The sequence below is a fragment of the Allobosea sp. 2KB_26 genome (assembly GCF_052115715.1).
Taxonomy (GTDB): Bacteria; Pseudomonadota; Alphaproteobacteria; order Rhizobiales; family Beijerinckiaceae; genus Allobosea.
The window spans coordinates 56,690-113,957 of record NZ_JBFRHE010000011.1 but is presented as its reverse complement, the minus strand read 5'-3'; the positions used below and the strand labels follow the sequence as shown (position 1 = coordinate 113,957).

Below are 57,268 nucleotides of genomic sequence, written 5' to 3'. Positions count from 1 at the left end.
CGGTCGGCCCTCAGGACGTCGGCGGGTGTGCCTCAGCGCTCCTGTAGCTTGGGATTGAGCGCGTCGCTCAGGCCCTCGCCGACGAGATTGATGCAGAGCACCGTCACCAGGATGGCCATGCCGGGGATCGCCGACATCCACCATGCCGTGCGCAGCATGGTGCGGCCGATGCCGATCATATAGCCCCAGGAGACGACATTGGGGTCCGACAGTCCGAGGAAGGACAGGCCGGACTCCGTCAGAATGGCCGTCGCCACGAGCAGGGACGAGACGACGATGACCGGTGGCAGGGCGTTGGGCAGGATATGCCGCGCCGCGATGCGGAAGTCGGACATCCCCATCGCGCGGCAGGCCTGGACATACTCACGATCGCGATGGGCCATGAATTCGGCCCGCGCCAGCCGCGCGACCGGCGGCCAGGAGACGATCGCGATCGCGCTCATCACGCTGATCAGCGAGGGGCGGAAGATCGCGATGATCACCACCGCCAGGACGAAGGACGGGATGGTCAGGAAGAAATCGGTGAGCCGCATCAGCAGGATGTCGCTCCCCCGTCCGCAATAGCCGGCAGCCGCGCCGACGACGACGCCCAGGGTCGTCGCGCACAGGCTCGCCGCCACTCCGATCAGCAGCGAGACCCGGCCGCCATGCAGCAGGCCGGCGAGGATGTCGCGGCCGGAGACGTCGGTGCCGAGCGGAAAGCGCGCGGAGGGTGTCTGCGCCGGGCGCCCGATCATGTCGAAGGGATCGACCGTGTAGACCATCGGGCCGAAAACCGCCGCGAGTACGATCGCCAGCAGCAGGACGAGGCCGACGACCGCGCCCCGGTTGCGGCGGTAGCGCCGCCAGAAATGCAAGGTCCGCTTCATCGCGCCAGGATCCTCGGGTCGAGCAAGCCATAGACCAGGTCGACGAGCAGGTTGCAGAGCACGACCAGGATCGACGAGATGAACAGGATGCCCAGCAGCAGGTTCAGGTCGCGCTGGAGCAGGCCGTCGAACAGCAGTCGCCCGAGGCCGGGCCAGCCGAACACGGTCTCGACCAGGATCGAACCGCCGAGCATATGGCCGATCTGCACGCCGCCCAGCGTCACCACCGGCATCAGCGCGTTGCGGGCGGCATGCGTCAGGCTGATGCGCCCCTCCGACAGGCCCTTGGCGCGGGCCGTGGTGATGAAGTCGGACGAATAGACCTCGAGCATCGAGGCCCGCATCAGCCGGGCATAGACCGCCGCATAGAACAGCCCGAGCGTCAGCGCCGGCAGCACGAGGTGGCGGCCGATGTCGAGGGCGCGGGCCAGCGGCTCCATCTGCGCGCCGATCGTCATCATGCCGCCCGAAGGCAGCACGCCCAGCGTCACCGAAAACAGCACGATCAGCATCAGGCCGAGCCAGAATTGCGGCGTCGCATAGCACAGCAGCGCCAGCACCGAGACGATCGTATCGACCCATTTGCGGTGACGCATCGCGGCGACGACCCCGCAGAGCACGCCGACGACGATGGCGATCCCGATCGCCGTCAGCATCAGCAGCAGCGTCGCCGGCATGCGGTCCGCGATCAGGTCCAGCACCGGCCGCTGCTGGACGTTGGACATGCCGAGATCGAAGGTGAGCAGCTTGCCGAGATAGATGAAGAACTGCTGATAGAGCGGCCGGTCGATGCCGAAAGAGCGCCGGAGTTCATCGACGAACTCCTTCGACGCACCGCCCGACTGCGCGCCGATGATCTCCGCGGCATCGCCCGGCGCGAGATGCAGCAGCGCGAAGTTCAGCACCGCGATGCCCAGCACGCTCGGAACCACCTGCAGCAGGCGAACGGACACGAAACCAAGTGACAGGGAGGACATCAGGCCGGTTCCCGGAGCAAGCGAGTGATGACGGGGCGCGAGCGCATCGGCGTTCCCATCAGTCCTTGGAGACCCCGTCCCAGGATGAGTACATCGAGATGCCGTTGGTGATCAGGCCCTTCACCTTGCGGTTCCAGACATGGGTGTAGGACATCTCCATCAGGAAGATCACCGGCAGCTCGTCGTGCAGGATCTGCTGCAGCTCGCCGAACTGCTTCTGGCGGGCGGCCGGATCGATCTCGCGGGCGGCGAGCCCGAAGAGCTGGTCGACCCGTGGATTCCGGTAGCCCATCGAGTTGGTGAAGGTCGCGCCCTTCCGGATGAAGTCGGAATGGAAGGTGCGCTCGACGCCGATCGAGGGATCGGAATAGTTGTGCGAGAAGGTGCTGGTGAGATTGAAGCTCCAGTCGGTATAGACGGCCTTCAGCCAGCCGCCGAGATCGGCGCTCTGGGTCTCGACCGCGATGCCGACCTTGCCGAGCTCCTGGCGGACATATTCGCCGAGCCGGGCCCAGTTCTCGCCATAGGGCAGGAAATGCTGGGTGATCTTGAAGCGGATACCGTCGGCGCCGCGCCGGTAGCCGGCCTCGTCGAGAAGCTGGTTGGCTTTGCGCGGGTTGTACTCATAGGGCTTCAGCGCGGCGTTGAAGGCGGCATTCGTGCTGACGACGGGGCCGCGCGCCGGCTTGCCCTGGCCATACCAGATCACATCGACGATGCGCTCGCGGTCAAGCGCGAGGCTGAGCGCCTGCCTGACCTTGAGATCGGCGAGCGGCTTCTCGCGCATGTTGACCTCGAGCCAGAGATTGGGCCCGAGCGCCTCGGCTCCGGCCTGCGAGGCCTCCAGCGTCGGGATCTTCTCGAGCCGCTGCACCTCCGCCTCCGGCAGGCTGCTCATCGGCGCGAGATCGACCTCGCCGGTCTCGATGGCGATGGCGCGCGCCGCGCCGTCCGGCATGATCCGCTGCACGACCTGGTCGAGACAGGGGAAGCCCTTGCGCCAGTAGCCTGGATTGCGCTCCAGCGTGATATGGCTGCCCTTGCGCCATTCCTTGAAGCGGAACGGGCCGGTCCCGACCGGGTTCTGCATGATCGGCGCGGCGCGGACCGCAGCCACCGCCTTCACGTCGATGCCGTCGAAGGCGTGCTTCGGCATGATCGGCGCCTCGCCGGGCTGGAAGACGTTCATGAAGAACGGCACCGGCGCCTTGAGCTTGAACACCACGGTCAGGTCATCGGGCGTCTCGACCGCCTCGACGTCACCGAAATAGACTTTTCCGCGGGAATGATAGGGGCGGATGATGTCCTCGACGCTGAACTTCACATCCTGCGCCGTGAAGGGTTTGCCGTCATGCCAGGTCACGCCCGGCCGCAGTTTGAAGGTATAGGTCTTCTTGTCGTCGGAGATCGTCCAGGACTCGGCGAGGCCCGGCTTCGGCGTCAGCGCCGGGCCCTCATAGGTCAGCAGGCTCTCATAGATCTTGGTCGAGATCAGCGCGACCGGAACGGCCGAGGTGGCGATCGTCGACAGCGAGGTCGGCTCGAGCGAATAGACATAGGTCAGCGTCCCGCCGGTCTTGGGACAGCTCTGCGCCAGCGCCGCGGCGCCGCAAAGAGCGAGCGCCAGCGGCGTTGCTGCGAGGATAGCCGGAAGCCTGCTCATACCCATGTCTGGACATCCCCTTTATGACTGGGCGAACCCTTGCTGGGCCGCCTCCTACCGTTCCGTGCCGCACCACTCCGCGATGAACGCGATCAGGTGTTCGATCGCCGCGAGAAAATCGTCGATCGGAATATGCTCGTCGGGCTTGTGCGCCTGGGCGATGGAGCCCGGCCCGAAGATGATGCTCGGGATTCCGCCCTGATTCACGAGATGGCGCATGTCGCAACAGAAATGGCCGGGATAGGCCGTGCCGTCTCCCCCCCGGCGCGCCAGCACCTCCCCCATCACACGCGCGACGGGAAGGTCGGCGGGCTGATCCGTGCTGTCGTCATGGTGCAGGAATTCGAGCCTGGCAGGATGGCGGTGCAGCCTCTCATCGGCGGCGTTGGCGCCTGCGATCGCATCCCGGAAACCATCCATGATATCGGTCACGGCACCGAGCGAGGGCGCGAAATAGGCACCACCCTTGATCACCACCTCCCCAGCCGTGACCGTCTCGTAATGGCCGCCCGCGATCTTGCCCATGGTCAGTGAAAAGGGCGGCTTGGCACCGGCCGGCGTGCCCTGGTTGTAGCGGCGCTCGAGCCCGAGCAGCGCCTCGATCACGGGCGGCAGCATGTCGACCGCGCCCAGCCCCTCCAGCGTGCCGCCGTTCCAGCGCGCGCCGGGCGAGCGCTGCACCCCGCTCAGCGTGACCTGCCAGTAGAGGCCGCCGGGATGGCTGTAGGCGATGGTGTTGCTGGTCGGTTCCAGCACCACGGCCGCATCGGCCACAGCCCCACGCGTGACGAGGTCGAGCGTGCCGTTGCCGGCATGCTCCTCATTGACGACGCAGTGCAGCGTGACGTCGCCGCGCAGGCGCGTTCCGGCCTCGCTGAGATAGCGCATCGCCAGCAGCGCGGCCATCAGGCCGCCCTTCATGTCGGAGGTGCCCCGGCCATACATCAGCCCCCCGGCGATCTCCGCGCCGAAGGGATCGCGCGTCCATTGCGCCAGGGGCTCGACGGTGACGGTGTCGATATGGGCGTTGAGGATGAGCGAGCGGCCGCCGCCGGTGCCCCGCCAGGTGCCGACGACATTGGGCCTGCCATCATAGTTCAGCACCGGCTGCAGGCCGCTGTCGCGCAGGGCCTCGAAGGTCGGGAGCCCGGCATAGGGCAGGATCAGGTCGTGCTGCCAATGCGTCGGGTACTGCGCCACATCGGGGAAGGCCTTGAACATCGCCTCGACATCCGGCTCGGCCTGCGTGACGGCTGCCCCGGCGGTCGACAGGATCTCGACCATGCGCCCCTGCGCCGGCCCCTCCTCTCCCGTGAGGCTGCGGATCCGCACGATCTCGGCCAGGGCTGCGACGCTCTGCGCCCGCCGGCTCCTGGCCAGCGCGAGCGCTGCTGCTGCCTGCGAATGTGTTTCTGCGCTGTCCACGATGTTCGCCTCGGGTTGATCCATGAGCCGAACGTCGCAGCGGAAAAACTATTAGACAAATTAGAAATTTTATACCGATACATAGAGAAATTTATGGATGCGAGCGCGATCGCTGATGATCTACACGCAGATTCGGGCCTTCGATGCGGTGGCGCGAGAAGGCAGCTTTTCGCGGGCGGCCGAGGTGCTCGGGCTGACGCAGCCGGCGCTGACGATCCAGGTCAAGGCCCTGGAGGAGCGGCACGGCATCAAGCTGCTGCATCGCGAAGGACGACGTGTCCGACTCACCGAGGCGGGCGAGCGGCTCTATTCGCTGTCGCGCCAGCTCGCGAGTCTCGACGAGCTAATCGAGGAGACGCTGGCGGCCTCGCAGGAACTGCAGGATGGCAGCCTCCGGCTGGCGGTGGACGGGCCGCATATCGTGATGGGCCTGTTCGCCCGCTTCATGGCGCTGCATCCGCGGGTCAGGCTCTCGGTCTCGACCGGCAACAGCCGGATGGTGCGGCAGGCGCTGCTCGACCGCCATGTCGATATCGGCATCCTGCCCGGCGTCGCCGACCATCCGCATATCCACACGATGCCGCTCTGGCATCATCGCGGCGTGGTGATCGTCGCCAACAACCACCGCTGGGCCGGTCGCCGATCGATCTCGCTGTCCGAGCTCGACGGCGAGGCGATGATCGGCCGCGAAGACGGCTCGATGACGCAGAAGCTCGTCGACGCGGCCTTCGCCCGCGCCAGGGCCAAACCGCGCTATGTCCTCGAACTCGGCAGCCGCGAGGCCTTGTGCGAGGCGGTCGCGGCCGGCCTCGGCCACGGCATCGTCTGGGAGCTCGAAGCCTATGGCTCCGGGCGCTTCACCACCCTGCAGCTCAGCGATGGCGAGGTGGCGAGCACGGATTATGTCGCCTGCCTGAAGAGCGAACGGATGCGGTCCGTCGTCAAAGCCTTTTTCGACGTCACGGCGAAGCTACCGGACGACCGCAGCGACATCCGCGCGCTGCGGTCCGGGTGAAGCAGGCCGGTTCGCGCGTCAGGCGAAAGCGACGTTCTCGCGCTGCGCGCGGAGCCGCGGATCACGCGAGCGCACCTGGACCGGCCGCCCGTCGAGCACCTCGAAGCAGCGGGCGAGCGTGTCGTCGGAGAGGCGCCGCATCGCCTCGACCGTAAAGAAGGTCAGGTGCGGAAAGAGAATGACGTCGTCGCGGCCAAAGAGCGGGCTGAGCACGTGTCCAGCCTTCGCCAGCGGCTCCGTCGAATAGACGTCGAGCCCGACGCCACCGAGCCGGTCCGCCAGCACCGCCTGGACGAGCGCCGCCTCGTCGATCAACGCTCCCCTGGAGACGTTGACCAGCACGGCGGAGGGTTTCAGGCAGGCGAGCTCGGCGCGGCCGATCAAACCGCGCGTCGCCGCGCTCAGCACGCAATGGAGCGAGACGAAGTCGCATGCGCGCAGCATCGCATGGAGGTCGTCGACCTTCTCGATGCCGGCGGCCGCGAGCGTTTCCCGGTCGACATGGGGATCGTAGCCGAGAACGCGGGCCCGAAACCCCTGCCCCGCCATCCGGGCCATGCTGCGGCCGATCTTGCCGGCACCGACGAGCCCAAGCGTGGCGCCGGAGATGTCGCGGCCGAGCCAGCGCTGTTCCGGCCAGATCCAGCCCTCGGCGGCCATGGCGCGGCCGATTTCAGGCAGGCGCTTGGCCAGCGCGATCATCAGGGCGAACGCGCCCTCCGCGACCGTCTCCTCGGCATATTCGGGGACGTTGACGACCGGGATGCCGCGCGCGCTCGCTGCGGGGATGTCGATCGCATCGATGCCGACACCGTATTTGACGATGCCCCTGAGCCGCGGGGCCGCCGCGATGACGCGGGCCGTGATCGGCGTGTAGCACATCAGGATAAGATCGGCGTCCGCGACGGCCTCGATCAGCGCGGCCTCCGCAATGCCATCGGGCAAGGTGACGAGCTCGATGCCGCGGGCCCTGAGGCCGGCATCGATCTCGGGGCATTCCAGCTCACGGTCCGTGCGGACGGCTTTCATATCGGACCCTTTCGGTCGCGGGGACAACAGAATGGGTTTCAACCCGCCGCGATCGCGGCCTCGACGATGTCGAGCGCCCGGTCCAGGTCGGCTTGCGGGATCACCAGCGGCGGCGAGAGGGTCAGCACATTGCCCTGGCTGATCTTGAAGCTCAGCCCGGCTTCGAGGCAGCGATAATAGACCCGTTCGGCGAGCGCGTTGTCGGGCGCCATATCGGCCTTGTCGGCCACGATCTCGACCCCGAACATCAGCCCGCGCCCGCGCACGTCGCCGACATGGGGCGAGCCTTCGCCGAAGGCGCGCAGACGCTCCATCGCCAGGCCGCCGAGCTCGGCCGCCCGCTCCGGCAGCCCCTCCTCGCGGATGATCGCGATCGTGGTCAGCGCCGCGCGCGTCGTCACCGGGTTCTTCTCATGGGTGTAGTGGCCGATCGCGAAGTCGCCGGCGACATCGAGGTCGCGCCGCGCGATCGCCGCGGCGATCGGCAGGATGCCGCCGCCCAGCGCCTTGCCGACGACGAGGATGTCCGGCGTCACCCCGTCATGCTCACTGGTGAAGAAGCGGCCGGTCTTGCCGAGCCCGGTCGGGATCTCGTCGAAGATCAGGAGCGTGCCGTGACGGTCGCAGGCCTCGCGCACCAGTTTCCAGAAGCCGGGCGCCGGCGGGTTCGGCGTCGCCCGCATCGGCTCGGCGACGAGGGCGGCGAAATCCCCTTCCCGGCCGAGCACGTAGGAGATCATGCTGGCACAGGCGCGGGCCGAATCCTCCAGGCTGCTATGGCCATAGGCGCAGTGATGGCTCGCCCAGGGCGCGACATGCTCGGCCCCTGGCAGGAGCGGGCCGGCGATGCCGGAGCGGAAGGTCGCCTCGCCGCCGACGCTCGAGGCGCCGAAGCCCGCACCGTGAAAGGCATCCCAGAAGGACAGGGTCTTGAAGCGCCCGGTGGCGGCGCGCGCCAGCCTCAGCGCCACCTCGACCGCATCCGAACCGCCCGTCGTGAACAGGACCTTGCCGAGATCGCCCGGGGCAAGGCGGCCGAGCGTCTCGGCCAGCTCGACGGCCGGCTCGCAGGTGAAGCGGCGCGGCGCGAAGCAGAGATCGTCGAGCTGCTGCTTGATCGCAGCCTTCAGGCGGGGATGGCCATAGCCGATATGGTGGACGCTGTTGCCATGGAAATCCATGTAGCGGCGCCCCGCCGTGTCCTCGATCCAGATGCCCTCGGCCTTGGCGATCGCCGTGACGCAGGGGCTCGACAGGCTCTGGTGCAGGAAGGCGTCGGCGTCGCGCTTGAGCAGGCTCTGCGTCGCCTTGTCATCGAGCCGCGCCGACCAGGCGCCGCGCGCCGCCGAGGTGTTCGACTCGCCTTCGGTATGCACGAGCTTGGCGGAAAGACCTGACATCCCTGAAACTCCCGTGCCGAGGCGACGCGCCGGTCTTGCGGCGGGGCGATCCCCTGGCGACTGCTTTCGACTGGCGACTGCTTTCGATGCCGGCATCATCGCCGGCGATGGATCATCTGAAAAATCGTTATTTTCGATCGACCCATAAATTAAATCGTTGCATTGATGTGCATCGCCTCCCCTGGCCCCACCCTGCCCGGATCCCGCCATGCGCTATGTCCAGCTTCGTGCCTTCCACCAGGTCGCGCTCGCCGGCGGCTTTTCACGCGCCGCGAGCGAACTGAACCTGACGCAGCCGGCGATCTCCGATCAGATCCGCAAGCTCGAGGAGGAGTATGACGTGCTGCTGTTCAGCCGGCAGCACCGGCAAATCGCCCTGACCGCGATGGGCGAAAGGCTGCTCGCAATCACGCACCGCCTGTTCGATGCCGAGGACCAGGCGCGCGGGCTGCTCTCCGAGTCGCGCGCCTTGCGGCTCGGGACCCTGCGGCTCGCCGCCGATTCCGTCCACCATGTCCTGCATGTGCTGACGGCGTTCCGCGCGATCTATCCGGGCGTGCGGATCACGGTGAGCGCCGGCAATACCGAGACCATCGTGGCGCAGCTGCAAAGCTATGAGGCCGATATCGGCGTCCTCGGCGACATGGCTGCGCATCGCGATTTCGAGTTCATTGCGCTGAATGCGGCGCGGATCATTGCCGTCGTCGCCCCCGATCATCCGATGGCCTCGCGCCGGTCGCTGTCGCTGGCGGAGCTCGCCGGCATGCCGCTCGTGATCCGGGAGAGCGGCTCGCGGACGCGCCGGCTGCTCGAACAGCGCGCGACCGAGACCGGCGTCAGGCTGAGCTATGCCATCGAGGTCGAAGGGCGCGAGGCTGCCCTCGACATCGTGGCGGCCGGCGCCGGCATCGGCTTCGTCTCGGAAGCCGAGCTGCGCGGCGACCGCGGCCTGGTGCCCATCGCCCTCGACGGGCCGCCGATCCTGATGGAGGAATCCCTGATCTGCCTGAGCGAACGCCGGGACAACAAGGCGATCAAGGCCTTCCTGGACGTCGCCCGGGGGCGCGTCTGATCAGGCTGGACTAAACCCCGCCCCGTTCCGTCTCGCACCGTGCCAGCGCGCGGCAAGGGCTGACGGCAACGCAGCCGGCTCAAATCGTTGCTTTGAACGCAGCACTGGAAATTCGGCGGCGACACTCTGGGAATCCGGCAAACCTGCCTTAACTACGATGCCGCATCCCACACACAAATGGTCGACCGCACTCCAAAGTATATTTGAGGCTGATGTCGCTTCGTGTCAGTATTCCCGGCAGAAATGGCGATACTCGATATCGCTCCGGCCTTCCGCCCTCGCCTATGCGTTCCTTGCCTATGTCTTCTGGTGGGTTCACGAGGGGCGTACCATGTCGGCTCAAGAACGCGGGCTTGCCCGTCTCATGCTTAGGATTCCTGCGCTCCGCAATCGCTTCGCACGAATGCAGGATCTACGGTTTCGCAGCATCTGCGAGGAGTACGATCTCGTCTGGGAGGTGATCACCCAGTGGTCCCAGGACGGACGCTGCGCGATGTTCAACTTCGGCGATTACTGCCGCCTCGCGGCCTCGATCGCGAGCGATGCGATCGCGATGGCCGAGGCCGCTCCGGACCCGGGCAGCACCGCCGAGGCGGCCAGTCCACAGCTAACGCCATCGGCGTCCCCGGAGTCCGACAAGCAGCCCCGCTGACAGACACATCCCTCCCAGTGAAGGCAACGCCTGTCAGCATCCGCCAAGCCTGGCACACTCTGCCGGGGTCTCTTGGCGTCCACTCGCGATCGCGTTGCCTACAAAATCCGAGCACAGGGCGCGCCTGTCGAGATTGTCGGCATGGCGAACTACTTATGATCCAGCACGTCAGCCCCTCCTCGGCATCGTTCGAACGGCTCGCGTACCGGGCGGCAGATCAAGCCGCATTCCGCCTCACACGACCAGGGCGCGTCCGCCGAACCCGGAGCGGAACAGAGCGTCATGGGCCTCCTGATCCGGGTCAAAGCAGCAGTCCTGGACCAGGCGCAGATCGTAGTCCGCGTCACAGGCCCAGGCGACGCTGGACAGCACCACGCCGGTGGTGCTGATCCCGGCCATGACGAGCGTGCTGACGCCGCGCGTGCGAAGGTCGGCGTCGAGCGACGTGCCATGGAAGACGCTGGCGCGCGGACAGGCATAGACGAGGTCCCCCCGTTCGATCGCGAGCCCTGCGACAGGCAGGCCGGTCCGAAACCGGCCGCTCGGCAGATAGGGCGTGATCTGGCGGTTTTCCGGCGGCGGCGCATGTTCATACCCTTCGCCCAGCGAAAAATTGGGGAACAGCACCGGCCGGCCCGTGGAGCGCCAGCGCCGGATCAGGGCGTTGCACCGCTCCAGCAAGGGCGATGGTTGCTCGCCGAACAGGATCTCGAACACGTCGACCTGATAATGCATGACGACCAGGGCCGCCCTCTCGATGTATCCGCCGTGGAAATCGACCGACATCACAATCATCCAAAGTTAGATTTGAAGCGTTACTCGACACGCGTCGGCGGACGTACAGATCTCGGCCTCGATATTACTCGCGGACGAGAGACTGTGGCGCCATGCAATCAATTGCTCCACCGTCGATGTCGCCCCGCCGCACACAATCACCAGTATGGTCCGATAATCGGCGAGCTCGACGACATTCCGGTAGAGCGTGGCGAGACCAGCCCCGCAGGCCGGTTCGACCAGGATGCGATGGTCGTCCAGGAACCGCAGGCACGCCTCGACCGCCTGAAGATCCGAGACCACGGCACAGTCAATGCGATGCTCTGCGACGAGAGCAAAGGCATGCTCCGAGACCTGGCGCGCACCGAGCGAGGTGGCGATGCTCTCGATCGCCGGCAGAACGATGCGCTCGCCCCGGGCGACCGACTGGGTAAAGGAGGACGCGCCCGTCGTCTCCACCGCAAGAACCGGACAGTTCAGCGTGTGGCGCTGCAAGCCTTCGACGATACCGCTGAGCAATCCGCCGCCGCCGACGGAGAGGACGACGAGGTCAGGCTGCACGCCGTCCTCGACCACCTCGTCGATGATCGTCGCGTGCCCCCGCCACACCACCGGGTCGTCGAAGGGGTGGATGAACGCATCGCTGTCGCCCAGCATCGCAAGCGCGCGCTCGTTTGCCTCCTGCCAGGACGCACCATGGATCAGGACCTCGGCCTTCATGTCCGCGATCAGGCGACAGGCCCTTGGCGATGTCGTCTCGGGCACGACAACCGTGACCGGGATGTCGAGTTCACGCCCGGCATAGGCGACGGCGATCCCGGCATTGCCGCCCGACGAGCTGACGAAACGTTTGACCCCGCGTTTTGCGTGTTCCTGACACGCAAGCCCGATGCCGCGGAGCTTGAAAGACCCCGAGGGTTGAAGAGATTCTAGCTTCAGCCACACCTTGCGCCCGCTCGCCCGGGAGAGCGAAGATGAAACGATAGCTGGCGTTCTGACATGGAGGGACATTAGGCCTTCCCCATCACGAACGATCAGCGATCAGCAACGATTTGCCAGCAGTGCCCAAAGGCGCCGTGGAGTGCCGGATCTTGAGCTGCATGCCGACGGATAAGCGCTCCGCCTCGGTTTCGGGTTGCTTGTCGGACATCTTCTTCAGCAGAAGAGCGGCTGCGAGCTGGGCCACCTTCGTGCCATTGCCGCGCACGGCCGTGATCGACGGCGTCATGACCTCCAGGATACTGGCGTCACCGATCGACACGATCGACAAGTCGCGCGGCAGGACGAGGCCGCGTTTCGCGCAGACATGCAGGATGCCGGGGATCTCGTCGATATTGGCGATGATCGCCGTGATCGGCCGCTCGCCACGGCACAGGGCCTCAAGCTTGCGGGCGCCGAATGCGCCCACCTCGAAGATGCGACCTGCTGGCGGTTCCAGCCGCCGGTCTGCGAACGCCGCATCGAAACCGGCCCGCTGCTCCCGGCCGACCCAGGTGTCGAGATGGCCGGCGACGAGCGCGATCTCACGGTGCCCCAGCGCGAGCAGATGCTCGGTTGCCCGGCGGGCCCCCGCACGATGCTCCGTCAGGACGGTATCGAAGCCGCCATCGGGGCTGCGCTCCCAGAGCACCATGGGAATGGTGATGGCGGCGAGCCGCCGCGCCGTCTCCGGATCATTGTCGCGGTTGACCGCCAGGAGCATTCCGTCGACGACGCGGTTCTGCAGCAGCGACAGGATCTCGGCCTCGCGGCTGTCGTCGAAATGCGTACTGGCGACGATCAGCGTGTACCCGGCGCGACGCAGGGTGTTTTCCGCGGCTGCGATCATTTCAGCGGCTATGGGCTGGCGGATATCGGTGACGAGGCAGCCGACGGCGTAGCTTTTTCCGAGCCGCATCGAGCGCGCCACGGAATTGGGGTGATAGCCCAGATCCTGGACGGCCTTGAAAACCTGCTCGCGCAAATGAGGCGCGACATTCTCGTTGCCATTGAGAACCCGTGAAGCGGTGCCGAGCCCGACACCGGCCCGGCTCGCGACGTCCTTGATCGTGATCGGCCGGGGCTCGTCCGCCGGCTGCCTCGTCCCCATCTTAGCCACGCCGACCGTCCCTCTCCTGCCCCTGGCCGACATACACGTGCGGCAAGGAGCGCGCGAGCCGCGGGACCAGTTCGATGACCGTGATGCCGATCGCCCCCGCGAGATCATGGATCGAGATCTTTTCGGTGCCCTGCCTCCCGAGCACCACGACCTCATCGCCGGGGGCGACGTCGGCGATCCCCGTCACGTCGATGACCGAATGCTGAAAGGTCCGGCGCCCGAGCACGGGGCAGCGCCGGCCGTGGATCAGAACCTCCCCGAGCGGCGGAATATGGTTCAGCCCATCCCAGAAGCCGATCGGCGCGACCGCGGTCCGCATGCCGCGTTCGATGGCGATCGGCGCGCCATAGCCGATCCCCAGCACCGTTCCCGGAGGATGCTCCTGGACCTGGATGACCCGGGATTTCACGGCGGTGAGCAAAGGCGAGAGGCCGCCAATCTCCATCCAGTTCTCGTCAAGCCCGCCGCCGTAGATCAAGCGCCCGGGGTCGACCGCATTGAAGAGCATGTCGGGATAGGCCAGCACGACGCGGCTCGACGCCAGCATGAGGATGAGATCGTCGTGGCCGGCTGCCGCAGCATCGGCTGCCGCCTGCCGGAAGAGCTCGGCCTGCTGCCTGCTGACGCCAGGGTCATCCGGAGTGCTGAGATGCGAGTACAGGCCTCGCACCCTGACATGATCGGCAGCGCGCAGGCGCTGCAGGACGCCGGGCCATTGCTTGGGGCGCAGGCCGTAGCGGCCAAGCCCGCAATCGACCTCGACAAAGACCTCGATCCGCTCGCCAGCCGCAAGCACCGCGTCCATATCGGCCATGCTCTGCACCGTGACCGTGGCGCCGAGCCTGGCGGCGGCCGGCAGATCGCCCGGCGTGGTCGACGCGAACAACAGGACGGGCAGCGTCGTGCCGGTGCTCCGGATCGAAACGACTTCGTCGGGGCTGCCGGCGCAAAAGCCGTCGACGCCGGCCCGTTCCGCGGCGCTGGCGACCGCAGCGGCGCCAAAGCCGAAGCCGTCGCCCTTGCAGACGAAGTAGATGCGAACATCTCGACCGACCAGACTGCGCGTTGCCGCGACATTCCGGCTCAATGCACCGAAATCGAGCTCCGCCCAGCTTGGGCGCAGGAGCCGGGCGAGATCATGCCGGCGGCAATCGGTCCGGTTGTGGCCCGGATCGATTGCCGAGAGTCCGACTTGGGCCGTCATGCCAGCTCTCCCTCATATTCCGGACTCAGCGCCGCCCGGCCTTGATCCCCTTCCATGAAGAGGCGGAGCTGCGCCTCTGCCAGTTTCGGCAAATCGGACGCCAGGCCATCGCGACGAATGTCCGTTGCGATCGGGTCTGCGCGACCGTTCGCTCCGGTGACGACACCATAGACGTCGCGGGCGAACTCCCTGGTGAAGCGGCCGTCGCGGACATCGGCTGCGACATGGTCCGGGTCACGTTCGAGCGGATCGCCATTGCCTGCCCCGCCGGGGGCGACATGGGTGAAGAGATCGCCCTTGCTGAGAGCGAGCGTCCGCATCGGCATCACCGGGAGCAGTTCGGTCGTGCCGTTCCGATCGATGATATTGAGCGATGGAGAGCCCGGACATCCGCCGAAGAGACCCGGCGGCAGATGCGCGCGCCGGTCCGAGCGGATCGTCAGCTGCGCGTCATCCCCAAGGATACGGTACGAGCGCGTGATCGCCATGCCGCCACGGCGGCGGCCGGCACCGCCCGAATTGGCGACGAGACCATAGCTCTCGATGCGCAAGGGATAGCGCGCCTCGATCAGTTCGATCGGCATGTTCGAGAGGTTCGCGCCGGGGTTGGCGATCCCGTCGACCCCGTCCTTCGTGGCCCGGCCGCCCCAGCTTCCGAGAATGCCATCGGTGATCAGCCAGGTCTTCCCCTCGTGGATGCCGCTGAGCGACACGGCGGAGGGTCCGCCTTCGCCAGCAGCCGGCATCCGGTCCGGCACGATCTGGGCAAACGCATTGAACAGCACATCGAGCATGCGATAGGCCATGACGCCGCGGGCTGCGCAGGCCGCCGGCGGACGCGGGTTGACGATGGTGCCGAGCGGAGCCACGACCCGAACCGGCCGCGTATAACCCTCGCAGTTCGGAACCGCCGCCTGGACGGCGCAGCGCAAGGCGGCATAGGCGACCGAATAGGTGATCGCCACGGGTCCGTTGATGGCGCCCGGAACCTCCCCGCTGGTCCCTGTCCAGTCGATCTCGAGCTCGTCGCCTGCCACCGTGATCGTGACCTTGAAACGGATCGGGCCGCCGCCCTCCCCGAGGCCGTCGATGAAATCCTCGGCCTCATAGACCCCGTCAGGCATCGCGCGGATCTCGTCGCGGACGAGCTTTTCCGCGTAGTCATGCAGTTCCGCCAGCATTCCGCGCATGGCCGGTGCGCCGTATTTTTCGAGCACCTTGCCGAAGCCGCGTTCGGCCGCGGCGCAGGCGGCGATCTGGGCCCGAAGATCGCCCAGAACCTGGTCCGGAACGCGGGAATTGACCTCCAGGAACGCCAGGAGGTTCTCGTCCATCCGGTCTTCGTGCATCACCTTGATAAGCGGGATCCGCAATCCTTCCTGGAAGATCTCGGTGGCATGCAGGGCCATGCTGCCCGGCGCCATTCCCCCGAGATCGGTGTGGTGGACGAGGCTGGCGACGAACCCTTCCACTTGGCCGGCGTGGAACACGGGCTTGACCAGATAGACGTCCGGCAGATGCATGCCGCCGGCCCCGTAGGGGTCGTTGGTGATGTAGCCGTCGCCCGGCTGCATCGTCCCGCCGAAGCGCTTCAGGACGTTGACCATCACGCTCGGGAACGAGCCGAGATGCACCGGATTGGTCAGGCCCTGGGCGATGATCAGGCCGTTTCGATCACAGAGCGCCGTCGAGTAGTCCATCGAGTCCCGGACGATCGGCGAATAGGCGCTGCGCAGGATGACCAGCGCCATCTCGTCGGCGATGGAGGCGAGCGCGTTCTTGACGATCTCCAGGGTCACCGGATCGGAGCGCGACAATTCGGGGCCAGAATGGAGGGCACTATGAGGGGCGAGCATGGCTTCACCTTTCCGAGGCTGTGAGTACGAGATTGCCCAATTCGTCGAGACCCGCCGTCCAGCCGGGGGGAACCACGCAGGTGGCGTCGTATTCCTCGACGATCAGCGGGCTTTCCCGGTCGCCGGCCGCGAGGTCGAGACGCGTGATGATCGGCGTCTCCAGGTGCCCCCAGTCCGGTCCGAACCAGCAGGTCCGCACCGATGGAGAACCCGGCTCCCCCGTTCGCGCGTCCGGGGCTGACGGCCGATAGGCGTCGGTCCTGTCGCTGCGGGGACGGCCGGTCACGCGGATATTGACGATCTCCAGCGGATCGCTCGTCGATGCATGGCCGTAGGTCTGCTTGTGCTCACGGTGGAAGGCCTCGCCCATGGCGGCAATGTCGATGCGGTCGCCCGGGCGGTCGTTCAGCCCGATCGTCAGCTCATAGGCCTGCCCGGCGTAACGCAGGTCGGCCAGTCGGTCGATTTCGATGTCCGCTCTCGCGAAGCCGTCGGCCTCCAGGCCGGCGAACATGCTGGTCTCGAGTTTGCGGTAGGCCGTATCGAGCCTGTCGGAATCGATCGCATCGAGAGCGCAGAAATAGGTCTGCATCAGGTCGTGCTCGGTCGTGGAATAGAGCAGGCCGAGCGCGCTGAAGACGCCGGGATGGGACGGGACGACGACACGCTTCATGTCGAGGAGACGCGCGATCTCGGCGGCCACCGCCGGACCATTGCCGCCGAAGGCAAAGAGGGTGAAGTCGCGCGGATCGCGGCCACGATAGGTCGAGACGGCCTTGACGGCGCGCATCATCGTCGAGGCCGCGATGGCATAGACGCCATGGGCGGCCGTCTCGAGATCGAGCCCTGTGGGAGCGCAGACCTGCTCGCTGATCGCGCGCCGGGAGCGCTCCGCGTCGAGGCGGACGGCGCCGCCGGCGATGTAGTCCGGATTGATGTAGCCCAGCACCACGAGCGCATCGGTCAGCGTCGGGCGGGTTCCGCCTGTGCCGTAGCAGGCCGGGCCCGGGACGGCGCCGGCACTGTCGGGACCTACCTGAATGAGGCCGCCGGCATCGACCCGGATGATGCTGCCGCCGCCGGCGCCGATCTCCGACACGTCGATGAAGGGCAGCTTCACCGCGTGCCCGCCGCCCTTGATCAGCTTGCTCGAGATGTTGATCCCGGCCCCGACCTCGTACTCCGTCGTGCGTGCCGGCTGGCCCTGCTCGATGATCGCGGCCTTGGCGGTCGTGCCGCCCATGTCGATCGTGATGATATCGTTTGAGCTTCCCGCCGCTCCGATGCGGGCGGCGGCGATGACGCCGGCCGCAGGACCGGACTCGATGATGCAGGCCGGCTTCTCGCTCGCGGACAAGGCACTCATCACGCCTCCGCTCGACTGCATGACCTGCAGCGGTGCGTGAATGCCGGCATCGCGCAGCCGCGTCGACAAGGCGCGCAGATAGGAGCGCACGACGGGCCCGAGATAGGCGTTGACCACGACCGTGCTCGTCCGCTCGTATTCGCGGATCTCCGGCAGGACGTCGCTGGAGCAGCTGACGAAGATCTCCGGGCCGAGCATCCCTGTGAGAATCTCGCAGGCCCGCCGCTCGTGCTGCGGGTTGGCATAGGCGTGCAGGAAACTGACCGCGACCGCGCGCGTGTCGCTGGCCGCGATGCTGCGCGCAGCCTCGACGACGCTGTCCTCGTCCAGGGGCAGGACGATGTCGCCATGGGCTCCCATGCGCTCGGCGATCTCATAGCGCCGATGGCGCGGCACCAGCGGTGTCGGCTTTTCATAGTTCAGATTGTAGAGCTCGGGCATGCGCAGCCGGCCGAGTTCGAGGACGTCGCGGAATCCACGCGTCGTCAGCAGCGCGGTCGTGGCGCCCTTGCCCTCCAGGATCGCGTTGGTCGCCACGGTCGTGGCGTGCACGACCTCCTCGATCTCGGTGGGCTTGCCGCCAATGCGGTCAAGCAATGCCAGCACGCCTTCGACGATGCCGCGGCTGTAGTCGTCCGGGGTCGAGGGGCGCTTGAACGAATGCACCGTCTGACCGTTTTCCAGGAAGGTGATATCGGTGAAGGTGCCGCCGATATCGGCACCCACGCGAAACGAGCGCGCTGTCATAGGTTGGTCTCCGCTAGGTTTTGGACCGACATGGGCGCCACGTGGCAACGGACGAGCCGATCGCCGAGGAGAACCTCGGGTGGCTCGCTTTGCGCACAGATCGGAATCCGGTTGCTGCAACGAGGTTCAAAGGGGCAGCCGCCATGGCGGGCCGCTTCGGGCAGTGGCGGTTCGGCGGGGCGGTTGCGCCCGGCGAGCCCGCGCGGAATGGCGGCCACCAGGCGCTGCGTATAGGGATGCGCCGGCTCCGCCAGGATCTTTGCGGCAGGCCCCATCTCGACGATCCGGCCCGCATACATCACCAGCACGCGGTCGCAGAACGCCCCGACGAGCCCGAGATCGTGGCTGATGATCACCAGCGTCAGGTGCCTGTCGCGATGCAGCTGCTGAAGCAGCGCGATGATCTCGTTCTGCACGGAGACGTCGAGCGCCGATGTCGGCTCGTCGGCGATCAGCACCTCCGGCTGCCGGGCCAGGGCGCGAGCGATCCCAATCCGCTGCTTCTGGCCGCCCGAAAGCTGATGCGGCAGCCGATCGAGCAGTTCGGGCCCGAGGCTGACCTGCGCCAGCAAGGCTTCGAGCGCTCCAGGCGCGACCGGGCCCGCGAAGGCTTCGCTCAGGCTGCGCGCCACAGTCTTGCGCGGGTTTAGGGCCGTGTGCGCGCCCTGGAAGACGAACTGCACGCGGTTTCGGAACCGCTGCCAGTCCGCGGCCGCGAAGCCCGCAAGGTCGCGCCCTTCGAACGAGACCTGGCCGCTGCTCGGGCGATCGAGCCCGACCAGCAGTCGCGCCAGCGTCGACTTGCCGCTGCCGCTTTCGCCGACGATGCCGAGGACGTCGCCGGCCCGGACCTCGAAGCTCGCCCGGTGCAGAGCCGACGTCGTGCGCCGGTCGAGCAGGCGCGCCAGTGCCGAACGCGCCACGCGGTAGCGCCGGCTGGCGTCAACGGCGGCAAGGAGCGGCGGCGGGACTGTTTCGGCTTGGCTCATCTCAGGCGCTCCGCCAGCAGGCGCTCAGATGCGTGCCCTCGCCCCGGAGGGCCGGCCGCAGGGCGCAGTCCGTGTCCGCCAGAGGGCAGCGGGACAGGAAATCGCAGGCGCCTTCGCGGGGGGGGCCGGTCAGGCGGCCAGGCTCTGCCGCACGCAGCGGACGGCCTGGCCGCGGCACGGATTCCAGCAGGAGGCGCGTGTAGGGGTGGCGCGGAGAGGTGAAGATCGCCTCCGTGCTGCCGGATTCGACGATCCGGCCGCGATACATCACCGCGATCTGGTCGCAGAACTCCGCGACCAGATCGAGATTATGCGAGATGAACAGCAGGGCGATCCCGAATGTCGCGCTGATGTCGCGCAGCAGCGCAACCACCTGGGCCTGCACGGTGACGTCGAGCGCGGTCGTCGGCTCGTCTGCGATCAGCAGGCGCGGCCGGCAGGCGATGGCCATCGCGATCAGCACGCGCTGGCGCATGCCGCCGCTGAGCTCATGGGGATATTGGCCGCTCCGGCGGCGCGGATCGTCGATACCGACCTTGCCGAGGAGCTGTTCGGCCTCCGACCAGGCCGCCCCGGGGCCAGGATCGTCATGGCTGCGAATGGCGTCGACGAGCTGCCGCCCGATCGTGAAGGCGGGATTGAGGGCGGTCATCGGATCCTGGAAGATCATGGCCACCTTGCGGCCACGCAGGTCGCGACACGCGCTCTCGGGAATGGCCGTGATGTCCTGCCCTTCGAGGCTCATCGCGCCCCCCACGACGCGGCCCGAGCGCCCGAGCAGGTGCATGATCGCAAGCGCGGTGACGCTCTTGCCCGAGCCGGACTCGCCGACGATCGCGAGTTTCTCGCCGGCCCGCACCTGGAGGCTGACGCCGTGGACGACCGTCCGGGCTGCGGCGCCCTGGCCAAAGGCGACGGACAGGTCATTCAGGGACAGAACGGGCGCGCTCATAGTGCCGGTCCCCCATCACGCCGCCGGGGATCGAGCACCGTCCGGAGCGCGTCGCCGACGAGGTTGAAGCCGATCACAGTCAGGAAGATCGCCAGGCCCGGCCAGGTCGCGACCCACCATTCATCGGAGAAGGCGAGCGAGCGCGCATCGGCCAGCATTCCGCCCCAGCTCGGGGTCGGTGGCTGCACGCCGAGGCCGATGAAGCTCAGCGAGGCTTCGATGATGATGCCGATGCCGATCAGCACGCTCGCCTGGACGAAAATCGGCGAGAGGATGTTGGGCAGGATGTCGCTGGCCATGATGGACCAGGCCCCCGCGCCCTGCAGGCGCCGCGCCGCCACGTAGTCGGCCCTGGCCTCGGCCAGGGCCAGGCCATGGGAGACGCGCGCCAGCCCGGGGATGAAGAGCAGGCCGACAAGGAGAATGATCTTGGCTTCGTTGGGGAGCACCAGCGGCCCCAGCTGCACCGACCCGGCGCCGAAAATGCCGACGATCGCGATCGCCCAGACGAGCAGCGGAATCGCCGCGAAAATATCCATCAGGCCGAGCAGGACGGTTTCGACGAGCGTGCCGCTGTAATATCCGGAGAGGATGCCGACCAAGAGCCCGCCGGAGAGGCCGATCGCGACGGTCAGTACGCCGATCATCAGGGATCCACGCGCGCCCCAGACGAGCCGGGCGAGGATATCGCGGCCGACCTCGTCGGTGCCCAGCAGGAATGACGGCCCCGGAGGCTCCAGCCGATGCTCCATCATCAGATCGAGCGGATCGTGCAGAGGGAGCCAGGGAGCGAGAAGCGCAGCCAGGACGACGAAGCCGACGATGACCAACCCGACCAGGCCGATGCGCGTCTGAGCAAGGCGGCGCATCGTGCCTGTAAGCCCGGACAGCCGGGGCACGGCGCGGATGCCGGCGGCCGTGGCCAGTGGCGCAGGTACTGTCGAACGCGCGGCGTCAAGCATGTCTCAGCCTCGGGTTGATCAGCCGCTGGATGAGATCGGCAGCGAGATTCGAGAGGATGAACATCACCGTGACGACCAGGACGGTGGCCTGGATCATCGGATAGTCGCGCTGCGTGATGGCGGTCAGCAGGGCCCGCGAAAGACCTGGTATGTTGAAGACCAGCTCGATGATGATCGCCCAGCCGAACATGTAGCCGAACGACATGCCGGCGACGCTGACGAACGGCGGAAGTGCGTTCTTCACCACGTAGCGTGCAACCAGGCTTCGCCTCAGACCGAGAGCATGCGCCGTGCGGACGTAGTCCTGACCCAGGATCTCGATGACGGAGGCGCGCATCAGGCGGCTGAGCGCACCGATATAGTAGAGCGCGATCGACAGGGCCGGCAGCACCAGGGAGGCGAGATGGGCGTGCCAGCCTTCCGCCAGCGGCGTGATCCCGATCGGCGGCACCCAGCCGAGCCTGACGGCAAAGACACGGATCAGGATCAGGGCGAGCCAGAATCCTGGAACCGACACGGCCATCAGGGACAGCACCCGGATCAGGTGGTCCGGCCAGCGATCTTCCGTCAGCCCGGCGATCAGGCCGAGCGGAATCGCGCCGGCCAGCGTCAGGAGAAAGGTCGCCACCACCAGCTCGACGGTGACGGGCAGGCTCTCGCGCAGCTCGAGATCGATCGAGCGGCCGGTGATGTAGGAGGCGCCGAACCCCGAGCGGGGAAGCTGCGCGACCCATGCCGCGTATTGGGCGGGCAGAGCGCGGTCGAGGCCGCGATCGCGCTCGAACTCATGGATCTGCTCGACGGTGGCGTCAGTGCCGAGCACGATCCGCGCGGGCGAGAGCGGCGTCAGGCGCGTGAGCGCGAAGAGCAGCGCGCTGACCACGACGAGCACGGCAAGACTGCTGAGTACGCGACTGGCAAACCACATGGTGTCTCGCCTCAGCGCAGGTCGGCGACGGCCGCGTCGGTCAGGCGCAGCGTAATCCCGGTATTCGGCTCAAAACCCTGCACATTGCTGCGCCAGAGGTTGAAGCTGTGGACCGCACCGATCCAGGTTGAGGGCGAGTCCGCCGCCAGGATCGCCTGCATATCGGCCAGGATCGGTCCCAGAGATCTTTCGTCGTCGACGCGGAAGCTCTCGGTCAGGAGCGTATTGAGCCGCTCGTTGCTGTAGCCGGAGCTTCGCGTCATCACCTGGTTCGGCGTATAGATGCCCTGGATGATGAAGGTCGGATCGGACGGGCCGATCACGGCCATGAGCGCGGAGGTCTGGTTGCCGCCAAAGACCTGCTCGATGAGCTGGCCGGTCTCAAGCGGCTGGAGTTTGACCTTGATACCGAGCCGGGCCAGCGATGCCTGGATGAACAGGGCCGCGTCCGCGACGTCCAGCAGATAACCCTGCGACGAATACAGCAACTCGAATTCGGCCCCGGAGGCATAACGGGATTTGGCGAGATGAGCCTTCGCTTTTTCCAGGTTGAAGGCCAGGTCTTCGGCAGCCTTGGCATTGTACCACCAAGCCGAGGCGGGAGCGGGTACTGCCGAGGGCTCGACCAGGCCGTTGAAGATCTTCTCGGCGATGGTCTTGCGATCGGTCGCCAGCGAAACGGCCTTGCGGAAATCGGGGTCGTCGAAGGGTGGCTTTCGGGTGTTATGGATCATCAGCATCATGCTGCCGAGCGCAGGGCGGCTCGCGCCGGTGATGCCCTGCGCCTTGGCCTGCCGCAGACGCAGATAGTCGCGGACGGGCGGCGCACCGATGATGTGGACCGATTTCGACATCAGCGACGCGATGCGCGCCGCCTCCTCGGAGACGATCCGCACGCGCAACCGGTCCCAGCCCGGCAGATCCTTGCGCCAGTAATGCGGGTTGCGGCGGAATTCGACGACATCGTTGGACCGCGCGGAGACGAAAATGCCGGGCCCGGTTCCGAGGCCCTCCGGCCTCTGCTGGAAGATCTCGTTGCCGTATTTCTCGCGGCTCCCGGCCGGAAAGATACCCATATATTTGGTCATGTAGTCGAGGAAGGGCCGGAACGGCGCCTTCATCTTGAAGCGCACCCGATGGCGCGACAGAACTTCGACGGATTCGATATTCGTCCAGACCGAGCGCCGCAGCGCCTTGTTGGCCGGGTCGAGAATATAGTCGTAGCTGTACTTGACGTCCTCGGCCGTGAAGGGCTGCCCGTTCTGGAACGCGACGTCGTCCCGAAGTTCAAAGGTATATTCGGTCCGGTCTTCGGAGATCGCAGGCAGCGACTTTGCAAGCAGCGGCCGGCGCCGCCCCTCTCCGTCGATCTCGATCAGGTTCTCGAAGATGAGCTGATTGACCACCATGGCATCGTGGTTGCCCTGGTTGATCGGATCGAAGGTCGATGGGTTCGATGGGATCGCCACGACCAGGGTTCGCTCATCCGCCGCCTGCGCCGTGAAAGGAAGACCAAGCCCCCCGACGACTGCCGCCCCGCCCTGGAGGAAAGCGCGGCGATTGAGAGAGTCATACATCATGGCAATCCCCTCGTGGAAACGTTTCCATCGTTGGTGGAAACGTTTCACCAGAGATCTTACTTGTCAAGTGGCCTGCCTCACGGTTCCGCAAGCCCGCACGAACGGCTCGTGCCCACCATGGGCGGAAGCGGCCCCCGAGCAGCATAGCCAAGGTGAAAATCCACTGCGCAACGACTACGGAACTGTTCAAACCAACCGAGCCAGCTCTCTGAAGACGGCCGCCTTTGGGAGCGCGGATCGGCTGGAGTTTGCGCCTTGACCTTTCCGACAGATCACAACAGATGGATGTGTGAACGTTTTCATGACGTAACGTTTCGAACGGACAGTTCATGCGTTGCCGGTTCCGGATGGATAGGCAGATTTTGACGTCATGACCTTTGACCGGGATGTGCCCTTCCCTGCAGAATCCCGGCACAGGGTGCGCCGGTCGGAATTGTCGGCATGACGACGCTGCACATCATCCTGCGCGTCAGCCCCCTCCTTGCCATCATCCTGATCGACAGCATCGGCTACACGATCGTCGTGCCGGTCCTTGCCGCGGCGCTCATCGGCGATCAGCCGCTGATGATGGCGGCAGCGCCACCCGGCCTGCGCTATCTCGTCTATGGCGTCGCGCTCGGCCTCTACGAGCTCGTCATGCTCTATGCCGCACCGGTGCTCGGAGAGATCTCCGACCGCATCGGGCGAAAGCGGATCCTGATCCTTTGCATGCTCGGCATGGCCCTGAGCTTTGCGCTGATCGGCGGCGCCATCGCCTATAATCTCGTCGCCCTGCTGCTGATCGGCCGCTTCATCGGAGGGGCCACTGCAGGCAGCCAGGCTGTCGCGCAGGCCGCAGCCGTGGATGCGAGCAGCAGCCAGACGCGAGCGCTCACGCTCAGCCTCTGCCTGTTCGCGTCGTCGCTCGGCTTCATCGTCGGCCCGCTGATCGGAGGGGCGTTCTCGCATGATGCGGCTGCGGTTCTGTCGGATTTCATCCTTCCGATGGCCCTGACGGCCGGCGGCGCCCTGATCGGACTCGTCCTGATCGCGACGGCCTTCCGGGAGGCACGCGAACCTCGACCCCAGGCAGAGCCAGCGCCAATCAATCTGCTGATGGGCGTGTCAGGGTTTCGCACCGCGCTGCGTGATCCTGCGATCCGTCATCTGATGCTCGTCTTCGGCCTGATGCAGACCGCTTGGGGAACCTACTTCCTGTTCCTGCCAAGCCTCGTGCTGAACCGCTTCAGCGAGGATGCGGGAACCATCTCGTTGCTCATGGCCACCCTCGGCATCGGCTTTTGCATCGCCTACGGCCTCTGCCTGCCCCTGCTCGAGAAGCGGTTCGACCCGCGCGCCATCGCGACATGGTCATTGTCTGGTACCGCGGGGCTGATCGCGGCCTCGCTCGCAGCCCCCAACCTTGGCCTGCTCTGGATCATCGCCTTCCCCACGGCGATTGCCGTATCGGTCGCCTATGGCGCGATCATCACCTTGTTTTCCCGCGCCGTCAGCGATGATCGCCAGGGCTGGGTCCTCGGGATCGCGATCGCGATCAATGCCCTCGTCTGGGGCCTGTCTTCGATTCTCAACGGAGCCCTGAGCGCGATCAGCTATTTCGCGCCGTTCTGGCTGTGCCTCGCCACGCTGGCTGCGAGTGCGCTCCTGATGTCATCGCCACCGAAGGCATCGCCGGCCGCTGCCCGCCAGATCTGATGGGGATCTCCATGTTCCACCGCATTTTCGAGGACACGGCGCGGCGCATGCCCGCCGCACTGGCGATCAAAGCTGGAGAACGGCGGCTGAGCTATGCCGAGCTCGATGCCTGGGCGCAGGAGATCGCCACTTCCATCCGTGAGCTCATGCCGGCCAGCGAGAGCGCAACCGAGACAAGGCTGGTCGGCCTGTGCATGCCGCGCGGCATCGCGGCTGTCGCCGGCATTCTCGGCATTCTCAAGGCGGGATGCGCCTGGGTGCCACTTGATCCGTCCTATCCCGAGGACCGCTTGCGCTTCATGCTGGAGGACGCAGCCGCGCCGGTGGTGCTGACGCTGGATTCGACGCATGGCGCGGCCTTCCTCCGCGAATCCGGCTGCGCGCTCCTGAATCTCGACAGGCCGCTGCCGGCACCGGGCAACGTGCCGGCAGCGCCGCCCGATGGTCCCGAGCGCACGGCCTATGTCGTCTACACCTCCGGTTCGACCGGCCGACCCAAGGGCATTCTCGGCTCGCATGCCGCGATGCTCAGCCGCTTTGAATGGATGTGGCAGGAATTCCCGTTCGAGAGCAGCGAAACCTGCTGCAGCAAGACCGCGCTGAATTTCGTCGACTCGATCTGGGAAATGCTCGGCGGCCTGCTGAAGGGCATTCCCAGCGTCGTCGCCGATGACGCGACGGCGCGCGATCCCTTCCAGCTGCTGCAGCTTCTCGCCGATGAGCGCATCACGCGCCTCATCCTGGTGCCATCCCTGCTGGCGGCCCTGATCGAAGCTGCCCGCGCGACCGGCACCCGCCTGCCCTATCTGCGCTATCTGACATCGTCAGGCGAACTGCTTCCGAGCGAGCTTGCCCGCCAGGTCACGGAACTCGGCGAGAGCGTCACGCTGATCAATCTCTACGGCTCCTCGGAGATGGCGGCCGACGCCACCTGCTGCACCGTCACCCCCGCTGCGCTGACGGGCAAGATCGTCTCGATCGGCAAGCCGATCGGGCGGATGCGCGTCCATGTCGTCGATGACCATCTCCAGCCCGTCGGCCCCGGCGTCGCGGGCGAACTCTGCGTCTCAGGCCCAGGTCTTGCGAAAGGCTATCTCGGACGCCCGGACCTGACCGCCCAGGCCTTCGTTCCCAATCCGTTCGCCGCGCCCGGCGAGAGCGAGCATGCGCGGCTGTTCCGGTCCGGAGACATGGTCTCGACCCGGCCCGATGGCGAGCTCGACTATATCGGCCGCAAGGATTTCCAGATCAAGATCAGAGGCTTTCGCATCGAGCCCGGCGAGATCGAGACGACGCTCGCAGCCCATCCGAAGATCCGTGCCTGCGCCGTCAGCGCCGCGGAAACGGCGGGAGGACGGCAACTGGTCGCCTTCTGCGTCTTGCCGGCCGGCGACAGCTTCGACAGCGCCCTGTCCGGCGAATTGCGCCGATTTCTGCTGACGCGCCTGCCCGACTACATGGTGCCGTCGCGCTTCATCCAGATCGAGGCGCTGCCGCGGCTTCCCAACGGCAAGCTCGATCGCAACGCCCTGACGGTGACGGACGACGCCCCCGCCACGGAGGAAGCCGACGCGGCTTCGACCGAGATGGAGCGCCGCCTTCTGGCGATCTGGAGGGCGGTACTGGGGCAGTCCCGCGTCGGCATGGACGACAATTTCTTCGAGATTGGCGGCGATTCCATCCAGGCCTTTCGCGTGGCCGCGCGTGCGAGAGCCGACGCCATCGTCCTGACGCCGGCCGACATCCACGACCATCCGACGATCCGCGCGCTCGCCGCCCTGCTCCAGGGCGGGACGAGCGTTGCCAGCGCCTGGACGACGCCCGGCGCGGTCTCGCCGCTCAGTCCGATGCAGACCTATTATTTCACCTGGGCCAGGCCGAACCCCGACATGTTCAATGTCGGCTTCATCACCCGTCTCGGCGCCATGCTCGACCCGGCCCTGCTGCAGGGCGCGCTGCATGAAGTCATCGCCCATCACGATACGCTGCGCCTGCGTTTCACCAAGGGCCCTGACGGCCAGTATGCCCAGCGCTACATCGCGCTGCCGGAAGCCCAACGCGTACCGGTGCACGTCCTGGCGTTGCCCGCAGCGCCTCTTGAGACGCAGCTCGGCTTCATCAGCAGCGAGATCGAGCGTCTGCACGCGACCCTCGACATTGCAAACGGTCCCGTGATGACGGTCGCCTTGTTCGCCGATCCAGCTGGCAGCAACCACCATCTCTTCCTGACGATGCACGAGCTCGTCACGGACGCCCTGTCCCTGCAGATCACGCTCGAGGATCTGCGCAGCGCCTATGATGCCCTCGAAGCCGGCAAGCCTGCCGTGCTGCCGGCCCAGACCACGCCCTATCACCAATGGGTGGAGCAGGTGATCGCCTATGCGCGCAGCCCGCAAGCCGAGGCGCAGCTCGATTACTGGATCGGCGAGGCGAGCGACGCCCCGCCCTTCCCGGAGGATGCGCAGGACGAGGGAGCCCTGCAGAGTGACATCGACAGCCATGGTTTCGAGGTTCTCGATGCAGCCGAGATGGCAGGCCTGCGCGAGCGGCTGGGCGGCGCGGCTCAATCGACCCTGATCCACGCCACCGTCGCCAGTCTCGCCGTCACGGCCAACCGGTTGTCGGGCCAGCGCAACCTGATCTTCCACAAGGTCGCCCATGGCCGGGAGAGCTGCATCCGCGCGGCCGATCCCTCGCGCACGGTGGGCTGGTTCATCACCCACACGCCGATCACCGCCCGCCTGCCCGATGGCGAGCTCGACAGCGAGGCTGCCCTGGCTGCAGCGCTCGAGGCGGTCGCGGCGCAATACCGCGCCGTCCCCGACAATGGCATCGGACACAGCGCGCTACGCTACTATTCAAACGATCCGCGGGCCGAGCTCCTGGCGCGCGAGGATAAGGTGCGCACATTGTTCCAGTATATCGGCAATGTCTGGGAGGATAATTACGACGGCGAGCGTTTCCTCCCGCCCCACCCGTCGCTGATGGACGTTCCCGATACGGTCGCGCCAGGCAACCTCGCGGACTACCATCTGCACGTCTATGCCTATGTGATGGATGGCTGCTTCCGCATGAAGTTCTTCTATACGCGCCCGAATTACCGGAGCGAGACCATCCTTGCGATGGCGGAGATCTTTACCGGGTCGATGAAAGCCATGCTGGTGCCGGGAGGGCGCGCCAACTGACGCTGACGAGCGACACCGCAGACGGGCAACGCCTGCTCTCCCAGGCGCTGCTGCCTGAATTGACGGATGCACTGCCAAAGCGAGCGCATGGCAGCGTGCACCTGCTGCGACTGGCGCAGATCAGCCGTCGCGATTGGACCTTGCTGACAGGACTGCTGGATGCTGGGGCACGGCAGCGCGCGGCGAGATTTCGGTTCGAGGCCGATCGGCACGCCTCTATCGCGGCCCATGGTCTGCTGCGGCTCGCCCTGGCGTCCCGGCTGGGAGGCAACCCGGCGGAGCTGCGCCTCAGCCACCAGCCAGGCAAGAAACCTTTCCTGATCGAGAAACCTGCCCTGGTTTCTGAGCGTCGGTCCGATTCTGCCGTTCCCGCGATCGATTTCTCGCTGTCCCACGCACGCAGCTGCGTTGGCTGCATCGTTGCCGAGGGGATCAGCGTCGGCATCGACATCGAACCGACGCGCGATCCGCCCTCCCAGGCTGAAGGCCTGCTCTCCCCCGAAGAGATCGCGTGGCTGCGCACACGACCGACCCGATCTGCCGCAACCGAATTCACCACGCTCTGGTGTCGCAAGGAGGCGCTGCTGAAGTCATTGGGGTCGCGCGAACCGATAAACATGAGCAGTTTTTCCGCCATTCCAGGGCAAGCCATCGCGCTTCCCGCGGGAAGCGGTTTCTCCACCCAGGGCCTAACCGTCACATCGCACCTGACAGATGACGGCATCCATATCGCGACCGCAGCGATCCGCCGTCCGGAAATCTGACACCGGTCAGCGCGTCCCGGGCGCGTCGCCCTGTCGTCCCGGCGCGGAGCGTGCGAGCACGCGCCGTCTCCCGACAACAGCGGGTCGCCTGCGCATTGCTCCGGACGCGGATTGGCACAAGATCGGCGCCGACGCTTGCGCGCTTGACGCGATCGATATCAATCGTATTGTGATCGAAATCGCTCAAGCCATGTTCTCTCGCGGAGGCCAGATTGCAGCACGCATCTTCCCCTCCTTCGGACGATGACGATCCGGATGGCGACGACGTCGCCTTAGAGCGCGTCCTCTCCGCCCCGGAGCGCCAGGCGTTGGTCTTGCAGCATTTGCGAACGCATCTCTTCGTCGACGTTCAGGCGTTGCGGCGGGAGCTTTCAGCCTCCACCGCCACGATTCGCCGTGACCTGACCGAGCTGGAGGCGCGCGGACTGCTGCGACGGACCCATGGCGGGGCCGTCAGCGTCAATCAGGTCACGTTCGAAAACACCAATTCCGTCCGGGCGCAGAGCCATGCGGATGAAAAGGGGCGCATCGCCGAGATCGCGGCCGGCCTCATCGTCGATGGCGACGCCGTGCTCATCGATAGCGGCACCACCGCGCTCGAGGTCGCTCGCCGGGTGGCGGGCAACCCGACACTGACCTTCGTCACCAATGGAGCGGACGTCTTGGCGGTCCTTGCCGCGGCCGGCGCCCGGCAGATCCATGTCATCGGCGGCGAATATGTCGATATCAATCACTCCTTCGCCGGCCCGCTCGCGGCCGAGATGGTCCGAAAGTTCAACGTCGACAAGGCGGTGCTCAGCGTGTCCTCGGTCGATCTGAAGCGCGGCCTGATCTGCACGCAGCAGCCGGCAGTCGCCGCGGTGCAGCAGGCGATGATCGATATCGCTCAGACGGTGATCGTCGTCGCCGACCATTCGAAATTCGAGCGGACGGCGCTGTCGGTGATCGCGCCGCTCGATCGGGTCGATCACGTCGTCACCGGCCGCGAGGCGCGTCCCCACGTCGCCGCGCTGCCGGACAAGACCATGAAAAAATTCATCTTCGCCTGAACCGGCGCTGGGAGGACGAATGGCCGATATCAGGGTCGAGAACCTCGTCAAAAGCTGGGGTGGGCTGCGAGCCGTCGACGACATCAGCTTCGACACCAGGGCGGGTGAGTTCGTCGCCCTGCTCGGGCCGTCGGGTTGCGGCAAGTCGACGACGCTCAGGCTGATCGCAGGGCTGGATGCGGTCAGCGCCGGGCGCGTCGTGCTGGCGGGGCGCGACGTCACCGCCCTGCCCGCCTCGAAACGCAACCTTTCGATGGTCTTCCAGTCCTACGCGCTGTTTCCGCACCTGAACGTCGCCGAGAACGTGACCTTCGGCCTGTCGGTGCGCGGCGTTCCGAAGGCGGGGCAGGCAGCGCGCTTGAAGCACGTCGCCGATCTGCTCGGCCTCGCTACTCTCCTCGACCGCCGGCCGAGCCAGCTTTCCGGGGGGCAGCAGCAGCGCGTCGCGCTCGGCAGGGCCCTGATCGCCGAGACGCCGATCTGCCTGCTCGACGAGCCGCTTTCCAATCTCGATGCTCAGCTGCGTTCCGAAATGCGCAACGAAATCCGTTCTTTGCAGCAGCGGCTCGGGATCACCATGGTCTTCGTCACCCATGACCAGACCGAGGCGATGAGCATGGCCGACCGGGTCATCCTGATGCGCCAGGGCCGGATCGAGCAGAACGGCGCGCCGGCGGATCTCTACGAAAGGCCGGCCTCGATCACTGTGGCAAAATTCATCGGAACGCCGCCGATGAACATCCTGGCGCTCGATGCCCGCGAGGGCGGTGCGGTCGTCGCCGGCAGCACGGGACCTGCCGTGGGGCCAGCCGGTGGGAGGCCGGTCGTCCTCGGCGTCCGCCCGGAGCATGTCGCGCTGGGGTCCGAGGGGCTGCCGGCCACGGTGGAGACCACCGAGTATTTCGGCGCGGATTCGATCATCGCCTGCCGGGCCGGCTCGCAGCGCGTGCTGGTCCGCATGCCGGGCAAGCCCAGCCTCGGCATGGGCACGGCGGTCCACCTGAGCTGGCCGCACATCGCGGCGCATATCTTCGACGAGGAGACCGGCCTGCGGTGCGACGCGGCCTGACGACAACGACGTTCGACACAAGAAAACAGGGAGGAAGCACAATGCAGCATTTCAGGATGACAGGCTTCAGGGCGGCCATCGCGTCGCTGGCGCTGACGGGTTTCACGGCCGCGGCCGAGGCCAAGACGCAGGTGACATTCTACTATCCGGTGCAGGTCGGCGGCCCGTTGGTGCAGGTCATCGACGGCTATGTCGCGAAGTTCAAGGCGGCCAATCCGGAGATCGACGTGGTCCCGGTCTATTCCGGCAACTATAACGACACGACGACCAAGGCGCTGACCGCAGCCAAGAGCGGGAAGCCGCCGACCACGGCCGTGCTGCTCGCCACCGACATCTTCACGCTGATCGACGAGGACGTCGTCCAGCCGGTCGACGATTTCGCGGGGACGCCGGAGGACAAGGCCTGGATCGCCGGCTTCATGCCGGCCTATCTCAAGAGCGCGCAGGTCGATGGCAAGCTCTGGGCCGTGCCGTTCCAGCGTTCGACTGCAGTGCTCTACTGGAACAAGAAGGCCTTCGCCGAAGCCGGCCTCGACCCGAACAAGCCGCCGACCACCTGGGACGAGATGGTCGCCTACGGCAAGGCGGTGGTGAAGAAGGACGCGTCCGGCAAGGTGACGCGCTGGGGCGTCGGCATTCCCGGCAATGTAGGCTCGGCGCAATGGCTGTTTGGTGCGCTCGCCGCCCAGAACGGCGCCAGGCTGATGAACGACGCCGGCAACGAGAGCTACCTCACCGATCCCAAGGTCGTCGAAGCGCTCAAGTTCTGGGTCGATCTCGGCAAGGTCCATGGCATGCATCCGCCCGGCATCCAGGAATGGGGCACGACCCCGACCGACTTCCTCGAAGGCCGCATCGCCATGATCTGGACGACGACCGGCAACCTGACCAACATCGCCAAGAACGCGACGTTCGACTTCGGCCTCGCGCCCTATCCAGGCAAGGTCGCGCCCGCTTCGGTGCTCGGTGGCGGCAATTTCTACATCTTCTCCGGCGCCCCGAAGGAGGAGAAGGAAGCGGCCTTCAAGCTGATCAAGTTCCTGACCTCGGACGAAATCCAGGCCGACTGGGCCATCCAGACCGGCTATGTCGCCCCGCGCGACGGCGCCTGGAACCAGCCCAACCTGAAGGAGTATGTCGCCAAGCTGCCGGCCGCCGAGGTGGCGCGCAAGCAGATCGCGGCGTCGGTGCCGGAATTCTCGACGCATGAGAACGCCCGGACCACCAAGGCGCTGAACGACGGGCTCGCCGCCGCACTGACCGGGGCGAAGACGCCGGAGAAGGCCATGGCCGATGCGCAGGCCGAGATCGAGCGCATCCTGAAGCCCTACAAGAAATGATGCCTCCGAGCGCAGCCAGGATCGGAGCCGGACGATGACTGCATCCCGCAACGCGCTGTACGGCGCCTTGCTGCTCTTGCCGGCAGCCGTCCTGCTCTGGGTCTTCACCTATCAGCCGATCCTGGCGACGCTCGGCAACAGTCTCTACTCGACGCCGCGCGGGCGCCGGGCTTCCGTCTTCATCGGCCTGGATCACTACCAGACGATGATCGCGGACCCGGTGTTCTGGAAGGCCCTGACCAACAATGCGATCTACGCACTGACGACGATCCCGCTCTCGATGGCGCTAGCGCTGGCGATGGCGCTGTTCGTCAATGCCAAACTGCGCGGCCAGGGCCTGGTGCGGATGGCCTATTTCACCCCGACCGTGCTGCCGATGGTCGCCGTCGCCAATATCTGGATGTTCTTCTATGCGCCGGATTACGGGCTGGTCGACCAGGCGCTCGGCCTGTTCGGGGCTGGGGGCAACAATCTGCTCGGCAGCAAGGAGACCGCGCTCGGCGCCCTGATCGTCATCACGATCTGGAAGGAGGCCGGCTTCTTCATGATCTTCTACCTGGCCGCCCTGCAGCAGATTTCGCCGACGCTGATCGAGGCGGCCGAACTCGAAGGCGCCAGCCGCCGCCAGATCTTCCGGCGGGTGACGCTGCCGCTCCTGATGCCGACGACGCTGTTCATTTCGATCAACGCCGTCATCGGCGCTGTTCGCCTCGTCGACCATGTCATCGCCATGACCAAGGGCGGCCCCGACAACGCGACGGTGCTCCTGCTGTTCTACGTCTACCAGGTCGGCTTCGCCTTCTGGGACACCGGCTATGCCGCGGCGCTGACGGCGGTTCTGCTCGTCATGCTGGCGCTGATCGCGCTCTTCCAGTTCGGCTATGCCGACAAGCGGGTCCACTATCGATGAGCCTGCAGCATCGCACCCCCTCGCTGACACTGCTGGTGACGCTTGGCGCCTGGCTGCTCGCCCTCCTCTGGGTCTCGCCGCTGCTCTATGCGGTCTGGACGGCGTTCCATCCGCCGGTCTATGCGGCCCGCTTCGAGCTGTTCGCACCGCTGACGCTCGACAATTTCGCCCGCGTCTGGAACGCGGCGCCCTTCGCGCGCTATTTCCTCAACACCTTCATGCTGGTGACGCTGATCCTCGTCTGCCAGTTCGTGGTCTGCACGATGGCCGCCTACGCCTTCGTCTGCTTCCCGTTTCGCGGCTCCAACGTGCTGTTCATGATCGTGCTGCTGCAGCTGATGATCATGCCGGAGGTGCTGCTGGTCGAGAATTACCGCACGCTCTCCAAGCTCGGCCTGCTCGACACCATCACCGGCATGGCCCTGCCCTATCTCGCCTCGGCCTTCGGCATCTTCCTGTTCCGCCAGACCTTCAAGAGCGTGCCGAAGGAGCTGGAGGAAGCCGCGAGGCTGGAAGGCGCAGGCCCGATCCAGATCCTGCTGCGCGTCTTCGTCCCGATCGCCAAGCCGACCTATGTCGCCTACGGCCTGGTGACCGTGAGCTACCACTGGAACAACTTCCTCTGGCCGCTCGTCGTCTCCAACTCCGTGCAGACCCGTCCGATCACGGTCGGCCTCCAGGTCTTCGCCACCGTCGAGCAAGGCATCGACTGGAGCCTGGTGACGGCGGCGACGATGCTCTCGGTCGCGCCGCTCCTCATCGCCTTCCTGATCTTCCAGCGCCAATTCGTGCAGAGCTTCGTGCGCGCGGGCATTCGTTGAGGACACCATGCTGATCGCGCATATCTCTGACCTCCACGTCTTCGCCGACAGCAAGGAAACCTCGCTGGTCCGCGACGATGCCGAACGCACGGCGCGCGCGGTGATCGCCGACATCGCGGCGCTGCCGGCGCGGATCGATGCTGTGGTGATCAGCGGCGATCTGGCCGATGGCGGCTCGGAGCGCGATTATGCGCTGCTGCGCCAGATGCTTGCGCCGCTGGCGATGCCCCTCGTGGTCTCGCCCGGCAATCACGACAAACGCCAGACCATGCGTGCCGCCTTCGGCGACATCGTGTCCTTCGAGCCCGGGCCCTATCTCCACTATGAGACCATGATCGCGGGCCTGCGCGTGCTGGCGCTCGACACGCTGTTCGACGGCCATGTCGCCGGCAGGCTCTGCCCCGAGCGCCAGGCCTTCGCACGCGACCGGCTGTCGCGCCGGCTGGATGAGCCGCTGCTCCTGACCATGCACCACCCGCCCTTCGCCTCGGGCATGACCGCGCTCGACGACAACGCGCTGGTCGAGGGCCGCGACCTGCTGGCCGAGCTCGTCGGCCAGCGCCGCGCACCGACCCGCATCCTGTGCGGTCACATCCACCGGCCCTACCAGTCGCTCTGGCATGGCGCGCTCGCCGCGGTCGGCGGCAGCCCCGCCTTCCAGGTCGGGCTGGAGCTGACGGGCGCCCATCACGAGCCGGGTCTCGTCAGCGAACCCTACGCCTATTTCATCCACCGCATCGAAGCGCAGGGCGGCGGCGCCGTCCACACGCGCTACGTCTCACTCTGAGGACAGATATTCATGCAGAGCGACATCAAGACCCTCGCCGAAGAGGCGGGCGAGATCGCATTACGCCATTTCAAGGAGCTCAGCCCCAATGCGGTCGAGACGAAGGGGCATCTCGACCTCGTCACCGCCGCCGACCGTGAGGTCGAGCATTTCCTGACCGAGCGGCTGCACGCGCTCTATCCCGATGATGGCATCTTCGGCGAGGAGGGAGCGGCGATCGCCGGGCGCTCCGGCCGGACCTGGGTGATCGATCCGATCGACGGCACTTTCAACTTCGTGCGCGGCGGCGACCAGTGGGCGATCTCGATCGGGTTGTTCGAAAACCGGCAACCGCGCTTCGGCGTCGTCAATGCGCCGGTGCGCCGGCAGATGCTGGTCGGCGGCGATGGGGTTGCGCCCACCATGAACGGGGCGCTGCTCGGACGCGGGCCCCGTTTCGACCTGAAGCGCGGCTGCATCGGCGTCGGGCTGCATCCTGCGGTCTCGCCGGCGGATCAGCACGCGGTGCTGAATTTCATCATGGCGCAGCGCATGGCGTTCCGGTGCTGCGGTTCCTCGACGATCTCGCTGATCGAACTCGCCCTTGGCCATGTCGACGGCTATATCGGCCTCGGCGAGGCAAGCTGGGATGTGATGGCGTGCCTGCCGATCCTGAGCGCGCTCGGGATCGACAACACGGTCGACTGGCGCAGCGCCAAGCTCGACGAGAAGCTTCGCTATGCGGCGGGGTCGCCGGCGTTCCTTGCCCTGCTCGAGCCGGAGCTGCTCATGGCGGACGCCTGACGGCCGCGTTTGCAGTCGAAGGCCGTTCGCCTCAGGTTCCACCGGCTGGCGGAACCTGACATCCCGCATCGCGGTGGAGACACGCCCCCCTCCTAGAGAGTTGCCGTTTCCGGCAGGCGTTCGTCCATGCGCGAAAGCTCGTCATCGGGGAAGTCGGGCGTGCCGTAGCTGGCGAACAGGCCGAGCACGCCGGCCATCTCGGCTTCGTCCAGCGTCCCCGGAGAGCCGGCGGAGCGTGCGAGCAGGTAAGTGGCGGCCAGTTCCTCCACTTCGCGGGCGAGGACGAGGGCCTTTTCCGGCGTCGCGGCCAGCACGATCATGCCGTGATGGGCGAGCAGGCAGGCCCTGCGGCCATCGAGCGCTTCGAGTGCCAGGTCCGAGAGAGCCTTGGTTCCGAAGCGCGCATAAGGCGCGCAGCGGATCGACGAGCCGCCTGCGACCGCAACCATGTAGTGAAAGGCGGGGATGCCTTCGCCGAGGGAGGCCAGTGCGGTCGCATGGCGCGAATGCGTGTGCAGAATCGCCCCGGAATCGGGCCTGGCCCGCAGGATGTCGGCATGGAAGCGCCATTCGCTGGACGGCCGCAGCGGCCCGCGCCAGCGCCCGTCTTGCGCCAGGATGGCGATGTCGGCAGGCTCCATCGCGTCATAGGCGACGCCCGACGGCGTGATCAGGCAATGGTCCTGGTCGAGCCGGACGCTGAGATTGCCGGAGGTGCCATGGTTGAGACCGCCGGCATTCATCGCCCGGCAGGCTGCGACCATGCGCAGCCGCATATCGGTTTCGAAGGGGGCGGCCCACGGATCAGACAAGGGCTTCATCCTTTTTCCCGAGGAGCGTGAACAGCACGACCAGCGGCAGGAAGGTCAGCAGGATGAGCACGGTGCCCAGCGCCGATGCCACGCCGAAATTGCCGTTCACGACCTCGTTGAAGATCTCGATCGCAACCGTCGCCGTCGTCCCCGACTGCAGGATCAGCGTCGCGCTGAGCTCGCGGATCGTGTTCGACCAGGTCAGCAGCGCGCCCGACAGGATCGCGGTGGCCAGCAGGGGCACGGTGATCTTGACGAAGGTCCGTCCCGGACCGGCGCCCAGATTGATCGAGGCATCCTCGGTATCGCGCGAGACCTGCTGCAGCATGCTCACCGAGGACCGGACCGAGAAGGGCAGCCGGCGGATGAAATAGGCCAGGATGAGGATGGTCGCCGTGCCGGTCAGGGCGAAGGGCGGCTCGTGATAGGTCACCACCAGGCCCACGCCCAGGACGATGCCCGGAACCGCATAGGAGAACATCACCACCGTATCGAGCACGCTCGAGACCGGCCCGGGGCGGCGCACGATGATATAGGCGACCGCGGTTCCGACGACCGCGCAGAGCAGCGTGGCGACCGTGGTGTAGAATAGCGTGTTCCACAGCGGCAGCGAGATACGGTCCATGATGCGGGCGTAGTTGTCCAGCGTGAAGCTTGCGACCAGCACCGGGCCGTTCGACTTCAGGAAGGACGAGACGACGATGTTGACGAGCGGCAGCAGCGCAAAGCCGATCAGCAGGAACACGAAAGCCGTCGCCGCGATGCGCTTGCCGAGCGGCTGTTCCTGGACCTGCAGCGGGCGGATCGCGGCGGTCGCATAGGAGAACCGCGCCGAGAGCCAACGCTGGAGCAGCAGCGCTCCCGTGGTGACGAGCAGGAGCAGCACGGAAAGCGCGCTGGCGAGGACCGGCCGACCGCCGAACTCGTTGACGAACTCGCCATAGATCAGCACGGGCAGGACGCGGAAGCGCTCGCCCAGGATGATCGGCGTCCCCAGGTCGGTGAAGGACGCGACGAAGACGAGCAGCGCGCCCGTCGTGATCGAGGGCACCAGAAGCGGCGCGATCGCAGTGCGGAAGGTGCGGAACTCGCCGGAGCCGAGATTGCGCGCGGCGTCCTCGACGCTCTGGTCGATCGATTTCAGGCCCGACGAGACGAGCAGGAAGACGAAGGGAAAGAACTGCAGCGTGAAGACGAAGATGATGCCCGGCGCACCGTAGATCGAAGGCAGCGGCACGCCGATGGAGTTGAACAGCTGGGTCAGGACGCCGCTGCGCCCGAACAGGACGACCCAGGAATAGGAGCCGATGAAGGGCGGCGAGACGAAGGTCAGCACCACGGCGGCGCGCACGAAGCCGCGCCCCCAGATATCGTAGCGGTTGACGAAATAGGCTGCCGGAACGCCGAGGCAGACGGCGAAGATCATCGCCCAGATGCTGACCCAGAAGCTGTTCAGCAGCGTCTGGTAGTAGAACCGCTCCGAGAAGAAATTGACGTAGTTCTCGAAGATGCTGCCGGTCTTGGCCCCGGCCGAGAGGCTGACGCCGACGATATTGCCGACGGGCACCAGCAGGAGCCCGACGATCAGGACGAGCACGATGGCCGTGACCACCGGCCAGAAGCCGAAATAGCGGGAAATCCCGGAGCCGCGCCGCGGCGGGCCGGCTGTCACGGTGATGGCGCTCATCAGGCGGCCTCGGGCGCGAACAGGGCGATCGCCGCCGGCGACACGCCGAGCCGATGGCGGGTACCGATTTCGGGAAGCGTGACGCCGGTGCGGCTCGAGCCCGCGACCTGGACGAGATGCCCGCCGCCGAGATCGATGGCGTAGCGCACGGTGCCGCCGAGGAACTGGATGTCGGTCAGGGTTCCGATGAGCCCGTCGCCGTCCCCGTCGAGCGGGCGCAGTTCGATATCCTGTGGCCGGAAGGCAGCGTCCATCGCGCCGCCCGGCATCTCGCCGCGCAGCTTGGCGGTGAACTGGCCGCCGGGCAGCTCGATCCGGACATGGCCAGGTTCGGCATGGCCGCGATGCACCGCCGGCAGGAAGTTGTTCTCGCCGATGAAGCTCGCCACGAAGCGCGTGCTCGGCTTGTTGTAGATGTCGTGCGGGCTGGCCACCTGCTCCAACCGGCCGCCGCGCATCACCGCGATCCGGTCCGACATCAGCAGCGCTTCCTCCTGGTCATGCGTGACATAGATCGTGGTGACGCCGATCTTGCGCTGCAGGGCGCGGATCTCGGTGCGCAGATGCATGCGCATCTCCGTGTCGAGATTGGACAAAGGCTCGTCCATGAGCAGCACGTCGGGCTCGATCACCATGGCGCGCGCCAGCACGACGCGCTGCTGCTGGCCGCCGGACAATTCGCGCGGCTTGCGGTGGCCGAGATGCGAGAGGCGCGTCAGCGCCAGATAGGTATCGACCTTCTGCTTGACCTCGGCAGCCTTCAGGCCGCGCGCGCGCAAGCCATAGGCGATGTTGTCGACCACGCTGAGATGCGGAAAGATCGCATAGCTCTGGAACACCATGCCCGTGTTGCGGTGCTGCGGCGCCAGATCGTCGATGCAGGAATCGCCGAACAGGATGCGCCCGCTCGTCTGCTTCAGGAAGCCGGCGATGATGCGCAGCAGGGTCGTCTTCCCGCAGCCCGACGAGCCGAGCAGCGTGAAGAACTCGCCCTGGGCGATGTCGAGCGAGACACCGTCGACGGCGACGGAATCGCCATAGCGTTTCGTCACCGTATCGATACGGACGGAAGTGGAGGCCATCTGGATACCCGGTCGGTCGAGCATGTCACGGGGGACGGGCGAGGCTTTTTCGTCCTCGCCCGCGATCGGCTGGGCAGCAGCGCTTACTGCTGCGTCTTGACGATGATCTTCTGCATCCGGTCGAGCACTTCGGCACGGCTGGACGCGGCCCATTTCGAGTCGTAGTCGATGACCTTCAGATCGCTGGCGGCCTTCATCTCGGGATGCGTCTGGACGCCCATGCGGGTCGGGCGGCGGCCCGGGAACTTGGCGGTGAGCTCCTTCTGCGCCTCGGCCGAGAGCAGGAAATCCGCGAAGAGCTTCGAGGCCTTCGGGTTCGGAGCGCCCTTGACGATGAACATGCCCTCCGGCTCCAGCAAGGTGCCGTCGGCCGGGTAGACGATGCCGGCGGTACCGGCGAGGACGTAGTTGATCGCGCCCTCCTCATAGGTCACGCCGATCGGGTATTCGCCGCGGCCGACCTGCTGGAACACCAGGCTCGATTTGAGGATGATGTTCATATTTTTGGTCATGTCCTCGACCAGCGTCCACGCCTTTTCGTCGCGGCCGTAGATCAGCAGCCAGGTGTTCAGCGCAGCCAGCGCCGAGCTCGACTTGGACGGGTCGGCATGGACGATCTTGCCCTTCCATTCCGGCTTGGCGAGGTCGGCCCAGGTCTTGGGCGCCTGCTCCGGCTTCACCTGGCTCTTGTTGTACATGATGACCATGGTGCTGGCGGCGAACGGCGTGTTGTAGCCGCTGGCATCGAGCATCTTGGGTTCGACATTGGCGAGCTCGGGCGAGCTGTACTTGTCGAACAGGTCTGGCGCCGACGCGCCGGTATCGGAGAAGCCGCCCCACATGATGTCGGCGGCCGGGCGGTTGCGCTCGGCGCGGATGCGGTTCAGCAGCTCGCCGGTGCCGGCCTTCACGGTGGTGACGCGAATGCCGTATTTGTCACCGAACATCTTGGTGAAATGGTCGACCATCTCGGACGGATGGGACGCGTAGACGACGAGCTTGCCCTCGGTCGCCGGGGCCTGCGCCAGAGCGGCCGCGCCCAGCGCGAACGAGGCCATGGCTGCCGTGATGATCGACTTGAAGATCGGCTTCATTATTTCCCTCCGCTTACGTTCGTTTTTGAGTGGTGCGCCTGCCGGCCGAACGATCCGGCGGCGCTTCGGGTTCGAAACGCTCAGACGATGCCGCCGCCGCTCCCCGTGCTCTGCGGGCGCCGCGCGGCTGCGGCCTTGCGGTAGCCGGACAGGCGGTAGGCGCCGACGGGATCGATCGCGCCGCCCGCCCGACGGCGGGCCTCGGCGAGAAGCGGCGTCACATCGGTGCGGAAGGCGCCGCGCAGGGTTTCCGCCGCCATCGCGACGTCGTTCTGCGCCTGGTAGTGCGAAAGCTGTTCCCGGTCGACGAGGAGCGCCTGGGCATGGGCCCGCCTTGCGGCATCGGCGCTGAGCATCAGGCTCTCGATCGGGTCGGTGACGTTGTGCGACTGGTCGAGCATCAGCGCCGGCGCCTCGTCCCAGGCGTGGCGCTGCTCGGCATCGACCAGCTCGTTGAAGACCAGGAAGAGCCGGAACGGATCGACCGAGCCGGCGTCGAGATCGTCGTCGCCGAAACGGGAATCGTTGAGGTGGAAGCCGCCGAGCTTTCCCGCCGCGATCAACCGGGCGACGATCATCTCGATATTGGTCGAGGGCGCGTGATGGCCGAGATCGACCAGGCAGCGGGCGCGCGGGCCGACAGCCTGCGCGGCCAACAGGCAGGAACCCCAGTCCTGCACCACGGTCGCGTAGAAGGCCGGCTCGAAATTCTTGTATTCGAGCAGCAGCAGCCAGCTGTCGTCGGGAAGAGCGGCCTCGATCTCGGCGACGGAGGCGATATAGCGTTCGAAGGCCCGCGCGAGATGGGACTGGCCGGCGAAATTGCTGCCATCGGCGAGCCAGATCGTCAGCGCGCGTGCCCCCAGCGCCTGCCCCTTGCGGATACAGTCGATATTATGCGCGACCGCCTGCGCCCGCACCGCCGCATCGGCATGGGAGAGTGAGCCGAACTTGTAGGAGAGCGCCTGGCCGGGCTGGTCCTGGAAGGTGTTGGAATTCACCGCATCGAAGCCGAGCCCGAGCGCCTCTCCGCGCGCCCTCACAGCCGCCATGTCGGCGACCTCGTCCCAGGGGAAATGCAGCGAGACGCGCGGCGTCGCCCGGCCGAGCTGCTGGATGACGGCGCAATCGTCGAGCTTGTCGAAGATATCGGCCGGCTCGCCCGGGCCGGGGAAGCGCGCGAACCGCGTTCCGCCCGTGCCGACGCCCCATGACGGGACCGCGATCTCCAGCGCCGAAATCCGGGCCAGGATCGCTTCGCTGTCGATGCCGCGCCGCGACAGGGAGCGCGACAGCGCCTCGTAATCCTGCGCGAGCGCTTCACCGGCCTGCCGGTTATGCGCTTCGACGAGCGCGGGATCGATCAGGGGCTCTGCCATGATCTATCTCGTGAAGGCGGGCGCATGCCCGGCATCGACATTGAGGATATTGCCAGTGGATTTCGCCGAGAGGTCGGAAGCGAAGAAATACACCGCTTCGGCGATATCCTCCGGGAAGACGTTGAGCTTCAGCATGCTACGCTGCCGATAGACCTCGTCCAGATCGTCGGGGGCGACATTGTAGGCGCCGGCACGCTGCGCTCGCCACTCGCCCTCCCAGATGCGCGAGCCGCGCAGGACGGCGTCGGGATTGACCACATTGGCGCGGATGCCGTGCGCCGCGCCTTCGAGCGCGAGGCAGCGGGCAAGCTGGATCTCGGCAGCCTTCGCCGTGCAATAGGCCGAGGCGTTGGGGGACGCGACCAGCGCGTTCTTCGACGCGATGAAGACGATGGAGCCGCCGCGCGCCTGAACCTTCATCAGCCGGAACGCCTCGCGCGAGACCAGGAAATAGCCGGTGGCGAGAATGTCGATATTGCGCTGCCAGAGTGCGAGGCTAGTGTCCTCGAGCGGTGCGGCCGAGGCGATGCCCGCATTGGAGACCAGGATGTCGAGCCCACCGAAGGCGAGCGCGGCCTCGCCGAACAGGGCGATGACGGTCTGCTCGTCGGTCACGTCGACTGGGAAGGCCGCGACACGGTCACGGTGATGGCTCCCGACCAGGGCCGTCTCGGCCTCGCGCAACGCTGTCTCGTCGATATCGCAGATCACGACGCAGGCGCCTTCACCGAGCAGCCTTTTTGCGGTGGCAAGCCCGATGCCACCGGCGCCGCCGGTGACCAGGGCGACGCGGCCCTCGAGCGGCTTGCCCTTGGGCAGCCTCTGCAGCTTGGCCTCCTCGAGCAGCCAGTACTCGATGTCAAAGGCCTCCTGCTCGGGAAGGCCGACATAATGTGATGCAGCAGAGGCGCCGCGCATGACGTTGATAGCGTTGACGTAAAACTCGCCGGCGATGCGCGCCGTCGCCTTGTCGGCGGCGAAGGTGAACATGCCGATGCCGGGAACGAGGATCACGACCGGGTTGGTGTCGCGCACCGGCGGCGAATCCGGGCGCCTGCAACGCTCGTAATAGCCGAGATAATCGGCCCGGTAGGCTGCGACAGCCTGCCGGAGCGCCGGGACGAGGTCGTCGGCATCCAGCCGCGAGGCATCGATCTCCAGCACCAGTGGACGGATCTTCGTGCGCAGGAAATGGTCGGGACAGGAGGTGCCGAGCGGCGCCAGCGCGGCGAGATCCCGACTGCAGACGAAGTCGAGCACCGCGGCCTGGTCGTCGAAATGGCCGACCTTGGCCCGCCCTTCCGAGACGAGCCCCCGCAGGATCGGCATCAGCCGGGCCGCCGCCGCACGGCGCTGTTTCGGTAGGCACGCTTCAACCGCCACGCCGCCGAAGGCCGGCTTGCCGGCCTCGCGCCCAGCGAGCCAGGAGATCGCGCGATTGATCACCTCGACCGTCGTCTCATAGCAGCCGCGCTGCGTGTCGCCCCAGGTGAACAGGCCGTGGCTGCCGAGGATCACCCCGCGCGCGGCCGGGTTGCTGCGCACGAAGCCTTCCAGCATCAGCCCCAGTTCGAAGCCGGGCCGCCGCCAGGGCAGCCAGCCGATATCGTCGCCGAAGATCTCGCGGGTGATCGCCTCGCCGTCGATGGCGGCCGCGATGGCGATGATCGCGTCGGGATGGACATGGTCGACATGGGAACGGTCGATGAGCCCGTGCAGCGGGGTGTCGATGCTGGCGGCGCGCGGATTCAGGCCGAAGGTGCAATGCGGATAGAGCGCAACGACATCGTCCTCCATCGCCGGCCCCGTATAGGCCTGCCGCACGCTACGGAAGCGGGCCATGTCGAGGGTCGCGAAACCGTCGCGCCGGATCGAGCCGAGATCGCCGCCGGAGCCCTTGACCCACATCACCTCGACCGGCGCGCCGGTCAGCGGGTCCGCCATCTCCAGCTTGGACGAGGTGTTGCCGCCGCCGAAATTGGTGATGCGCTTGTCGGCCCCGAGCAGGTTGGAGCGGTAGACCAGCAGGTCCTGGGGCGACAGCGTCTCCGCCAGCCTCTGATCCCAGGCGCTGGCGAGCAGACGCGACGAACCGCCCGCGATGGCGTGATCGGCCATGATATCCTCGACTTCGACGTTTCCGGCAGACAGCTCGTTTCGGCCGCCTTGCGACGATCTGACCGCAAACGATCAACAAATGTCAAGTTCGATCAAATTCTGCCATCGGCTTGCAAACATCATTGAAATGCGCGCGAAAAAATGAAGGATGCGTCTGGTATGGCCGGCGCCAACAGGATCTCCGAGAATCGGTCGGGACACGTGCCAGGAAACGGGAACGATGCTCGAGCGCGAACGGCACAGGCTGATCGTCAAGCTGACCAATGAACGGTCGATCATCGCGCTCTCCGATCTCGTCGACATGCTCGATGCCTCGGAGGCGACGATCCGGCGCGATATCGCCGCGCTCGACCGCAATGGCGAGCTGCGCCGGGTTCGCGGCGGCGCCGAAGCGCTGCGGCCGCGTCACCAGCACCATCTCGCCGGCGTGCCCTTCGCCATGAGCCGCGACGTGAATGTCGCGCAGAAGGAGGCGATCGCCCGCGAGGCGGCCGGGCTGGTCGAGGACGGCATGAGCGTGATCCTCAATGCCGGCACGACGACGTTCGAACTGGCGCGCCTGCTGCGCGGACGCAGCCTGGACGTGCTGACGAACTCCTTCTCGATCGCGGGAGAACTGCTCTCGGTGCGTCCGGGCTGCCGCGTGACGATTCCGAGCGGCACGGTCTATCCCGAGCACAACATTATCCTAAGCTCCTTCGAGCATGACGGCACCGAGAGCTTCGCCGGCGACGTGCTGTTCATGAGCTGCTACGGGCTCGGCCGCGCCGGAGCGACCGAGATGGACCCGCTGGTCGCGCGTGCCGCGCAAAAGCTGGCGCGCAGGGCCGAGCGCGTCGTGGTGCTGGCCGACAGCGCCAAGCTCAAGGTGCGCTCCTCGATGGTCGTCGCCCCGCTCGACGCCATCGATATCATCATCACCGATAGCGGCGCAGGCGCCTCCGAGATCGCCCTGCTGCGCAGCCTTTGCTCCGATGTGCGGATCGTCGAGCCGGTCAGCACCGGCGAGCCGCCGGTGCTTCGTTCCGCCTCATGACGCCGACTGCTCCGTGATCATCTCCCGCCAGGCCCGGCGATAGGGTTCGAGATCGAGGTCGAGCGCCGCGATATCCTGCACGGCGAGCGCGTAGTCCGGCAGCTGCCCGCTCTCCGCCGGCCAATGGGCGAGCAGCGCCGCGCCAACGCCCGTGCCATGCTCGGCATGCGAGGCCTGTACGCGTATGTCCGGCAGGAGCGTGGCGAGCAGCCCGAGATAAAGCGCATTCCTGGCGAAAGGGCCGTCGACATAGAGCCTGTGGACAGGGCCGGTCAGGGCGAGGCATTCGCAGGTCATCAGCGCGCAGTAGAGCGCAGCCAGCGCCGCTGTTTGCGCCTGGCCTGAAGGCGCACCCAAAATGACGCCCTTGCTTCCGGAAAACGGGCCGCCGGCCGCGAAGGAGGGCAGCGCAACAATCCCGGCAGCCACGAGCGCACGCAGATCCGCGATGCCGGCTTGCGCGCCCAATCCAGCCGCCCCGGCGATCTCAATAAATTCCCGCCCGCCCATGAAACGGGCCGATGCGACGGGCCGGCCGAGCACATCGACATTCGCCAGCGTGTCGCGCGCGGCCGACAAGCCTTGGACATGGCCTGCCGTATTGAAGCAGACGAACCAGGTGCCGGTGCTGACGAGCGCGAAGGGTTCCCGCGATCCTGCGAGATAGCGAACGAATGAAGCGTTGCTGTCATGGACGCCGGTCAGGATCCGGCACGCGCCGGGCAGGCCGAGCGTCGGCGCCGCTTCGCCCAGCGTTCTCCAGGCGGGCGCGACCGGCGGCATCAGGCGGTCCCAGCCCATCGCGGCGGAGAGCGACGAGGGTGCCGCTTTCAACGGCGCCCAGAGATCGGTATGGCAGCCGAGCGACGAGACTTCCGACGCCATCTCGCCGCCGAGCTTCCAGGCCCAGTATTGCGGATAGGCGATCAGCGCCTGCGCTTGGCCGAAGAGATGCGGGTCGGCGCGGTCGAGCGCGAAGAGCTGCCGCCCGGCATTGAGCCCAAGCGGCAGGTTCGGCGAAAAACTCTCCGCGAAATCCGGCCTCAGCCCGTCATATTCGGCCGAAACGGCGTCGGGAACAGGCTGTTCGTAGTCGACGATCGCATGGGTGAGCCCGCCCTTCCCGATGACGGCGAAGGCCGCGCCATGCGTGGTCGGGACGATCGCGGACAGGCCGAACCGCGCCGCGATCTCCTTCAGAGCCGCCAGAACGAACGCCCAGCAGCGTGCCGTGTCGAGGCGCCCGCCAGCGCTGACCGAGGCCATGCCATGAGCGGCGACGAGGGTGAGATCGTGGTCGAAGGCCAGGACCTTGCTGTTGGTCTTGCCGATATCCAGCACTGCTGTGACGCCGGAGCGCATGATCACATCCCCTACGGCATCAGGCCGACCATCGAACTCTGTCCCATGCACCATTCTGATCGCGCATCGGGACGTCCGGAGACCGACCTTCGCGCATGTCGCAGCCGATTCTCCAGGCCCCATGGGCACTCATCCGGGCCACGGGATCCGTGCAGCGATTGTGATGACGCAGAGATGCCGTCGTCAACGCCGTGGGCCTCCGTGAGGAGCCGACACCCGATGATGTAGGGAAAGCGGGCATTCCCGTGATCTGCGCCTGCCTCATATCCGGCGTTGGTTTGTCGCCTCCGAGCGCTCAAGGCACCCCGTCATTGTAGACGCCGGCTTCGTCGCGGAGCCAGCCGACGAAGGCCTGGACGTTGACGTTCTCGTCGAAGCGCTTGGGGTAGACGACGAAATAGGCGTCCTCGCAACGCATCCTGTGCGGGCTGGCGACCATCAGTGCGCCCGACTGGATTTCCTCCCGCACCAGGAAGTCCGGAAGGATTGCGACGCCGATCCCGGCGACCGCGGCCTGGATGACGAGCGAATAATATTCGAATTTCGGCCCGCCGATGCCGTTGACGCCGCTCCGGCATCGGCCAGCCAGTCACGCCAGAGATAGGGGCGGGTCGTGTGCTGCAGCAGCGGCAGCCGGGCAAAGCCGTCGGGACTCGCCAGCACTTGCCCCCCGATCAGCGCGGGCGCGCAGACCGGGATCACATGCTCGTCCATCAGGTGGTGGATGCGGGCGCCGGGCCAGGTCGGGCTGCCGAAATGGATCGCGGCATGCGCCTTGTCCTCCTCGAAGCTGAACGGCCTGATCTTCGAGATCAGGTTGATGTCGACCGTCGGATGTTCGGCGATGAACCGAGCCAGCCGGGGCACCAGCCAGCGCGAGCCGAAGGTCGGCAGGCAGGCGACGGTGAGCACCCCGCCCTTGCGCCCATGCGACAGGAGCCGCGTGGTCGCCACTTCGACCCGGTTCAGCAGGCTGCGCAGCTCCTCGGCATATTCCTCGGCTGCAACGGTCGGGGTCAGTCGCTGCTTGTCGCGCAGGAACAGATTTTGGCCGAGCAGCTCTTCCAGCGCGGCCAGCCGGCGGCTGACGGCGCTCTGGGTCAGGTTGAGCTCGGCTGCGGCGCGCGTCACGCTGCGATGGCGCGCAACGGCTTCGAAACAGGCGAGATCCCGGGTCGGCGGCAACGTCCTGCGCACGGCTCTCTCTCCTTCCGGCTCATTCCAATTTGGAATGATCTGCATCGGAAATCAGCAATGGGCAAGCTGCGCGCCCGGCCCTAGCCTTCCCCCAATGGAACGCAGCAGCGCCAACACCCACGCTCGCAGAACGGCGTGGGGCTGCTTGCAGGTTAAACAAGAACGAGGGGGAAAGACGATGAAGCTGGCGACGGCATTCGCAGGCGCGCTGATGGGGCTCGGCGGTCTCCTGCTCACCGACACGACCGCCGCCCTGGCACAAGGGCAGCCGGTTCCGGAGATCAAGCTGCTGACCTGGCCCGCCGCCAAGTACCAGCACTATTTCGAGACATCGAACTATGTTGCCGAGGGCTGGCGCAAGCTCGGCCTCAAGGTCACGCTCGACCCGCAGCCCTTCCCCAGCCCGATGCTGTCGAAATGGTTCAAGGAGCATGATTTCGACGTGGTGATGTCGGTGCTTTCCGGCTCGCCGCAGCGTTCGGAACCCGATTTCTTCACCAACGCCCAGTTCAATTCGCGCAACAGCGCACCAGGCGATTCCAATGTCGGCTCCTTCGCCAGCGCGAAGGTCGACGAGCTCGGCGCCAGGCAGCTCGCGCTCTATGACGCGCAGGAGCGCCGCAAGGTGATCCACGAATTGCAGCGCGTCCTGGCCGACGAGCAGCCCGAGGCGGTGATCGCCTATGTCGTCAACACCTTCGCGATGAACACGGCCAAGGTCGACATTCCCGGCTACGAGGACACCTCCGACGGCCCGCGCTCGCTCTGGAACATGCTGCGCCTGACCTCCAAGTCCGGCGCGCCGGTCCGGATCGGCCGGACGATCGATCAGGGCACTTTCAACCCGCTGGCGGCGACGATCGTCGAGGATTTCAACACGCTGAGCCTGGTCTATGACAAGCTCGTCGAGCTCGGCGCCGATGGCGCTCCGCGCATGTGGCTGGCGCAGTCGCTCGCGGTGGTCGATCCGACCACCGTGGTGGTGAAACTCCGGCAGGGCCACAGCTTCAGCGACGGCAAGCCGGTCACCGCCGATGACGTGAAGTTCTCCTTCGACTACCTGAAGCGCTGGGATGCGGTCTATTTCAAGAAGTACCTGGAGAAGCTCGCCTCAGTCGAGATCGTCGATCCGGAGACGGTGCGCTTCACGCTGACCGAAGCCTATGCGCCCTTCATCATCAACACGCTCGGCCAGGTGCCGATCCTGCCCAAGCATGTCTGGGCGGACGTGGTCGAGAAGACCGGCATCGCCAAGCCGCAGGACTTCCGCAACATGCCGCTCGTCGGCAGCGGTCCCTATGTGCTGCGCTACTGGCGCGAGGGCCAGGAGATCTCGCTGCAGCGCCGGGCCGACCATTTCGCCAAGCCGGCTTCCGACCTGCTGATCATCGTCTTCGGCTCGGCCGAGCTCGTCGGCGCCTCCTTGAAGAAAGGCGATATCGACGTCTCCTTCCAGCCGATCGTGCCGACGGTGGTCAAGGAGTTCGCGGCCGAGAAGAACGTCAAACTCATCCAGGCGCGTTCGAACGGCCACATGTCGATGCGCTACAACACGGCGCGCCCGGCCCTCGCCAACAGGGCGCTGCGCCAGGCCATGGCCCATGCCATCCCCTATGAGGCGATCATCGACGACGTGCTGGGCGGCGATGCTGGCCGCAGCGCCACGCCGATCGTGCCGGTCAACGCTTTCTGGCATGACAGCTCGATCCCGCTGCCCGCCTATGACATCGACAAGGCGAAGGCGATCCTGAAGGCGGCCGGCTTCAGCTGGGGGCCGGACGGCGCCCTGCGCATGCCCGCCAAGTGATGCGGCCGACCGACACGGCAGCCGGATCCGCGAGCCTTCCTGCGATGATCGACGTCAGGGACCTGACCAAGCACTACGCTGCGGCGGCGGGCCTGCGCTCGCTGCTGCCCGGCCGGGGCCGCGAGGTCACCCGGGCGGTCGAGGGCGTCAGCTTCGCGATCGGCGCCGGCGAGGTGCTCGGCCTCGTCGGGGAATCCGGCAGCGGCAAGTCGACCACCGGTCGCCTGCTGGTCGGACTGGAGACACCGACCTCGGGCTCGATGCGGATCGACGGCACCGATAGCGCCGCCGCCCGCGCCCGCGACAAGAAGGCCTTCCACCGCCAGGTCCAGATGATCTTCCAGGACCCGTATGGCGCCCTCAACCCGCAGCACACCGTCGAAGACCTGGTCGGGCGGCCGCTGCTCTATCAAGGGGTGCGCGATCGCGCCGCCATCGCGAAAAGCGTCCGCGCCGTCCTCGCCGAGGTCGGCCTTACCCCGGCGGAGAGCTATCTCGGCAAGCACCCGCACCAGCTCAGCGGCGGCCAGCGTCAGCGCGTCTGCATCGCCCGGGCGATCATCCTGGAGCCGCGCTTCCTGGTCGCCGACGAGCCGGTGTCGATGCTCGACGTCTCGATCAAATGGGACATCGTACGCCTGCTGAAGCGCCTCGCCCGCCAGCGCGGCATCGCGATGCTCTACATCACCCATGACCTCGCCACCGTCGGCGCCGTCTGCGACCGGCTCGCGATCATGTATCGCGGCCGCATCGTCGAGACCGGCCCCGTCGAGCAGGTGATGGCGGCACCAGCCGATCCCTATACGCGCACCCTGATCGCCGCGATCCCCTCCGCCGATCCCGATGCCGTGCGGGTGCGGCCTCCCGTCCTCGTGCAAGGGCTGGGTTAAAACCATGGCCGGCTATCTCCTGCGCCGCTTCTGGCACATGGTCCTGACGCTGTTCGCCATGGCGACGCTGATGTTCTTCCTGTTCCGGCTCCTGCCCGGTGACCCGACCGCGACGGTGATCAGCCCGTCGCTCTATCCCAAGGCGCAGGAGGCGATGCGCCAGCAATTCGGGCTCGATCGGCCGCTCTTCGAGCAATACCTGCTCTATCTCCGCAATCTCCTGGTCCTCGATTTCGGCTTCTCGTTCCAGACCAACCGGCCTGTCTTCGAGATGATCCAGGGCCGGCTGCTCAACACGCTGCTGCTGATCCTGCCCTCCATGCTCGCGGCCTATCTGCTCGGCGCGGTCATCGGCGCCATCGCCGCCTGGAAACGCGGCAGCGCCGGGGAAGTCGGCCTGGTCTTCACCGCGACCGCATTGCAATCGGCCCCGCTGTTCTGGCTCGGCATGCTCGCGATCCTGCTGTTCTCGATCAAGCTCGACCTCTTCCCGATCGGCCATATCGTCACGCCGGGCCTGTTTCCCGAGCAGGACTGGCGGATGTATCTCTCTGCCGATTTCCTGCATCACCTGGCGCTGCCCTTTCTCGTCAACACGCTCTATCAGCTCTGCTTTCCGCTGCTGCTGATGCGCTCGACCATGCTGTCGACCATCGGCGAGGACTATATCGAGCTCGCCCGCATGAAGGGGCTGAGCGAGCGCCGCGTCCTCTTCGGCCATGCCGCCCGCAACGCGTTGCTGCCGCTGGCGACGACGCTGCCGATGATCCTCGGCTGGGCGGTCGCGGGCTCGGTGGTGATCGAGACGGTGTTCTCCTGGCCGGGGCTGGGCCTGCTGATGGTCGAGGCGATCAGCCGCGCCGATTATCCGGTGGCGCAGGCCGCCTTCCTGCTCATCGCCGTGCTGACCGTGTTCGGCACCTTCATCGCCGACCTGCTCTGCGGTCTGCTCGACCCACGCATCGTCTACGCCTGATCATGCCGACCATCATCCTCGACTTCTTTCGCGCCGTCTGGCGCGGCCCCTTCGGCCCCACCGGCCTGGTGATCCTCGGGATCTGCCTCGCGCTCGCCATCCTGGGGCCGGCGATCGCGCCCTATGATCCGGTCGCCCGCAATTACGACGCCGCCGGCAAGCTGCTGCGCCTTGCCTCGCCCTCCTGGCAGCACTGGCTCGGCACCACCCTGCTCGGCCGCGACGTGCTAAGCCAGATGCTGGTCGGCGCCCGTCCGGCGCTGCTCGTCGGCGGGCTGACGGCGCTTGGCACCGTCGTCATCGGGGTCAATATCGGCCTGATCGCCGGCTATTTCGGCGGCCGGATCGACTCGTTCCTGATGCGGCTGACCGACATGTTCCTCGGCCTGCCCTTCCTGCCCTTCATCATCATCGTGCTCTCGCTCACCGGCCGCAGCCTGACGACGATGGTGATCGCCATGACGCTGGTGATGTGGCGCTCGACGGCGCGGGTGGTGCGCGCCCAAGTGCTCTCGCTGCGCGAGATGCCCTTCATCGCCGCCGCCCGGATCACCGGCGCCAGCGATCTCGCCATCATCTACCGCGAGATCGCGCCCAATATCATGCCGATCGCGCTGGTCAGCGTCGCCTTCGCACTGGCCTGGGCGATCATCACCGAGGCCAGCATCGGCTTCCTCGGCTTCGGCGACCCCTCGGTCGTGAGCTGGGGCTCGATCGTCTACGACGCCTACGCCTCGCAGATGATGTATCGCGCGCCCTGGTGGGTCATCCCGCCGGGCATCGCGATCATGGTGCTGGTCTCGGCGGTCTATTTCGTCGGCCGCGCCTATGAGCAGGTCATCAATCCGCGCCTGAGGACGGGCTGACGCCATGCGACCGAGCGACACCCATCCCCTGCTGTCGATCGCCGGTCTCGCCGTGAGCTACGGCACGCCGCGCGGCCCGGCGAGCGCCATTGCCGACCTCAGCCTGGAGATCGGCAAGGGAGAGAATCTGGGCCTGATCGGCGAATCCGGCTGCGGCAAGAGCACATTGCTCAAGGCGGTGATGGGCGTGATGCCCGACAATGCGCGGATCGCCGCCGGCCGCATCGCGTTTCAGGGCCGCGATCTCGTCGCAGCCGACGCCGGGTTTCGGCGCTCCGTGCGCTGGGCCGGCATCTCGATGGTCACGCAGAGCGCCCTCAATGCGCTCAATCCCGTCCTGCGCGTCGGCGATCAGATCGCCGAGGCGATCCGTGCCCATCGCGATGTCTCCAGGGCCGAGGCCTGGCGCCGGACCGAGGCGCTGCTGACCATGGTCGGCGTGGCTCCGGAGCGGGCGCGCGACTATCCGCACCAGTTCTCGGGCGGCATGCGCCAGCGTGCGATCATCGCGATGGCGCTGGCGCTCGACCCTCCGCTGGTGCTGGCCGACGAGCCGACCACGGCTCTCGACGTCGTCGTCCAGGACCAGATCTTCCAGAGCCTGCGCGCGCTCCAGCAGCGGCTCGGCTTCTCCTTGCTGCTGGTGACGCACGACCTCGCGCTGGTCATCGAGAACTGCGAGCGCGTCGCGGTGATGTATGCCGGCATGATCGTCGAGACCGGGCCGACGCGGGATGTCATCCGCCGGCCGACCCACCCCTATACGCTCGGGCTCAAGAACGCGCTGCCGCGGCTCGGCAGCCGCGACGAGCCGATCGCCATCCCCGGTGGCCCGCCCGACCTGACCGATCCGCCGCCGGGCTGCCGCTTCGCCGCGCGCTGCCCCTTCGCCCTGCCGCTGTGCCGGACCGAGCCGCCCGCTCTCACGACCGTGGCACCGGGGCGGCAGGCGCGCTGCCACCGCGCCGCGGAGATGGATGCGCTCGCCCCGCTCGCCGCGCTCCCGCAGACCTGGGACGCGCTGCGCGACGCGCCGCGATGACCTTCCCGATGCTCGGGCCGCAATGCGGGCCGGGCATGGATTTCCGGAAGCAACCCCAAACCTGAAATGGAGATCGAAGTGAATTACTTCGCCTATGCCAATCTGATGGACATCAATTGCATCCACGGGGTCGCCCCCTCCGCGAAGGCGCTCAGCATTGCCTGCCTGAGGGATTACGAGCTGACCTTCGGGAAAACCACGGACGGCACATATAATGGCGCGCGGCTCGCCCCGTCCAAGGGCGCCGAAACCTGGGGCGTCCACTACGAACTCTCCGAAAGCGACATGGCGGCCATGGACAAGAATGCCGGCACGGACCAGGGCCATTGGGCTCACAAATCCGTCGTGCTCCATATGCCCGACGGCCAGGTCGTGAACTCGACGACCTACGACATCCCCAATCCGTCGGGACCGTCTGGAGCGCCGGCGCATTACATCGAGCCGCTGCTCAAGGGCGCGCGCGCCAATAATCTCCCGCCGGCCTATATCGAAAAGCTGGAAAGGCTGCTGAAGGGCGCTTGATCCGCTCGGCCGGTTTCAAAGGGCGCGGCCGGTGAGGGCTCCGTGGCGCACATCGCTCAAATGGACACCCCTCGCCGGTCGACGCTGCCAGCCAGGGCGTGGCCGGGTCGTCAGCCCGCGCCCCTTCCGGATGCGCCCTTGTTGTGCGACCGGAAATGGACGGCCATTCTCGCGTGCCTATCCGAGATCGGGGACAGGACTGTGTTCAACGCCCTCAGCAAGGACAGCCTGCGTCTCACCACCCCGCGCTTGCGCCTCGATGCGTGGTCTCCAGCCGACCTTCCCCTGCTCTTCGCTCTCCATTCCGACCCTCGGGTCCAGGCTGGCTACCCCGCCAAGGCCGACAACTGGACCGAACCCGCGATCAGGGCGAAGCTTGCCGGGTTCATCGCAGAGCAGGAGAATCTGGGCCTGACGAAGTGGAAAATGTCCCTGCGCGACGGGACTTTCATCGGTCGGGCCGGCTGGTCGCCCTGGGGCGGGGACGAACTGGAGATCGGTTACGCCATCGCGCCGGAGCATCAGGGCTGCGGCTATGCCGTCGAAGTCGCCTCGGCCCTCTTGTCGGAGGCTCGCCGGCATCGTCCTCCAAGCCAGCTCGTAGGGTTCGCACTCCTGAACAACATGGCATCCAGACATGTTCTGGAGCGGATCGGCATGACCTTCGAAGGCGAGCGTGTCATCGGGGGCATGCCGAACGCCTTCTATCGCGCGCCCGACTGAGCCGAGAGACGCAACCGGTTCCCGGGCGCCCTGCCCCGCCGCCCAAAAGCGAATCCCGCTCCCGCCCGCCTGCTCGCGCGTGCTGCGTGAGCGAGGTACTGCGCCCATCGCGAGGATGAGCCAAAGATTGAGAGGGAGCCCTCCGGTGAATGACGAAGCCGTCTATTGAGCGTAAGATCGTGTTCGAAGCCTTCCATCGAGGACGCGTTTCGAGGAACAGGGCATGGGGCACGGCAGACGTCCTCGTTCGCGCGCCAATCACAGTAGAGGCGCAGGCGGGTTTCTGCGTGATCCTTGCGGCGCGCACCGACATCTGCCCTTCTCGAATAGTCGGCTCTGCCCGACTGTCAGCAGACCACACAATACGATCCGGTTTCGAGATCAATTTTTACGACGACCCGACGATCATCGATTTGAGACGCGCCATAACGTATTAAATTCATTATTACTACACAATATCGCCCCAGCACCGAACTCTAACTATTATAAAATTCCGGAATTGAGCCGAAGGACTTGGATGATCGCCGTTTGAGCGAGTGCCCGAAGCAGAGGCACACCTCGAAACAAGGAGGGAAACGACCTATGCCGCTGCTGGAGCTTCAGGGGATCTCAAAACATTTTGGTGCGATCGAAGCACTCAAAGGCATCGATCTGGCGATCGATGCCGGTGAGGTCGTCGGTCTGATGGGCGACAATGGTGCCGGCAAATCGACCTTGGTGAAGATTGTCGCCGGCAATTTTCTTCCGTCCGAGGGAGAGCTTCGCCTGGACGGCATCGTCAAGCACTTTCGCAGGCCGGTCGACGCCCGGACCGACGGCATCGAGGTCGTCTATCAGGATCTCGCCTTGTGCGATAATCTGACCGCGGCCGCCAATGTGTTCCTCGGGCGCGAATTGAAGCGCCGCATCGGTCCGCTGGTGATCCTTGATTACAAGGCGATGTATGCCCGCGCCGCAGAACTGTTCAAGGAACTCAAGTCGGAGACCCGCCCCCGCGATCTGGTGAAACTGATGTCCGGCGGCCAGCGCCAGGCCGTGGCGATTGCGCGGACACGCCTTGCCAACGCGAAGATGGTGCTGATGGACGAGCCGACGGCCGCCATCAGCGTTCGTCAGGTCGCGGAGGTGCTGGATCTGATCCACCGGCTCAAGGATCGCGGCATCGCCGTTGTCCTCATCAGTCACCGCATGCCGGACGTGTTCGCAGTCTGCGACCGGGTGGTCGTGATGAGGCGCGGACGCAAGGTCGCGGACAAGGCGATTGCATCGAGTTCTCCTGAAGAGGTGACCGGACTGATCACCGGCGCCATCCAGGCCGCCTGATGCTGCGCAAGGAGCCCCCCATGTCGAGCGACACATTCCGCCCGATTCCGAGCAGTGTCGCCATCGAGGACGTCACGGGCCTCAAGGAGCGGAATCTCCTGCAGAAGCTGCTCGCGAGCCAGCCCTTCTGGGTGACGATCGCCCTGATCGCCATGGTCCTCGTGATGACATGGGATCAACCGGACGCCTTTGCCTCCGCCGACAACTTCTTCAACATCACGCGGAATTTCGCCTTCATCGGCATCATGGCCATCGGCATGACGGCCGTCATCCTCACCGGCGGCATCGACTTGTCGGTCGGGTCGATCATGGGGCTCGCCGGCGTCGTCAGCGGACTCGTCCTCCAATCCGAGGGGCATTGGGTGCTGGCGATCCTCGCCGGCCTTCTCACCGGAGCGGCTGTCGGGGTCGTAAACGGCGTGCTGATTTCCTATGTCGGCCTCCCCGCCTTCGTCGTCACGCTGGGGATGCTGTCGGGCGCCCGGTCGCTTGCCATCGTCCTGTCCGAAAACAAGATGATCTACGAATTCGGTCCTTGGGGAGACAGCTTCAACGCCCTCGGCGGCGGGTCCATCTTCGGCATTGCCAACCCGGTCTGGGTGCTGCTCGCGCTGGCCATCATCTTCAGCATCATCCTGAACTTCACCGGCTGGGGCAATTATCTCTACGCCATCGGCAGCAACGAGAACGCTGCCCGCCTGACTGGCGTGCCGGTCCGGCGGATCAAGCTGCAGGCCTATATCGTCTCGGGGCTGACCGCCGCACTGAGCGCCGTTCTCATCGTCGGCTGGCAAGGCTCGGCCATCAATGCGCTCGGACAGGGTTATGAATTGCGGGTGATCGCTTCGACCGTGATCGGCGGCGCCGATCTGATGGGTGGCCAGGGCGGAGCCTACGGCGCCGTCATCGGGGCTGCACTCATCGAGGTGATCCGCAATTCCCTTCTCATGGCCGGGGTCGATTCCAACTGGCAGGGCGCCTTCGTCGGCCTGTTCATCGTATTGGCGGTTCTGCTGCAGCGGATCCGCGGCAAGGGTTCGGCATGAAGAAAACCGGACAACAATAACCACCAGGAGGAGAGGCTCATGAAAACGCTGACTTTAGGTGTCGCCGCGCTCGCACTTCTCGCCGTTGGGGGAGAAGCCCAGTCTCAGGGCAAGAAATACGTCTTCGCCCTGGTTCCCAAGAACATGAACAATCCCTTTTTCGATCAAGCCCGCGACGGCTGCAAGAAGGCAGAGAAGGAACTCAACGGCGCGATCGAGTGCCTTTACATCGGCCCCGGCGAGCACGGCGGCGGCGATGAACAGGTCCAGGTCATCAACGATCTCATTGCCAAGAAGGTTGATGGCATCGCCGTCTCGCCGTCAAATGCAGCAGCGATGGGAAAG

Annotated in this window: 50 protein-coding genes (1 of these 50 only partly in view); 24 read left to right on the top strand and 26 right to left on the bottom strand. The window is 66.3% G+C overall.

All coding sequences use genetic code 11. From position 1 onward, the window contains the following. Positions 1-32: 32 nt before the first annotated feature. From AB4099_RS24910 to AB4099_RS24895, 4 genes are read right to left on the bottom strand one after another with little or no spacing between them, the layout of a single operon-like run. Complete coding sequence (locus AB4099_RS24910; protein ID WP_113517819.1) at positions 33-869, bottom strand: ABC transporter permease; 837 nt, start codon at positions 867-869, stop codon at positions 33-35. Continuing rightward, positions 866-1,846: an ABC transporter permease gene (locus AB4099_RS24905; protein WP_113517818.1), complete on the bottom strand. Its 981-nt coding sequence runs from the start codon at positions 1,844-1,846 to the stop codon at positions 866-868. The genes AB4099_RS24910 and AB4099_RS24905 overlap by 4 nt, the downstream gene beginning before the upstream one ends. Positions 1,847-1,904: 58 nt before the next feature. Then, positions 1,905-3,515, bottom strand: a complete 1,611-nt coding sequence (locus AB4099_RS24900; RefSeq protein ID WP_441480020.1) for an ABC transporter substrate-binding protein — start codon at positions 3,513-3,515, stop codon at positions 1,905-1,907. Positions 3,516-3,563: 48 nt separating this feature from the next. After that, positions 3,564-4,934: a M20/M25/M40 family metallo-hydrolase gene (locus AB4099_RS24895; protein WP_441480019.1), complete on the bottom strand. Its 1,371-nt coding sequence runs from the start codon at positions 4,932-4,934 to the stop codon at positions 3,564-3,566. Between the two features lie 97 nt (positions 4,935-5,031). Here AB4099_RS24895 and AB4099_RS24890 point away from each other — a divergent pair, with 97 nt between their 5' ends. Beyond that, positions 5,032-5,949 carry a LysR substrate-binding domain-containing protein gene (locus AB4099_RS24890; RefSeq protein ID WP_441480018.1) on the top strand — a complete coding sequence of 306 codons (918 nt, stop codon included), beginning with the start codon at positions 5,032-5,034 and terminating at the stop codon, positions 5,947-5,949. 18 nt (positions 5,950-5,967) lie between these two features. Here the strand turns inward: AB4099_RS24890 and AB4099_RS24885 are convergent, their stop codons facing one another. Together AB4099_RS24885 and pbfA are read right to left on the bottom strand one after the other, a co-directional pair. Next, the gene (locus AB4099_RS24885; RefSeq protein ID WP_441480017.1) at positions 5,968-6,978 is read right to left on the bottom strand and encodes a 2-hydroxyacid dehydrogenase; all 1,011 of its coding nucleotides are present in this window, start codon (positions 6,976-6,978) and stop codon (positions 5,968-5,970) included. 38 nt (positions 6,979-7,016) lie between these two features. Then, positions 7,017-8,378: a (R)-1-hydroxy-2-aminoethylphosphonate ammonia-lyase gene (pbfA, locus tag AB4099_RS24880; protein WP_441480016.1), complete on the bottom strand. Its 1,362-nt coding sequence runs from the start codon at positions 8,376-8,378 to the stop codon at positions 7,017-7,019. A 208-nt stretch (positions 8,379-8,586) separates the two neighbouring features. On the opposite strand from pbfA, the gene AB4099_RS24875 reads away from it, so the two are divergent. Further along, positions 8,587-9,450: a LysR substrate-binding domain-containing protein gene (locus tag AB4099_RS24875; protein WP_441480015.1), complete on the top strand. Its 864-nt coding sequence runs from the start codon at positions 8,587-8,589 to the stop codon at positions 9,448-9,450. Positions 9,451-9,781: 331 nt separating this feature from the next. Then, positions 9,782-10,102, top strand: coding sequence for a hypothetical protein (locus AB4099_RS24870; RefSeq protein WP_441480014.1), 321 nt, complete (start codon positions 9,782-9,784; stop codon positions 10,100-10,102). Positions 10,103-10,336: 234 nt separating this feature from the next. Here the strand turns inward: AB4099_RS24870 and AB4099_RS24865 are convergent, their stop codons facing one another. Genes AB4099_RS24865 through AB4099_RS24815 form a run of 11 tightly spaced genes read right to left on the bottom strand, consistent with a single transcriptional unit; the run spans position 10,337 to position 23,558 of the window. Next, positions 10,337-10,888: a cysteine hydrolase family protein gene (locus AB4099_RS24865; RefSeq protein WP_441480013.1), complete on the bottom strand. Its 552-nt coding sequence runs from the start codon at positions 10,886-10,888 to the stop codon at positions 10,337-10,339. Between the two features lie 15 nt (positions 10,889-10,903). Then, positions 10,904-11,887 (bottom strand): pyridoxal-phosphate dependent enzyme, encoded by a 984-nt coding sequence (locus AB4099_RS24860; RefSeq protein ID WP_441480012.1) that lies wholly within the window; start codon positions 11,885-11,887, stop codon positions 10,904-10,906. A 13-nt stretch (positions 11,888-11,900) separates the two neighbouring features. Next, on the bottom strand, positions 11,901-12,965 hold the full coding sequence (locus AB4099_RS24855) for a LacI family DNA-binding transcriptional regulator (RefSeq protein ID WP_441480114.1): 1,065 nt from the start codon (positions 12,963-12,965) through the stop codon (positions 11,901-11,903). A gap of 1 nt (position 12,966) precedes the next feature. Next, positions 12,967-14,178 (bottom strand): alanine racemase, encoded by a 1,212-nt coding sequence (alr, locus tag AB4099_RS24850; RefSeq protein ID WP_441480011.1) that lies wholly within the window; start codon positions 14,176-14,178, stop codon positions 12,967-12,969. Next, positions 14,175-16,034, bottom strand: coding sequence for a hydantoinase B/oxoprolinase family protein (locus AB4099_RS24845; RefSeq protein WP_441480010.1), 1,860 nt, complete (start codon positions 16,032-16,034; stop codon positions 14,175-14,177). The genes alr and AB4099_RS24845 overlap by 4 nt, the downstream gene beginning before the upstream one ends. A 4-nt stretch (positions 16,035-16,038) precedes the next feature. After that, the gene (locus AB4099_RS24840; protein ID WP_441480009.1) at positions 16,039-18,147 is read right to left on the bottom strand and encodes a hydantoinase/oxoprolinase family protein; all 2,109 of its coding nucleotides are present in this window, start codon (positions 18,145-18,147) and stop codon (positions 16,039-16,041) included. Beyond that, the gene (locus AB4099_RS24835; RefSeq protein WP_441480008.1) at positions 18,144-19,136 is read right to left on the bottom strand and encodes an ABC transporter ATP-binding protein; all 993 of its coding nucleotides are present in this window, start codon (positions 19,134-19,136) and stop codon (positions 18,144-18,146) included. Before AB4099_RS24835 ends, AB4099_RS24840 begins: the two co-directional genes overlap by 4 nt. Position 19,137: 1 nt before the next feature. Next, the gene (locus AB4099_RS24830; protein WP_441480007.1) at positions 19,138-20,088 is read right to left on the bottom strand and encodes an ABC transporter ATP-binding protein; all 951 of its coding nucleotides are present in this window, start codon (positions 20,086-20,088) and stop codon (positions 19,138-19,140) included. Continuing rightward, positions 20,085-21,050 (bottom strand): ABC transporter permease, encoded by a 966-nt coding sequence (locus tag AB4099_RS24825; protein WP_441480006.1) that lies wholly within the window; start codon positions 21,048-21,050, stop codon positions 20,085-20,087. The genes AB4099_RS24830 and AB4099_RS24825 overlap by 4 nt, the downstream gene beginning before the upstream one ends. Beyond that, positions 21,043-21,978, bottom strand: coding sequence for an ABC transporter permease (locus AB4099_RS24820; protein WP_441480005.1), 936 nt, complete (start codon positions 21,976-21,978; stop codon positions 21,043-21,045). Before AB4099_RS24820 ends, AB4099_RS24825 begins: the two co-directional genes overlap by 8 nt. Before the next feature lie 11 nt (positions 21,979-21,989). After that, positions 21,990-23,558 carry an ABC transporter substrate-binding protein gene (locus tag AB4099_RS24815; protein WP_441480004.1) on the bottom strand — a complete coding sequence of 523 codons (1,569 nt, stop codon included), beginning with the start codon at positions 23,556-23,558 and terminating at the stop codon, positions 21,990-21,992. 441 nt (positions 23,559-23,999) lie between these two features. On the opposite strand from AB4099_RS24815, the gene AB4099_RS24810 reads away from it, so the two are divergent. From AB4099_RS24810 to AB4099_RS24765, 10 genes are all read left to right on the top strand, one after another. Next, on the top strand, positions 24,000-25,253 hold the full coding sequence (locus tag AB4099_RS24810; RefSeq protein WP_441480003.1) for an MFS transporter: 1,254 nt from the start codon (positions 24,000-24,002) through the stop codon (positions 25,251-25,253). A gap of 11 nt (positions 25,254-25,264) precedes the next feature. Further along, positions 25,265-28,438, top strand: coding sequence for an amino acid adenylation domain-containing protein (locus AB4099_RS24805; protein ID WP_441480002.1), 3,174 nt, complete (start codon positions 25,265-25,267; stop codon positions 28,436-28,438). Positions 28,439-28,533: 95 nt separating this feature from the next. Beyond that, positions 28,534-29,202 (top strand): 4'-phosphopantetheinyl transferase family protein, encoded by a 669-nt coding sequence (locus AB4099_RS24800; RefSeq protein ID WP_441480001.1) that lies wholly within the window; start codon positions 28,534-28,536, stop codon positions 29,200-29,202. 212 nt (positions 29,203-29,414) lie between these two features. Next, a complete protein-coding gene (locus tag AB4099_RS24795) occupies positions 29,415-30,251 on the top strand; it encodes a DeoR/GlpR family DNA-binding transcription regulator (protein ID WP_441480000.1) in 837 nt (278 codons plus the stop codon). Positions 30,252-30,270: 19 nt separating this feature from the next. After that, entirely contained in the window at positions 30,271-31,320 is a 1,050-nt protein-coding gene (locus tag AB4099_RS24790; protein ID WP_441479999.1) for an ABC transporter ATP-binding protein, read from the top strand. A 41-nt stretch (positions 31,321-31,361) separates the two neighbouring features. Further along, positions 31,362-32,660, top strand: a complete 1,299-nt coding sequence (locus AB4099_RS24785) for an ABC transporter substrate-binding protein (protein ID WP_441479998.1) — start codon at positions 31,362-31,364, stop codon at positions 32,658-32,660. Positions 32,661-32,694: 34 nt separating this feature from the next. Further along, entirely contained in the window at positions 32,695-33,570 is an 876-nt protein-coding gene (locus tag AB4099_RS24780) for a carbohydrate ABC transporter permease (protein ID WP_441479997.1), read from the top strand. Further along, positions 33,567-34,391 carry a carbohydrate ABC transporter permease gene (locus tag AB4099_RS24775; protein WP_441479996.1) on the top strand — a complete coding sequence of 275 codons (825 nt, stop codon included), beginning with the start codon at positions 33,567-33,569 and terminating at the stop codon, positions 34,389-34,391. Before AB4099_RS24780 ends, AB4099_RS24775 begins: the two co-directional genes overlap by 4 nt. Before the next feature lie 7 nt (positions 34,392-34,398). Further along, positions 34,399-35,178 (top strand): metallophosphoesterase, encoded by a 780-nt coding sequence (locus tag AB4099_RS24770; RefSeq protein ID WP_441479995.1) that lies wholly within the window; start codon positions 34,399-34,401, stop codon positions 35,176-35,178. A 12-nt stretch (positions 35,179-35,190) separates the two neighbouring features. Further along, on the top strand, positions 35,191-35,961 hold the full coding sequence (locus AB4099_RS24765; protein WP_441479994.1) for an inositol monophosphatase family protein: 771 nt from the start codon (positions 35,191-35,193) through the stop codon (positions 35,959-35,961). Between the two features lie 92 nt (positions 35,962-36,053). Here the strand turns inward: AB4099_RS24765 and AB4099_RS24760 are convergent, their stop codons facing one another. The 6 genes from AB4099_RS24760 to AB4099_RS24735 form a co-directional block, all read right to left on the bottom strand. Further along, complete coding sequence (locus tag AB4099_RS24760; protein ID WP_441479993.1) at positions 36,054-36,773, bottom strand: class II aldolase/adducin family protein; 720 nt, start codon at positions 36,771-36,773, stop codon at positions 36,054-36,056. Continuing rightward, entirely contained in the window at positions 36,766-38,460 is a 1,695-nt protein-coding gene (locus AB4099_RS24755; protein WP_441479992.1) for an ABC transporter permease, read from the bottom strand. The genes AB4099_RS24760 and AB4099_RS24755 overlap by 8 nt, the downstream gene beginning before the upstream one ends. Then, positions 38,460-39,542: an ABC transporter ATP-binding protein gene (locus AB4099_RS24750; RefSeq protein WP_441479991.1), complete on the bottom strand. Its 1,083-nt coding sequence runs from the start codon at positions 39,540-39,542 to the stop codon at positions 38,460-38,462. Before AB4099_RS24750 ends, AB4099_RS24755 begins: the two co-directional genes overlap by 1 nt. A gap of 83 nt (positions 39,543-39,625) precedes the next feature. Beyond that, on the bottom strand, positions 39,626-40,636 hold the full coding sequence (locus AB4099_RS24745; RefSeq protein ID WP_441479990.1) for an extracellular solute-binding protein: 1,011 nt from the start codon (positions 40,634-40,636) through the stop codon (positions 39,626-39,628). A gap of 80 nt (positions 40,637-40,716) precedes the next feature. Then, on the bottom strand, positions 40,717-42,015 hold the full coding sequence (gene rhaI, locus AB4099_RS24740) for an L-rhamnose catabolism isomerase (RefSeq protein WP_441479989.1): 1,299 nt from the start codon (positions 42,013-42,015) through the stop codon (positions 40,717-40,719). A 3-nt stretch (positions 42,016-42,018) separates the two neighbouring features. Then, entirely contained in the window at positions 42,019-44,133 is a 2,115-nt protein-coding gene (locus AB4099_RS24735) for a bifunctional rhamnulose-1-phosphate aldolase/short-chain dehydrogenase (protein ID WP_441479988.1), read from the bottom strand. A gap of 220 nt (positions 44,134-44,353) precedes the next feature. Here AB4099_RS24735 and AB4099_RS24730 point away from each other — a divergent pair, with 220 nt between their 5' ends. Continuing rightward, positions 44,354-45,169: a DeoR/GlpR family DNA-binding transcription regulator gene (locus tag AB4099_RS24730; protein ID WP_441479987.1), complete on the top strand. Its 816-nt coding sequence runs from the start codon at positions 44,354-44,356 to the stop codon at positions 45,167-45,169. On the opposite strand, the gene AB4099_RS24725 is transcribed toward AB4099_RS24730, so the two are convergent. The 3 genes from AB4099_RS24725 to AB4099_RS24715 all read right to left on the bottom strand — a co-directional run bounded on the left by AB4099_RS24725 (position 45,164) and on the right by AB4099_RS24715 (position 47,728). Then, positions 45,164-46,531 carry an FGGY-family carbohydrate kinase gene (locus tag AB4099_RS24725; protein ID WP_441479986.1) on the bottom strand — a complete coding sequence of 456 codons (1,368 nt, stop codon included), beginning with the start codon at positions 46,529-46,531 and terminating at the stop codon, positions 45,164-45,166. The two genes, AB4099_RS24730 and AB4099_RS24725, sit on opposite strands and share 6 nt — an antisense overlap. 295 nt (positions 46,532-46,826) lie before the next feature. After that, a complete protein-coding gene (locus AB4099_RS24720; RefSeq protein WP_441480113.1) occupies positions 46,827-47,030 on the bottom strand; it encodes a LysR substrate-binding domain-containing protein in 204 nt (67 codons plus the stop codon). Further along, positions 46,970-47,728, bottom strand: a complete 759-nt coding sequence (locus tag AB4099_RS24715) for a LysR family transcriptional regulator (protein ID WP_441479985.1) — start codon at positions 47,726-47,728, stop codon at positions 46,970-46,972. Before AB4099_RS24715 ends, AB4099_RS24720 begins: the two co-directional genes overlap by 61 nt. A 178-nt stretch (positions 47,729-47,906) precedes the next feature. Here AB4099_RS24715 and AB4099_RS24710 point away from each other — a divergent pair, with 178 nt between their 5' ends. From AB4099_RS24710 to AB4099_RS24665, 10 genes are all read left to right on the top strand, one after another. Further along, on the top strand, positions 47,907-49,535 hold the full coding sequence (locus AB4099_RS24710) for an ABC transporter substrate-binding protein (protein ID WP_441479984.1): 1,629 nt from the start codon (positions 47,907-47,909) through the stop codon (positions 49,533-49,535). A 44-nt stretch (positions 49,536-49,579) separates the two neighbouring features. Beyond that, complete coding sequence (locus tag AB4099_RS24705; protein ID WP_162767974.1) at positions 49,580-50,425, top strand: ATP-binding cassette domain-containing protein; 846 nt, start codon at positions 49,580-49,582, stop codon at positions 50,423-50,425. Positions 50,426-50,429: 4 nt separating this feature from the next. Continuing rightward, positions 50,430-51,401, top strand: a complete 972-nt coding sequence (locus AB4099_RS24700; RefSeq protein ID WP_441479983.1) for an ABC transporter permease — start codon at positions 50,430-50,432, stop codon at positions 51,399-51,401. Positions 51,402-51,403: 2 nt separating this feature from the next. Further along, on the top strand, positions 51,404-52,267 hold the full coding sequence (locus AB4099_RS24695) for an ABC transporter permease (RefSeq protein WP_441479982.1): 864 nt from the start codon (positions 51,404-51,406) through the stop codon (positions 52,265-52,267). Between the two features lie 4 nt (positions 52,268-52,271). Next, a complete protein-coding gene (locus tag AB4099_RS24690) occupies positions 52,272-53,309 on the top strand; it encodes an ABC transporter ATP-binding protein (protein WP_441479981.1) in 1,038 nt (345 codons plus the stop codon). A 78-nt stretch (positions 53,310-53,387) separates the two neighbouring features. After that, positions 53,388-53,831: a gamma-glutamylcyclotransferase gene (locus tag AB4099_RS24685; protein WP_162767972.1), complete on the top strand. Its 444-nt coding sequence runs from the start codon at positions 53,388-53,390 to the stop codon at positions 53,829-53,831. Between the two features lie 201 nt (positions 53,832-54,032). Continuing rightward, on the top strand, positions 54,033-54,554 hold the full coding sequence (locus tag AB4099_RS24680) for a GNAT family N-acetyltransferase (RefSeq protein ID WP_441479980.1): 522 nt from the start codon (positions 54,033-54,035) through the stop codon (positions 54,552-54,554). Between the two features lie 582 nt (positions 54,555-55,136). After that, complete coding sequence (locus AB4099_RS24675; RefSeq protein ID WP_113511900.1) at positions 55,137-55,877, top strand: ATP-binding cassette domain-containing protein; 741 nt, start codon at positions 55,137-55,139, stop codon at positions 55,875-55,877. A gap of 20 nt (positions 55,878-55,897) precedes the next feature. Continuing rightward, the gene (locus AB4099_RS24670; protein ID WP_113511989.1) at positions 55,898-56,923 is read left to right on the top strand and encodes an ABC transporter permease; all 1,026 of its coding nucleotides are present in this window, start codon (positions 55,898-55,900) and stop codon (positions 56,921-56,923) included. 39 nt (positions 56,924-56,962) lie between these two features. Next, positions 56,963-57,268: the 5' portion of a sugar-binding protein gene (locus tag AB4099_RS24665; protein WP_113511898.1), read on the top strand. 708 nt of this gene lie beyond the right edge of the window; 306 of the gene's 1,014 nt are visible here — the first part of the coding sequence; it begins with the start codon at positions 56,963-56,965; its stop codon lies beyond the right edge, outside the window.

What these genes read in the sequence shown, in the direction of transcription:
- AB4099_RS24910 (WP_113517819.1), bottom strand. Translation starts at nt 869, where the DNA reads ATGAAGCGGACCTTGCATTTCTGGCGGCGCTACCGCCGCAACCGGGGC.
- AB4099_RS24905 (WP_113517818.1), bottom strand. Translation starts at nt 1,846, where the DNA reads ATGTCCTCCCTGTCACTTGGTTTCGTGTCCGTTCGCCTGCTGCAGGTG.
- AB4099_RS24900 (WP_441480020.1), bottom strand. Translation starts at nt 3,515, where the DNA reads ATGGGTATGAGCAGGCTTCCGGCTATCCTCGCAGCAACGCCGCTGGCG.
- AB4099_RS24890 (WP_441480018.1), top strand. Translation starts at nt 5,032, where the DNA reads ATGCGAGCGCGATCGCTGATGATCTACACGCAGATTCGGGCCTTCGAT.
- AB4099_RS24885 (WP_441480017.1), bottom strand. Translation starts at nt 6,978, where the DNA reads ATGAAAGCCGTCCGCACGGACCGTGAGCTGGAATGCCCCGAGATCGAT.
- pbfA (WP_441480016.1), bottom strand. Translation starts at nt 8,378, where the DNA reads ATGTCAGGTCTTTCCGCCAAGCTCGTGCATACCGAAGGCGAGTCGAAC.
- AB4099_RS24875 (WP_441480015.1), top strand. Translation starts at nt 8,587, where the DNA reads ATGCGCTATGTCCAGCTTCGTGCCTTCCACCAGGTCGCGCTCGCCGGC.
- AB4099_RS24870 (WP_441480014.1), top strand. Translation starts at nt 9,782, where the DNA reads ATGTCGGCTCAAGAACGCGGGCTTGCCCGTCTCATGCTTAGGATTCCT.
- AB4099_RS24865 (WP_441480013.1), bottom strand. Translation starts at nt 10,888, where the DNA reads ATGTCGGTCGATTTCCACGGCGGATACATCGAGAGGGCGGCCCTGGTC.
- AB4099_RS24860 (WP_441480012.1), bottom strand. Translation starts at nt 11,887, where the DNA reads ATGTCCCTCCATGTCAGAACGCCAGCTATCGTTTCATCTTCGCTCTCC.
- AB4099_RS24855 (WP_441480114.1), bottom strand. Translation starts at nt 12,965, where the DNA reads ATGGGGACGAGGCAGCCGGCGGACGAGCCCCGGCCGATCACGATCAAG.
- alr (WP_441480011.1), bottom strand. Translation starts at nt 14,178, where the DNA reads ATGACGGCCCAAGTCGGACTCTCGGCAATCGATCCGGGCCACAACCGG.
- AB4099_RS24845 (WP_441480010.1), bottom strand. Translation starts at nt 16,034, where the DNA reads ATGCTCGCCCCTCATAGTGCCCTCCATTCTGGCCCCGAATTGTCGCGC.
- AB4099_RS24840 (WP_441480009.1), bottom strand. Translation starts at nt 18,147, where the DNA reads ATGACAGCGCGCTCGTTTCGCGTGGGTGCCGATATCGGCGGCACCTTC.
- AB4099_RS24835 (WP_441480008.1), bottom strand. Translation starts at nt 19,136, where the DNA reads ATGAGCCAAGCCGAAACAGTCCCGCCGCCGCTCCTTGCCGCCGTTGAC.
- AB4099_RS24830 (WP_441480007.1), bottom strand. Translation starts at nt 20,088, where the DNA reads ATGAGCGCGCCCGTTCTGTCCCTGAATGACCTGTCCGTCGCCTTTGGC.
- AB4099_RS24825 (WP_441480006.1), bottom strand. Translation starts at nt 21,050, where the DNA reads ATGCTTGACGCCGCGCGTTCGACAGTACCTGCGCCACTGGCCACGGCC.
- AB4099_RS24820 (WP_441480005.1), bottom strand. Translation starts at nt 21,978, where the DNA reads ATGTGGTTTGCCAGTCGCGTACTCAGCAGTCTTGCCGTGCTCGTCGTG.
- AB4099_RS24815 (WP_441480004.1), bottom strand. Translation starts at nt 23,558, where the DNA reads ATGATGTATGACTCTCTCAATCGCCGCGCTTTCCTCCAGGGCGGGGCG.
- AB4099_RS24810 (WP_441480003.1), top strand. Translation starts at nt 24,000, where the DNA reads ATGACGACGCTGCACATCATCCTGCGCGTCAGCCCCCTCCTTGCCATC.
- AB4099_RS24805 (WP_441480002.1), top strand. Translation starts at nt 25,265, where the DNA reads ATGTTCCACCGCATTTTCGAGGACACGGCGCGGCGCATGCCCGCCGCA.
- AB4099_RS24790 (WP_441479999.1), top strand. Translation starts at nt 30,271, where the DNA reads ATGGCCGATATCAGGGTCGAGAACCTCGTCAAAAGCTGGGGTGGGCTG.
- AB4099_RS24785 (WP_441479998.1), top strand. Translation starts at nt 31,362, where the DNA reads ATGCAGCATTTCAGGATGACAGGCTTCAGGGCGGCCATCGCGTCGCTG.
- AB4099_RS24780 (WP_441479997.1), top strand. Translation starts at nt 32,695, where the DNA reads ATGACTGCATCCCGCAACGCGCTGTACGGCGCCTTGCTGCTCTTGCCG.
- AB4099_RS24775 (WP_441479996.1), top strand. Translation starts at nt 33,567, where the DNA reads ATGAGCCTGCAGCATCGCACCCCCTCGCTGACACTGCTGGTGACGCTT.
- AB4099_RS24770 (WP_441479995.1), top strand. Translation starts at nt 34,399, where the DNA reads ATGCTGATCGCGCATATCTCTGACCTCCACGTCTTCGCCGACAGCAAG.
- AB4099_RS24765 (WP_441479994.1), top strand. Translation starts at nt 35,191, where the DNA reads ATGCAGAGCGACATCAAGACCCTCGCCGAAGAGGCGGGCGAGATCGCA.
- AB4099_RS24755 (WP_441479992.1), bottom strand. Translation starts at nt 38,460, where the DNA reads ATGAGCGCCATCACCGTGACAGCCGGCCCGCCGCGGCGCGGCTCCGGG.
- AB4099_RS24750 (WP_441479991.1), bottom strand. Translation starts at nt 39,542, where the DNA reads ATGGCCTCCACTTCCGTCCGTATCGATACGGTGACGAAACGCTATGGC.
- AB4099_RS24745 (WP_441479990.1), bottom strand. Translation starts at nt 40,636, where the DNA reads ATGAAGCCGATCTTCAAGTCGATCATCACGGCAGCCATGGCCTCGTTC.
- rhaI (WP_441479989.1), bottom strand. Translation starts at nt 42,015, where the DNA reads ATGGCAGAGCCCCTGATCGATCCCGCGCTCGTCGAAGCGCATAACCGG.
- AB4099_RS24735 (WP_441479988.1), bottom strand. Translation starts at nt 44,133, where the DNA reads ATGGCCGATCACGCCATCGCGGGCGGTTCGTCGCGTCTGCTCGCCAGC.
- AB4099_RS24730 (WP_441479987.1), top strand. Translation starts at nt 44,354, where the DNA reads ATGCTCGAGCGCGAACGGCACAGGCTGATCGTCAAGCTGACCAATGAA.
- AB4099_RS24725 (WP_441479986.1), bottom strand. Translation starts at nt 46,531, where the DNA reads ATGCGCTCCGGCGTCACAGCAGTGCTGGATATCGGCAAGACCAACAGC.
- AB4099_RS24710 (WP_441479984.1), top strand. Translation starts at nt 47,907, where the DNA reads ATGAAGCTGGCGACGGCATTCGCAGGCGCGCTGATGGGGCTCGGCGGT.
- AB4099_RS24705 (WP_162767974.1), top strand. Translation starts at nt 49,580, where the DNA reads ATGATCGACGTCAGGGACCTGACCAAGCACTACGCTGCGGCGGCGGGC.
- AB4099_RS24700 (WP_441479983.1), top strand. Translation starts at nt 50,430, where the DNA reads ATGGCCGGCTATCTCCTGCGCCGCTTCTGGCACATGGTCCTGACGCTG.
- AB4099_RS24695 (WP_441479982.1), top strand. Translation starts at nt 51,404, where the DNA reads ATGCCGACCATCATCCTCGACTTCTTTCGCGCCGTCTGGCGCGGCCCC.
- AB4099_RS24690 (WP_441479981.1), top strand. Translation starts at nt 52,272, where the DNA reads ATGCGACCGAGCGACACCCATCCCCTGCTGTCGATCGCCGGTCTCGCC.
- AB4099_RS24675 (WP_113511900.1), top strand. Translation starts at nt 55,137, where the DNA reads ATGCCGCTGCTGGAGCTTCAGGGGATCTCAAAACATTTTGGTGCGATC.
- AB4099_RS24670 (WP_113511989.1), top strand. Translation starts at nt 55,898, where the DNA reads ATGTCGAGCGACACATTCCGCCCGATTCCGAGCAGTGTCGCCATCGAG.